This window comes from Bosea sp. OAE506 (assembly GCF_040546595.1).
GTDB lineage: Bacteria > Pseudomonadota > Alphaproteobacteria > Rhizobiales > Beijerinckiaceae > Allobosea.
In genome coordinates this window covers 286,583-343,534 of the sequence record NZ_JBEPOB010000001.1, presented here as the reverse complement: position 1 = coordinate 343,534, position 56,952 = coordinate 286,583, and the positions used below count along the sequence as shown (strand labels likewise).

The 56,952-nt window shown below is 68.4% G+C and carries 51 protein-coding genes and 1 riboswitch (2 of these 52 only partly in view); of the genes, 39 read left to right on the top strand and 12 right to left on the bottom strand.

From position 1 onward, the window contains the following. From ABIE41_RS01690 to ABIE41_RS01655, 8 genes are all read left to right on the top strand, one after another. Positions 1–1,422, top strand: partial view of a HAMP domain-containing methyl-accepting chemotaxis protein gene (locus ABIE41_RS01690; RefSeq protein ID WP_192643111.1) — the 3' portion only. 633 nt of this gene lie to the left of the window's left edge; only the last 1,422 of its 2,055 coding nucleotides appear in the window; its start codon lies off the left edge, out of view; its stop codon occupies positions 1,420–1,422. 94 nt (positions 1,423–1,516) lie between these two features. After that, a complete protein-coding gene (locus tag ABIE41_RS01685) occupies positions 1,517–3,709 on the top strand; it encodes a HAMP domain-containing methyl-accepting chemotaxis protein (RefSeq protein WP_192643110.1) in 2,193 nt (730 codons plus the stop codon). Positions 3,710–3,886: 177 nt separating this feature from the next. Continuing rightward, positions 3,887–5,656, top strand: a complete 1,770-nt coding sequence (locus tag ABIE41_RS01680; RefSeq protein WP_192643109.1) for a methyl-accepting chemotaxis protein — start codon at positions 3,887–3,889, stop codon at positions 5,654–5,656. A 63-nt stretch (positions 5,657–5,719) separates the two neighbouring features. Then, complete coding sequence (locus ABIE41_RS01675) at positions 5,720–6,202, top strand: chemotaxis protein CheW (RefSeq protein ID WP_192643108.1); 483 nt, start codon at positions 5,720–5,722, stop codon at positions 6,200–6,202. Between the two features lies 1 nt (position 6,203). Continuing rightward, the gene (locus tag ABIE41_RS01670; RefSeq protein ID WP_354191612.1) at positions 6,204–7,091 is read left to right on the top strand and encodes a CheR family methyltransferase; all 888 of its coding nucleotides are present in this window, start codon (positions 6,204–6,206) and stop codon (positions 7,089–7,091) included. Continuing rightward, positions 7,088–8,173, top strand: a complete 1,086-nt coding sequence (locus ABIE41_RS01665) for a protein-glutamate methylesterase/protein-glutamine glutaminase (protein WP_192643106.1) — start codon at positions 7,088–7,090, stop codon at positions 8,171–8,173. The genes ABIE41_RS01670 and ABIE41_RS01665 overlap by 4 nt, the downstream gene beginning before the upstream one ends. Before the next feature lie 9 nt (positions 8,174–8,182). After that, a complete protein-coding gene (locus ABIE41_RS01660; protein WP_192643105.1) occupies positions 8,183–9,979 on the top strand; it encodes a hypothetical protein in 1,797 nt (598 codons plus the stop codon). 201 nt (positions 9,980–10,180) lie between these two features. Further along, positions 10,181–10,630: a Ros/MucR family transcriptional regulator gene (locus ABIE41_RS01655; protein ID WP_192643104.1), complete on the top strand. Its 450-nt coding sequence runs from the start codon at positions 10,181–10,183 to the stop codon at positions 10,628–10,630. 69 nt (positions 10,631–10,699) lie between these two features. Here ABIE41_RS01655 and ABIE41_RS01650 read toward each other — a convergent pair whose 3' ends face one another. After that, positions 10,700–11,641 (bottom strand): acetamidase/formamidase family protein, encoded by a 942-nt coding sequence (locus ABIE41_RS01650; RefSeq protein WP_192643103.1) that lies wholly within the window; start codon positions 11,639–11,641, stop codon positions 10,700–10,702. 153 nt (positions 11,642–11,794) lie between these two features. Here ABIE41_RS01650 and ABIE41_RS01645 point away from each other — a divergent pair, with 153 nt between their 5' ends. Next, entirely contained in the window at positions 11,795–12,373 is a 579-nt protein-coding gene (locus ABIE41_RS01645) for an LOG family protein (RefSeq protein WP_192643102.1), read from the top strand. Here ABIE41_RS01645 and ABIE41_RS01640 read toward each other — a convergent pair. Further along, positions 12,351–13,274, bottom strand: coding sequence for a LysR family transcriptional regulator (locus ABIE41_RS01640; RefSeq protein ID WP_192643101.1), 924 nt, complete (start codon positions 13,272–13,274; stop codon positions 12,351–12,353). The genes ABIE41_RS01645 and ABIE41_RS01640 overlap by 23 nt on opposite strands. A gap of 127 nt (positions 13,275–13,401) precedes the next feature. Between ABIE41_RS01640 and ABIE41_RS01635 the strand changes: the two genes are divergently transcribed. From ABIE41_RS01635 to ABIE41_RS01610, 6 genes are all read left to right on the top strand, one after another. Continuing rightward, positions 13,402–14,454 (top strand): ABC transporter substrate-binding protein, encoded by a 1,053-nt coding sequence (locus ABIE41_RS01635; RefSeq protein ID WP_192643100.1) that lies wholly within the window; start codon positions 13,402–13,404, stop codon positions 14,452–14,454. 109 nt (positions 14,455–14,563) lie between these two features. Next, positions 14,564–15,358 (top strand): SDR family NAD(P)-dependent oxidoreductase, encoded by a 795-nt coding sequence (locus ABIE41_RS01630; RefSeq protein ID WP_192643099.1) that lies wholly within the window; start codon positions 14,564–14,566, stop codon positions 15,356–15,358. 8 nt (positions 15,359–15,366) lie between these two features. After that, entirely contained in the window at positions 15,367–16,821 is a 1,455-nt protein-coding gene (gene allB, locus ABIE41_RS01625) for an allantoinase AllB (RefSeq protein ID WP_192643098.1), read from the top strand. Beyond that, the gene (locus ABIE41_RS01620) at positions 16,818–17,687 is read left to right on the top strand and encodes an ABC transporter ATP-binding protein (RefSeq protein WP_465247073.1); all 870 of its coding nucleotides are present in this window, start codon (positions 16,818–16,820) and stop codon (positions 17,685–17,687) included. Before allB ends, ABIE41_RS01620 begins: the two co-directional genes overlap by 4 nt. Before the next feature lie 14 nt (positions 17,688–17,701). After that, positions 17,702–18,484: an ABC transporter permease gene (locus ABIE41_RS01615; protein WP_192643097.1), complete on the top strand. Its 783-nt coding sequence runs from the start codon at positions 17,702–17,704 to the stop codon at positions 18,482–18,484. A 38-nt stretch (positions 18,485–18,522) separates the two neighbouring features. Further along, positions 18,523–19,956 carry an amidohydrolase family protein gene (locus ABIE41_RS01610; RefSeq protein ID WP_192643096.1) on the top strand — a complete coding sequence of 478 codons (1,434 nt, stop codon included), beginning with the start codon at positions 18,523–18,525 and terminating at the stop codon, positions 19,954–19,956. 22 nt (positions 19,957–19,978) lie between these two features. On the opposite strand, the gene ABIE41_RS01605 is transcribed toward ABIE41_RS01610, so the two are convergent. Beyond that, on the bottom strand, positions 19,979–20,644 hold the full coding sequence (locus ABIE41_RS01605) for a TetR/AcrR family transcriptional regulator (RefSeq protein WP_192643095.1): 666 nt from the start codon (positions 20,642–20,644) through the stop codon (positions 19,979–19,981). A 90-nt stretch (positions 20,645–20,734) separates the two neighbouring features. Between ABIE41_RS01605 and ABIE41_RS01600 the strand changes: the two genes are divergently transcribed. The 3 genes from ABIE41_RS01600 to ABIE41_RS01590 are packed head-to-tail and all read left to right on the top strand — an operon-like array spanning position 20,735 to position 26,656. Continuing rightward, positions 20,735–21,970, top strand: coding sequence for an efflux RND transporter periplasmic adaptor subunit (locus tag ABIE41_RS01600; RefSeq protein ID WP_192643094.1), 1,236 nt, complete (start codon positions 20,735–20,737; stop codon positions 21,968–21,970). Between the two features lie 5 nt (positions 21,971–21,975). Further along, positions 21,976–25,119: an efflux RND transporter permease subunit gene (locus ABIE41_RS01595; protein WP_192643093.1), complete on the top strand. Its 3,144-nt coding sequence runs from the start codon at positions 21,976–21,978 to the stop codon at positions 25,117–25,119. Positions 25,120–25,132: 13 nt separating this feature from the next. Beyond that, a complete protein-coding gene (locus ABIE41_RS01590) occupies positions 25,133–26,656 on the top strand; it encodes an efflux transporter outer membrane subunit (protein WP_354191604.1) in 1,524 nt (507 codons plus the stop codon). Here ABIE41_RS01590 and ABIE41_RS01585 read toward each other — a convergent pair. Then, a complete protein-coding gene (locus tag ABIE41_RS01585) occupies positions 26,650–27,567 on the bottom strand; it encodes a LysR substrate-binding domain-containing protein (protein WP_192643092.1) in 918 nt (305 codons plus the stop codon). The genes ABIE41_RS01590 and ABIE41_RS01585 overlap by 7 nt on opposite strands. Before the next feature lie 123 nt (positions 27,568–27,690). Here ABIE41_RS01585 and ABIE41_RS01580 point away from each other — a divergent pair, with 123 nt between their 5' ends. The 9 genes from ABIE41_RS01580 to ABIE41_RS01540 all read left to right on the top strand — a co-directional run bounded on the left by ABIE41_RS01580 (position 27,691) and on the right by ABIE41_RS01540 (position 36,093). After that, positions 27,691–28,728, top strand: coding sequence for an ABC transporter substrate-binding protein (locus tag ABIE41_RS01580; protein WP_192643091.1), 1,038 nt, complete (start codon positions 27,691–27,693; stop codon positions 28,726–28,728). Positions 28,729–28,868: 140 nt separating this feature from the next. After that, positions 28,869–29,912, top strand: a complete 1,044-nt coding sequence (locus tag ABIE41_RS01575; protein ID WP_192643090.1) for an ABC transporter ATP-binding protein — start codon at positions 28,869–28,871, stop codon at positions 29,910–29,912. Then, entirely contained in the window at positions 29,909–30,775 is an 867-nt protein-coding gene (locus ABIE41_RS01570; RefSeq protein ID WP_192643089.1) for an ABC transporter permease, read from the top strand. The genes ABIE41_RS01575 and ABIE41_RS01570 overlap by 4 nt, the downstream gene beginning before the upstream one ends. After that, positions 30,772–31,572, top strand: a complete 801-nt coding sequence (locus ABIE41_RS01565) for an ABC transporter permease (RefSeq protein ID WP_192643088.1) — start codon at positions 30,772–30,774, stop codon at positions 31,570–31,572. Before ABIE41_RS01570 ends, ABIE41_RS01565 begins: the two co-directional genes overlap by 4 nt. Before the next feature lie 5 nt (positions 31,573–31,577). Further along, positions 31,578–32,711 carry an NAD(P)/FAD-dependent oxidoreductase gene (locus ABIE41_RS01560; protein WP_192643087.1) on the top strand — a complete coding sequence of 378 codons (1,134 nt, stop codon included), beginning with the start codon at positions 31,578–31,580 and terminating at the stop codon, positions 32,709–32,711. After that, complete coding sequence (locus ABIE41_RS01555; RefSeq protein WP_465247108.1) at positions 32,704–33,000, top strand: (2Fe-2S)-binding protein; 297 nt, start codon at positions 32,704–32,706, stop codon at positions 32,998–33,000. Before ABIE41_RS01560 ends, ABIE41_RS01555 begins: the two co-directional genes overlap by 8 nt. Beyond that, the gene (locus ABIE41_RS01550) at positions 32,997–34,445 is read left to right on the top strand and encodes an FAD-dependent oxidoreductase (protein ID WP_192643085.1); all 1,449 of its coding nucleotides are present in this window, start codon (positions 32,997–32,999) and stop codon (positions 34,443–34,445) included. The genes ABIE41_RS01555 and ABIE41_RS01550 overlap by 4 nt, the downstream gene beginning before the upstream one ends. Beyond that, positions 34,442–35,593, top strand: a complete 1,152-nt coding sequence (locus ABIE41_RS01545; protein ID WP_192643084.1) for an NAD(P)/FAD-dependent oxidoreductase — start codon at positions 34,442–34,444, stop codon at positions 35,591–35,593. The genes ABIE41_RS01550 and ABIE41_RS01545 overlap by 4 nt, the downstream gene beginning before the upstream one ends. A gap of 155 nt (positions 35,594–35,748) precedes the next feature. After that, the gene (locus ABIE41_RS01540; RefSeq protein WP_192643083.1) at positions 35,749–36,093 is read left to right on the top strand and encodes a Rid family hydrolase; all 345 of its coding nucleotides are present in this window, start codon (positions 35,749–35,751) and stop codon (positions 36,091–36,093) included. Between the two features lie 9 nt (positions 36,094–36,102). On the opposite strand, the gene ABIE41_RS01535 is transcribed toward ABIE41_RS01540, so the two are convergent. Beyond that, the gene (locus ABIE41_RS01535; RefSeq protein WP_192643082.1) at positions 36,103–37,701 is read right to left on the bottom strand and encodes a gamma-glutamyltransferase family protein; all 1,599 of its coding nucleotides are present in this window, start codon (positions 37,699–37,701) and stop codon (positions 36,103–36,105) included. Between the two features lie 149 nt (positions 37,702–37,850). Further along, positions 37,851–39,305 (bottom strand): protein adenylyltransferase SelO, encoded by a 1,455-nt coding sequence (locus ABIE41_RS01530; protein WP_192643081.1) that lies wholly within the window; start codon positions 39,303–39,305, stop codon positions 37,851–37,853. A gap of 116 nt (positions 39,306–39,421) precedes the next feature. On the opposite strand from ABIE41_RS01530, the gene ABIE41_RS01525 reads away from it, so the two are divergent. The 11 genes from ABIE41_RS01525 (at position 39,422) to ABIE41_RS01475 (ending at position 50,968) form a co-directional block, all read left to right on the top strand. Beyond that, a complete protein-coding gene (locus ABIE41_RS01525) occupies positions 39,422–42,025 on the top strand; it encodes a GNAT family N-acetyltransferase (RefSeq protein ID WP_192643712.1) in 2,604 nt (867 codons plus the stop codon). Positions 42,026–42,143: 118 nt separating this feature from the next. Further along, positions 42,144–42,380: a DUF2934 domain-containing protein gene (locus tag ABIE41_RS01520; RefSeq protein ID WP_192643080.1), complete on the top strand. Its 237-nt coding sequence runs from the start codon at positions 42,144–42,146 to the stop codon at positions 42,378–42,380. A 300-nt stretch (positions 42,381–42,680) separates the two neighbouring features. Beyond that, complete coding sequence (locus ABIE41_RS01515) at positions 42,681–43,148, top strand: (2Fe-2S)-binding protein (RefSeq protein ID WP_192643079.1); 468 nt, start codon at positions 42,681–42,683, stop codon at positions 43,146–43,148. A 90-nt stretch (positions 43,149–43,238) separates the two neighbouring features. Further along, positions 43,239–45,437: a xanthine dehydrogenase family protein molybdopterin-binding subunit gene (locus ABIE41_RS01510; RefSeq protein ID WP_192643078.1), complete on the top strand. Its 2,199-nt coding sequence runs from the start codon at positions 43,239–43,241 to the stop codon at positions 45,435–45,437. An 11-nt stretch (positions 45,438–45,448) separates the two neighbouring features. Then, positions 45,449–45,895 (top strand): sulfur oxidation c-type cytochrome SoxX, encoded by a 447-nt coding sequence (soxX, locus tag ABIE41_RS01505; protein WP_192643077.1) that lies wholly within the window; start codon positions 45,449–45,451, stop codon positions 45,893–45,895. Next, complete coding sequence (locus tag ABIE41_RS01500) at positions 45,858–46,352, top strand: thiosulfate oxidation carrier protein SoxY (protein ID WP_192643076.1); 495 nt, start codon at positions 45,858–45,860, stop codon at positions 46,350–46,352. Before soxX ends, ABIE41_RS01500 begins: the two co-directional genes overlap by 38 nt. Positions 46,353–46,364: 12 nt before the next feature. Then, positions 46,365–46,688, top strand: coding sequence for a thiosulfate oxidation carrier complex protein SoxZ (locus ABIE41_RS01495; protein WP_192643075.1), 324 nt, complete (start codon positions 46,365–46,367; stop codon positions 46,686–46,688). Positions 46,689–46,762: 74 nt separating this feature from the next. Continuing rightward, entirely contained in the window at positions 46,763–47,599 is an 837-nt protein-coding gene (gene soxA, locus ABIE41_RS01490) for a sulfur oxidation c-type cytochrome SoxA (RefSeq protein ID WP_210320952.1), read from the top strand. Positions 47,600–47,674: 75 nt separating this feature from the next. Beyond that, positions 47,675–48,553 carry a LysR substrate-binding domain-containing protein gene (locus ABIE41_RS01485; protein WP_192643073.1) on the top strand — a complete coding sequence of 293 codons (879 nt, stop codon included), beginning with the start codon at positions 47,675–47,677 and terminating at the stop codon, positions 48,551–48,553. A 111-nt stretch (positions 48,554–48,664) separates the two neighbouring features. Next, positions 48,665–49,849 carry a cystathionine beta-lyase gene (gene metC, locus ABIE41_RS01480; RefSeq protein WP_192643072.1) on the top strand — a complete coding sequence of 395 codons (1,185 nt, stop codon included), beginning with the start codon at positions 48,665–48,667 and terminating at the stop codon, positions 49,847–49,849. 102 nt (positions 49,850–49,951) lie between these two features. Continuing rightward, positions 49,952–50,968, top strand: coding sequence for an amino acid ABC transporter substrate-binding protein (locus tag ABIE41_RS01475; protein ID WP_192643071.1), 1,017 nt, complete (start codon positions 49,952–49,954; stop codon positions 50,966–50,968). A gap of 35 nt (positions 50,969–51,003) precedes the next feature. On the opposite strand, the gene ABIE41_RS01470 is transcribed toward ABIE41_RS01475, so the two are convergent. The 6 genes from ABIE41_RS01470 to ABIE41_RS01445 all read right to left on the bottom strand — a co-directional run bounded on the left by ABIE41_RS01470 (position 51,004) and on the right by ABIE41_RS01445 (position 56,262). Then, positions 51,004–51,759: an ABC transporter ATP-binding protein gene (locus tag ABIE41_RS01470; RefSeq protein WP_192643070.1), complete on the bottom strand. Its 756-nt coding sequence runs from the start codon at positions 51,757–51,759 to the stop codon at positions 51,004–51,006. Further along, complete coding sequence (locus tag ABIE41_RS01465; protein WP_192643069.1) at positions 51,756–52,796, bottom strand: FecCD family ABC transporter permease; 1,041 nt, start codon at positions 52,794–52,796, stop codon at positions 51,756–51,758. The genes ABIE41_RS01470 and ABIE41_RS01465 overlap by 4 nt, the downstream gene beginning before the upstream one ends. Continuing rightward, on the bottom strand, positions 52,793–53,902 hold the full coding sequence (locus ABIE41_RS01460; protein ID WP_192643068.1) for an ABC transporter substrate-binding protein: 1,110 nt from the start codon (positions 53,900–53,902) through the stop codon (positions 52,793–52,795). The genes ABIE41_RS01465 and ABIE41_RS01460 overlap by 4 nt, the downstream gene beginning before the upstream one ends. 89 nt (positions 53,903–53,991) lie before the next feature. Continuing rightward, on the bottom strand, positions 53,992–55,110 hold the full coding sequence (locus tag ABIE41_RS01455) for an ABC transporter substrate-binding protein (protein ID WP_354191590.1): 1,119 nt from the start codon (positions 55,108–55,110) through the stop codon (positions 53,992–53,994). 15 nt (positions 55,111–55,125) lie between these two features. Beyond that, positions 55,126–55,599, bottom strand: coding sequence for a copper chaperone PCu(A)C (locus ABIE41_RS01450; protein ID WP_192643067.1), 474 nt, complete (start codon positions 55,597–55,599; stop codon positions 55,126–55,128). Positions 55,600–55,866: 267 nt separating this feature from the next. Further along, positions 55,867–56,262: a DUF2946 family protein gene (locus tag ABIE41_RS01445; RefSeq protein ID WP_192643066.1), complete on the bottom strand. Its 396-nt coding sequence runs from the start codon at positions 56,260–56,262 to the stop codon at positions 55,867–55,869. A gap of 285 nt (positions 56,263–56,547) precedes the next feature. Continuing rightward, a riboswitch (cobalamin riboswitch) is annotated at positions 56,548–56,743 on the top strand. A 127-nt stretch (positions 56,744–56,870) separates the two neighbouring features. Between ABIE41_RS01445 and ABIE41_RS01440 the strand changes: the two genes are divergently transcribed. After that, on the top strand, positions 56,871–56,952 hold the start of the coding sequence (locus tag ABIE41_RS01440) for a class I SAM-dependent methyltransferase (RefSeq protein WP_192643065.1). It continues 764 nt past the right edge of the window; 82 of the gene's 846 nt are visible here — the first part of the coding sequence; it begins with the start codon at positions 56,871–56,873; the stop codon falls past the right edge of the window.

The following is a 56,952-nucleotide window of genomic DNA, read 5'->3' as shown; positions in this document are numbered from 1 at the left end:
CAGGCGCTGACGAACCAGGGCGAGGCTCTCAAGCGCTCCAAGGGCGCCACGGTCGCGGCCCTGAAGGACCTCGGCATCGCGACGCAGGACATCGACAGCCGTGGCGAGCAGGTGCTTGTCGTCGGCGCGCGCGCTTCGGACATCGCGCGTGAAGGCGGTGTCATCAAGGCGATCGAGATGACCCGGAACGAAGGCCGCAAGGCGCTGCTCGAGACGCTGGCCGCCTACGAGGCTTATGCCGATTTCGCCGAGAAGCGCATGTCGGACATCGCTGCTGAGGCTACCTCTGCGGCCGCCTTCGCAAAGATGCTGCTGCTCTCCATCGTCGCTGCGTCCCTGCTCATCGCCATCGCCGCCGCCGTCTGGATTGCGCTCAACATCAGCCGTGGTGTCGCCGGTGCGGTCGCCATCGCCAATGCCGTCGCGGCAGGGGATCTCACCCAGACCGCCAAGGTTCAGTCCAATGACGAGGTCGGCGATCTCGTCACGGCGCTGAACGGCACGGTCGAGAAGCTGCGCGAGGTCGTCGGCCAGGTGACCTCCGCCGCCGAGAACATGTCGGCCGGTTCGCAGGAGCTCTCGGCCAGCGCCGAGCAGCTCTCGCAAGGCTCGACCGAGCAGGCCTCGTCGACCGAGGAGGCCTCCTCCTCGATGGAGGAGATGGCCGCCAACGTGAAGCAGAATGCCGAGAACGCCCAGACCACCGAGAAGATGGCCGCCCAGTCGGCCAAGGACGCCGAGGCGTCAGGCGAGGCGGTCGGCAAGGCGGTCGAGGCGATGCAGACCATCGCGCAGAAGATCAACATCGTGCAGGAGATCGCGCGCCAGACCGATCTGCTGGCCCTCAACGCGGCCGTCGAGGCGGCCCGTGCCGGCGAGCACGGCAAGGGCTTCGCGGTGGTGGCGTCCGAAGTGCGCAAGCTCGCCGAGCGCAGCCAGGCGGCGGCCGCCGAGATCGGAACGCTCTCTGTCGACACGGTGAAGGTCGCGCAGGATGCCGGCTCGATGCTGGCGAAGCTGGTGCCCGACATCAAGAAGACCGCCGAACTGGTCGAGGAGATCACCGCCGCCTGTCGCGAGCAGGACGTCGGCTCCACCCAGATCAACCAGGCGATCCAGCAGCTCGACAAGGTCACCCAGCAGAACGCCGCGGCCTCCGAAGAGGTCTCCGCGACCTCCGAGGAGCTCGCCGCGCAGGCCGAGCAGCTGCAGTCGACCATCGCCTTCTTCAAGACGGACGATTCGGGCGCAGCCACCGACCGGGCGGTCGGCCAGCTCAAGGCCAAGGCCCGGCAGATGAAGGCCGTCTCCCAGCCCCGCAAGGCGCCGGCGCGTGCCCCCAAGAGTGCGAAGGGCGGCTTCGACTTCGCCCTCGACGATGGCGGCGACGAGCACGACGCCGCCTTCAGCCGCGCCTCCTGACCATGACACGGAGCCTCCGCCCCGGCGGAGGCTCCACCGCCTCTCGGGCCTGCCGTATCGGAATGCCCCCAAACAAACTGTGTGAGTTTTCGCCATGCGCCTGACCATCAAAGCCAAGCTGGCCGCCACATTCGGCGTCGTCATCGCCCTCTCCATGGCGGCGGGAGGGTTGGCCTATGTGAAGCTGTCGAACATGACGGAGACCCAGCAGGAGCTGGTCACCTGGACGCAGCGCCTCAACGCACTCGGCGATATCTCCGAATACGTCAGCAATTCGGTCCGCGCCGAGAAGAATGCCGTGATGTCCTCCGACGACAAGGACATTGCCGGCTTCATCGCGACGGCAGTCGAGCTTCGCCAGAGCGCCATGAAGCGCAAGGATGAGCTCGCGCAGATCGCCGATGAGGACGGCAAGCGCCGGATCGGCGACATCGTCGCCAAGGCCAACCGCTTCGCGAGCGCGCAGGATGAGACCCTGGGCTTCGCCAAGCTGAACTCGAACAACCGCGCCACCCAGGCCTGGCTCTCCGAGACGATCCCGCTCATCCAGGCGGTCACCGCCACGACCAATCCGGTGATCGCGCAGGTCTCGCGTCCTGATGCCTCCGCCGAGATGCTGCGCGCCGCGATGGGCTTCCAGGAGGCGCGCCTCGAATGGATCCGCATGACCCGGACCGCGGCTCTGTCCTTCAACATGGCGAGCGTCGCCGAGATCGAGAAGCTCAACGTCGACATCCAGCAGCAGGCCACGCAGGTGCGTGCGCGCCTGGCCAAATCGGCCGCCGACCTCGCCGCCTTCGACATTCCCACCACGGCGATGGTCGCCGCCTTCGACAAGGGCATCGTCTCCGTGCTGAAGACGGTCGCGATCGCCGCCGAGGCCGGCACCATCAAGGCGACCAATGCGTCGCTGACCACGGGCCGCGACGCTGCCGGCGAACTGACCAAGACGCTCGAGGAATACGCGCATTTCGTCGAGAAGGCGGCCGGTCAGGCCGCCGCGACCGCCGCCGAGGCGGCGGCCTTTGCCAAGCAGCTCCTGCTCGGGATTCTCGGCCTGTCGCTGCTGATCGCCATCGTCGCCGCCACCTGGATTGCGCTCAGCATCAGCCGTGGTCTGGCCAGCGCGGTCGGCCTCGCCAATGCCGTTGCCATCGGTGACCTCAGCCAGACGATCAGCGTCAACAGCAATGACGAGGTCGGCGATCTCGTCACCGCGCTCAACACGATGACGGCCAATCTCAACGCGACCTCCGCGGTGGCGGATGCGATCGCCTCCGGCGACCTGACGATCGAGGCCAGGCCGCTCTCGGACAAGGACACGCTCGGCATCGCGCTCGAGAACATGGTCACCAAGCTGCGCGAGGTCGTCGGCCAGGTCAGCTCGGCTGCCGAAAACATGTCGGCCGGTTCGCAGGAGCTCTCCGCCAGCGCCGAGCAGCTCTCGCAGGGCTCGACCGAGCAGGCCTCGTCCACAGAAGAGGCTTCCTCCTCGATGGAGGAGATGGCCGCCAACGTGAAGCAGAACGCCGAGAATGCGGCGACCACCGAGAGGATGGCGGCCCAGTCCTCGCTGGATGCGGAAGCCTCGGGCGTCGCCGTCGGCAAGGCGGTCGATGCGATGCAGACCATCGCGCAGAAGATCAACATCGTGCAGGAGATCGCTCGTCAGACCGATCTGCTCGCCCTCAACGCGGCCGTCGAGGCGGCCCGTGCCGGCGAGCACGGCAAGGGCTTCGCGGTGGTGGCCTCCGAAGTGCGCAAGCTCGCCGAGCGCAGCCAGGCGGCGGCCGCCGAGATCGGAACGCTCTCTGTCGACACGGTGAAGGTCGCGCAGGATGCCGGCTCGATGCTGGCGAAGCTGGTGCCCGACATCAAGAAGACCGCCGAACTGGTCGAGGAGATCACCGCCGCCTGTCGCGAGCAGGACGTCGGCTCCACCCAGATCAACCAGGCGATCCAGCAGCTCGACAAGGTCACCCAGCAGAACGCCGCGGCCTCCGAGGAGGTCTCCGCGACCTCCGAGGAACTCGCCTCCCAGGCCGAGCAGCTCCAGAACACCATCGCCTTCTTCAAGCTCGACGAGCGGATGGCGGCGGTCGAGATCGCGCAGCCGGTCGCGAAGGCGGTCAAGCAGCTGCGCGGCAAGGCGGCGACGATGGCCGCCGCCATCCAGCCGAAGAAGGCGCCTCCGGCGCGGCCGGCCCGCAAGGCTGCCGCGGGCGGGTTCTCCTTCGATCTCGCTGCAGGCGAGGACCAGGACGACGCCGCCTTCCACCGTAACTGACGAGACCGCCACGCGGCCGGGGAGACCCGTTGAAACGGTTTCGGACGCTGTTGCTTCAAACGAGAGCAGAAGCCCTCGCGGCGCCCGAAACACCAAAGAACACAGTCCGGCATGTGTCACGAAATCTGACGCAGGCCATCAAAACATCACTCTTAGCCAGGCGCTGGGGAGAATATCATGTCGTTCTTCGTGAGGCTGAAGAAAACATCCAGGACGAGCATTGCTCTGACCGAAATCGCACGTCTCAAGCAGACGTTGGCCAGCGGCAATCTTTCCGCGCGCGCAGATTTGGGTCTGGCGACGGGAGGGGCCCTGGAGATCCTTTCCTCAGTCAATGAAATGCTCGAGGCGGCGACGCGTCCGGCCATCTCGCTCGACGACTCAATCAGCCAGATGTCGTCGGAGCACGACAAGGGCGATATCGACGTGGTCATTCCCGCCGACCGCTTCCACGGCGACTTTGCCCGCATGGCCCAGGGCATCAACGAGATGGTCGCCGGCCACATCGCCGTGAAGAAGAAGGCCATGGCCTGCGTCAAATCCCTGGGCGAAGGCGATTTCAACGCACCGCTCGATCAGTTCCCCGGCAAGAAGGCGTTCATCAACGATACGATCGAGACGCTCAGGGGCAATCTCAAAAATCTCATCGCGGAAATGAACACCATGTCGGCCGAGCACGACAGGGGCGACATCGACGTGATGGTTCCCGCCGACCGCTTCCACGGCGATTTTGCGATCATGGCGCAGGGCATCAACGACATGGTGGCCGGCCACATTGCCGTGAAGAAAAAGGCCATGGCCTGCGTCAAGGCGTTCGGCGAAGGCGATTTCAACGCGCCGATCGACCAGTTCCCCGGCAAGAAGGCCTTTATCAACGACACGATCGAGGCGGTGAGAGCCAACCTCAAATCCACGGCGACGGTCGCCAACGCCATCGCCGACGGCGACCTGACGGTCGAGGCCAAGCCGCTCTCGGACAAGGACACGCTCGGCATCGCGCTCGAGAACATGATGATCAAGCTGCGCGAGGTTGTTGGCCAGGTGAACGCTGCCGCCGAGAACATGTCGGCCGGTTCGCAGGAGCTCTCCGCCAGCGCCGAGCAGCTCTCGCAGGGCTCCACCGAGCAGGCGGCTTCGACCGAGGAGGCCTCCTCCTCGATGGAGGAGATGGCGGCGAACGTGAAGCAGAACGCCGAGAACGCGGCGACCACCGAGAAGATGGCGGCCCAGTCCTCGCTGGATGCGGAAGCCTCGGGCGTCGCCGTCGGCAAGGCGGTCGATGCGATGCAGACCATCGCGCAGAAGATCAACATCGTGCAGGAAATCGCGCGGCAGACCGACCTGCTCGCCCTCAACGCGGCGGTGGAAGCGGCCCGTGCCGGCGAGCACGGCAAGGGCTTCGCGGTGGTGGCCTCCGAGGTGCGCAAGCTCGCCGAGCGCAGCCAGGCGGCGGCCGCCGAGATCGGCACGCTGTCGGCCGACACGGTGAAGGTTGCGCAGGAGGCGGGCTCGATGCTCGCCAAGCTGGTGCCCGACATCAAGAAGACCGCCGAGCTGGTCGAGGAGATTACCGCCGCCTGCCGCGAGCAGGATGTCGGCTCCAGCCAGATCAACCAGGCGATCCAGCAGCTCGACAAGGTGACCCAGCAGAACGCCGCGGCCTCCGAGGAGGTCTCCGCGACGTCCGAGGAACTCGCCTCCCAGGCCGAGCAGCTCCAGGCCACCATCGCCTTCTTCAAGCTCGACGACGGTTCCGCGCCGGTTCACGCCCGCGGCATGGCCAAGGCGGTCACGCAGCTTCGCGGCAAGGCCGCGACCATGGCGGCCGCCATCCGTCCGGCGAATGCTCCCGCCGCTCGCCCGGCGCGCAAGGTCGCCAGCGGCGGCTTCGCCTTCGACATGAATGGCGGCGACGATCAGGACGACGCCGCCTTCCACCGCAACTGATCCGAGCCGGCCCCTGGAGGCAGGGGCCGGCCGCTTTCACACGTCGCTCACAACGAGGTCGCCATGGCTGATACCGCCCAATATCTGACGCTCGGCATCGATCAGGAACTGTTCGGCATCGACATCCGCAACGTCCGCGAGATCCTCGACATGCGGCCGATCTCGAAGCTGCCGCACGCGCCCAACTTCCTGCTCGGCATGATCGATGTGCGCGGCGCCGGCTATCCGATCGTCGATCTGCGCACCAAGCTCGGGCTGCCCCGTGCCGAGCCCACCGACGCGACCCGCATCATCATCCTGGACGTGCCGGTCAAGGGCCGCACGCTCGGCGTCGGCTTCGTCGCCGACCGCGTCTTCGAGGTCACGGGCCTCGATGATGACCATACCGAGGCGGCGCCCGACGTCGGCGGCCGCTGGCAGTCGAACTACATCGCCGGGATCGGCCGCAAGGGCGAATCCTTCATCGTGGTCTTCGATCTCGAGCGGCTGATGGAGGCGGATGATCTGCCCCAGCTGGCGGCCATGGCACCGGAAAGGGCCGCGTGACGTGAGCAAGCAGCAGGCGCCAGATGCCTACGATCACCTCTCTGACAAGCATTTCAACGCGATCGCGAAGTTCATCGAGTCGCGCGTCGGCATCAAGCTGCCCCAGACCAAGCGCACCATGGTCGAGGGACGCCTGCGCAAGCGCGTGCGGGCGCTGCAGCTGCCGGGGCTGACCGCCTATGGTTCGCATCTCTTCGACAAGGGCGGGCTGGAGGCGGAAACCGTCCACCTGATCGACTGCGTCACCACAAACAAGACCGACTTCTTCCGCGAGCCGAGCCATTTCGAGTTCCTGCGCGACGTCGCGGTGCCGCAGCTCACCGCCCGTCAGGGCGGTCGCCCGCCGCAGCTGAAGGTCTGGAGCGCCGCCTCGTCGACGGGCGCCGAGGCCTATACGGCCGCGATGGTGCTGCAGGACCTCGTGGCCGCCGGCAAGGTCGCGCGCTTCTCGATCCTGGGCACCGACATCTCGACCGAGGTGCTGCGGGAGGCCCGCACCGCGATCTATCCACGCGCCTTCGTGGCCCCCGTGCCGGCCGCGATGCAGCAGCGCTATCTGATGCGTTCGCGCGATACCCGCGAAGACGTCGTGCGCGTCACGCCTGAGCTGCGCCGCACGGTCAATTTCGAGCGTCTCAACCTGATGGACGACTCCTACCCGTTCGACCGCGACGTCGACGTGATCCTGTGCCGCAACGTGCTGATCTACTTCGACAAGCCGACGCAGCAGGCGGTCCTCAGCCGCCTCGCCTCGCATCTTCGCCCTGGTGGCTACCTGATGCTGGGCCACTCCGAATCCATGGCCGGCAGCGGCGTCGGCCCGCTTCGGCAGGTCGTCCCGACCGTCTATCAGGCGGCGCCAAGCGCCGGAGCAAGGACTGCCGCATGAACCGCAAACCGATCCGCGTCCTGATCGTCGACGACTCCGCCTCGGTGCGGCAGGTGCTGACGACGATCCTCACCGAGGATCCCGGCATGGAGGTGATGGGCACGGCGGCCGATGCGTTCGCCGCCGCCCGGCGGCTGCAGAGCGAACTGCCCGACGTCATGATCCTCGACATCGAGATGCCGGGGATGGACGGGCTGACCTTCCTGCGCAAGATCATGGCGCAGCGGCCGATCCCCGTCATCATCTGCTCGACCCTGACCGAAGCCGGCTCCCGTGCGCTCTTCGATGCGCTCGAGGCCGGTGCCGTCGATGTGCTGCCCAAGCCGCGGATCGACACCCGCGCGGCGCTGATGGAAACCGCCGACCGGCTGCGCCATGCCGTGCGCGCCGCAGCCCAGGCCAAGCTGCGTCCGCGCGAGCCGCGCATGCAGGTCGAGAAGAAGCTCACCGCCGACGCGATCCTGCCGCCGCCGGTCCTCGGCCGGGTCCGGCACTCGACCGACAAGATCGTCTGCATCGGCATCTCCACCGGCGGCACCGAGACGCTGCGCGAGGTGCTGGAGCAGTTGCCGGCCAACTGCCCGGGCATCGCGGTCGTCCAGCACATGCCCGAGAAGTTCACGCTCGCCTTCGCGCGCCGGCTGAACGGCCTCTGCGCGATGGAGATCAAGGAGGCGGAGGATGGCGATGAGGTCTCGACCGGTCGCGTCCTGATCGCGCCGGGCAACCGCCACATGCTGCTGCAGCGCGTCGGCCAGCAATACCGTGTCGCGATCAAGGATGGGCCTCATGTCTCGCGCCACCGCCCCTCGGTCGACGTGCTCTTCCGCTCGGCGGCGCAATATGCCGGCGCCAACGCGCTCGGCATCATCATGACCGGCATGGGCGACGATGGCGCCCGCGGCCTGCTGGAGATGCGCAAGGCCGGCGCCCGCACCCTGGCGCAGGATGCCGAGAGCTGCGTCGTCTTCGGCATGCCGAAGGAGGCGATCGACCTCGGTGCGGCGGAACGGATCGTCAAGCTCTCTCGTGTACCTCAGGAGATCATGGCTTGGCCGCAATCCACGTCGGGATCGGGTTGAGGACGAGTGATGCGCGTTGCGTCTGAGATGGGTGGCGTCGGGGGGACGACGGTGATGCTGGCTCAGGAACCCGGCCTGTCGCGGCTGATCGAGGCGCTGGAGGGTACCGCTCGCGAGATCGACGTCACCTTTGCCCGCGCCGGCAGCCAGCTCGGCGAGGGGCTGGGCCTCTTCGAGGGGCTGAAGGAACGGCTGACCACGCTCTCCACGGACCTCTCGGGGCCCGAGATCGCCCGCGCCGGGACGACGCTCTCTGGTCTCGCCGGCGAGCTGCGCGCCATCAATGACGGCCTGCTCCAGGAGACCGGCGTGCTGCAGGAGCTCGCCGCGCACAGCAAGGACGCCTCGCAGGCGCTGGAGCGTCTGCTCGAGCATATGCGCCTGATCACCATCCTGGCCCGCAGCGCCCGCATCGAGGCCGTCTCGGTCCAAGCGGCGGGACGGGATTTCGGCGACTTCACCAGCGAGATCGTTGCCCTCACCACCCAGGCCCAGCGCACCATCCAGAACTGCGCCCGCGACCATGACCATCTCAGCGCCCTGCTGGGCTCAGCGCTCGAGGCACAGCGCGATTTCGAGGGCCGCTACGGCCAGGCGCTCTCGGCGCTCGCGGCCAAGCTGGAGCAGACGCTGGTCGAGGTCGCCGGCCGTCAACAGCGCAGCGGCGCGCTGACCAGCGATGCGGCGACGCATTCCGGCAAGATCGCCATGGCCGCCGGCGGCGCGATCATCGCCCTGCAGTCGGGCGACAGCATCCGCCAGCAGCTCGAGCACGCCATCAAGGCGCTGCGCCTGCTCGCGACCGTCGCCACGGGGACAGGCGAGGGCGCTGCTCTCGACATCGACGCCCGCGCGGCCGTCGATGTCGTGCTGCGCCGCCTCGAGGCCGCCCAGCTCGACGAGAGCGCGCGCATGCTCGCCCAGGATGCCGATGCGATCGAGGCCGCGCTCGCCCTGCTGGCCGGGGACACCGCCGGCCTGCTCGATCTCGTGCGCTCGCTCTACCAGGGTGATGGCGGACGCAGCGGCTCCTTCCTCGCCGATCTGGAGGCAGACCTCGCCGAGGCCTCCGACCTGCTCGCCAAATGCGACCGCGCCCGCGCCGGTGTCGACCGCGTCACGAGCGCCATGTCGACGGTGCTGGAAACCTGCCAGGAAACCGTGGCGGCGCTGGCGGGCACCGTCTCGAGCATCGTGCTGATCGGCATGAATGCCGGCCTGCGCGCAGCCCGCATCGGCACCGGTGGACGCAGCCTCGTCGTCATCGCGCAGGAGCTGAAATTCGCAGCCGATCAGGTCGCGGCCGATGCGGCCCAGCTGACGCCGACCTTCGCCCAGATGCAGGAGACCTCCGGCGGGCTGAAATCGGGCGGGCGGCTCGACGCGGCGCATTTCACTGCGCTCAACGAGGCGATGGGGGAATCTCTGGCTGCCCTGCGCCAGACCGGTGACCGCCTTGCCGCGACGCTCGACCAGCTCACCCGCGAGGGCGGCGGCTTCGCCTCGGTGGTGGCGCAGGCGCGGCTGTCCTTCTCCAATGCGGGGGCGATGAGCGATCTCATCGCCTCGGGCGCGGCCGAGCTCGACCGCTCCGCCGCCGAGGCGGAGATGCCGGACGACCCGGAGGCCGCCGTCGCGGCGGCCGGCCTGATCGAGCGCCATGTCTGGCCGAACTACACCATGGTCGGCGAACGGACGATCCACCAGACGGTCGTCGCCGCTCTTCTGCCTTCCCAGGCCGGTGCCGCCGCTCCCGTCGTCGTCAATGCACCCGTGCAGGACGACGCCGACGACTTCCTGTTCTGACGTCGCCGTCTTTCGGCCGCGAAAGCGCCGCATCCTGCACGCGAAGCGTGTGTGGGGCGCCTTTTCTCGCGATGAAGAAGCACAACGTCAACCTTTTGCGCCAGAATTCGCCCTTGCGCGGATAGACAGGCCCGTGTCTTCGTCCTAAGGCCGAATCCGCGCTACAGCAAATTTCAACTTCTCCCGTGATCGGAACGCCAAATGGCAGACAACAACGAAGAGCTGCTCGACCTGACGACATCCATTGTGTCGGCGTATGTCGCCCGCAATAACGTCCCGCGCTCCGACCTCGCCGATCTCATCGCGAGTGTCCATGCGTCACTTGCCAAGCTGGGCGGTGAGCCAGAGGCGCCTCCGGCCGCTCCCCTCGTTCCTGCCGTACCGATCCGGAAGTCGGTGACGCCCGAGGCGATCATCTGCCTGGAGGACGGAAAGTCCTTCAAGTCGCTGAAGCGCCATCTCAGCAGCAAGTATGACCTGACGCCCGAGCAGTACCGCGCCAAATGGGGCCTGCCGGCGGATTACCCGATGGTCGCCCCCGCCTATGCCGAGGCGCGCTCCGCCCTGGCGAAGTCGATGGGCCTCGGCCGCAAGGCCGCGACGCCGGCCGCCGCTCCCAAGGCCAAGCGCGCCCCCCGCGCCAAGGCCTGAGACGGCAATTGCTCTGCATGGCGCGCCGCCCGTTCGCCGGGCGGCGTCGCAAGCGGGGTCTCGTCGCGGTCAGCGGCCGCCGAGCAGGCTCTTCCTGAGCATGCAGTGCACGCCCTTGTGCTGGTTCACCGTCTGGGTGACGCGCAGATCCGCTGCCATCGAGCAGAGCGCATAGGCCTGCTCGCGGGTAATGCCCGTGCGCTCCACGATCAGCACGATCATATCCCGCAGCGCTTTTTCCGCGCAGCGGTCGAGATCGGGGTCCATGCCGCAGGTGATGACATGGGTCGGCGTCTCGGCCCGTGGATAGGTGAAGCTCAGATCCTTGCGGACCGTCAGGCGGAAGGTACCTGACAGAGCCGTCTCGATTGCGGTGACGTTGACCTCGCCGTCGCCCTGCACGCCATGGCCGTCACCGACTGAAAACAGCGCGCCAGGCACGAAGACCGGCAGATAAAGCGTCGTGCCGGCGACCAGCTCCTTGTTGTCGAGATTGCCGCCGAAGGCGCGCGGGATGATCGAGGTGCAGCGCCCCCACTCCAGCGGCGGCGCGACGCCCATCACGCCGAAGAACGGCGACAGCGGCAGCTCCAGCCCCCAGGGCAGGGTGCCGACCATGCGCGTCTTGTCGAGCGGGATGTTCATCATGTGGAAATGCGGGAAGTCGTCCGGCAGCGTTCCGGCGAGCGGGCGGTTGAGGTTGTAGCCCCAGTCCTGCCGCAGCGAGACCTGCTCGATGTCGATCTGCAGCACGTCGCCCGGCCAGGCACCTTCCACAGCAACCGCCCCGGTCAGGATATGCGGGCCGAAGGGCAGGCCCTTCTGCGCCGCGTGGATCGCGTGCAGCTCGGGCGGGACGTGGAAGCCCGCCGGCGGCAGGGTCTCGACCGTTCCGCTGACAGACTCGATCGTGACGCTCTCGCCGCTGGCGATGGTCAGCGCCGGCGGCACGCGCGCGTCGAAATAGCCCCAGTGGCAGGTCTTGGGCGAAGCCTTGAGATGATGGGTCATGATCGCTCCCGCGCGGCGTGGCACCAGGATGGGCTGCCGCCGGAGAGACTGTCGAGTGCAAATAACGCGCCCCTCGGCTGCGTGCGCTTGCCTTCCTGACCCGGTTGCCGTCATGGGCCAGTCCTGTCCGCCCGATGCGAGGAGATCCTGCCGATGTCCAGAGACCTGAAAGCCATCGCCCTGTTCTGCGGCTCGAATGCCGGGCTGGGCGAGGCCTATCGCGAGGGCGCCGCACGGCTCGGCGCCGAGATCGGCCGGCGCGGGCTGACGCTGGTCTATGGCGGCACGCATAAGGGGCTGATGGGTGTCGTCGCCGACGCCGTGCTGGCGCAGGGCGGGGCGGTCCACGGCGTCATCACCCGCCGCCTCGCCGATCTCGGCCATCTCCACGAAGGGCTGACCCGGCACGAGATCGTCGATGGCATGCGTGCGCGCAAGGAGCGGATGGCTGAACTCGCCGACGGCTTCATCGCCATGCCCGGCGGCATCGGCACGCTCGAGGAGTTCATGGAGGCCTGGACGCTGAATCAGCTCGGTGACTTCGACAAGCCGGCCGGGCTGTTCGACATCGCCGGCTACTACCAGCCCTTCATGGGCTTCATCGATCACATGATCGCCCAGGGCTTCCTGCCGCCCGCCCACCGGCAGGGCATCGTCGTCGAGCCCGATCCGGCCCGCCTGATCGACGGGCTCGTCGCCTTCGAACGCGTCACCGTCCCGAAATGGCTCTAGACCGGCCGGTCTCGAGGCGCGCGGCGAGCTGCTCGGCGAATTTCGCCGCCGCCACTGGCAGAGGCCTTCCATGGAGCTGGCCCATCGCGAAGCGCGCCGGCTGGATGTCGCGCTCGTCGATTGGCCGCGAGATCAGCCCGTCGCGATGCTTCAGGCTGGCGGGTGCGCCGATCTCGATCTGAAAGGTGATGGCGTCCTCCAGCCGGACATAGTTGCGCAGGAACTCGAACGAGTTCGACTCGATCACCGGGACGAGCTTGAACGAGCTCTTGGCGACCGCCTGGTCGAGCAGCTGACGCCCGCCATAGCTGCGGTCGGGAAGCGCCAGTGGATAGCCGCTGCACTCTCGCAGGCGGATGCTGCCCTCCTTCGCGAGCGGGTGGTCCTGCCGCATGATGGCGACGAGGCGCTGCTCGGCGGATGCGATGATCTGGAAGCCGATGCTGGTGTCGAGCCGGAAGATCAAAGCGAGATCGACCTCGTAACTCGCCAGCGCCCGCAAGGCCTCGCCATGGCTGGCGACGCGCACATCGAATTCGACCAGCGGAAACGCACTGCGATAGGCGGCGATCTCGACGGGCAGGAAGTCATGCGCCAGCGCGTGGCTGCAGGCGATCGCGACCGTGCCGCGCCGGAAACCCGACAAATCCTCGATCTGCGAGCGCACCCGGCCCATATCGGCGAGCTGGCTGCGGATGTGCCGGATCAGCAATTCGCCGGCCGCGTTCAGCCGCACCCCGCGCGGCAGCCGCTCGAAGATCTTGGTGCCCAGTTCGTCCTCGACGTCCTGCACGCGCCGGTTCAGCGCCGAGGCGGTGATGTTCAGCCGTTCCGCCGCCTTGCGGATCGAGCCGACGCGCGCGACCTCGTCGATATAGTTCAGCAGGCGCAGATGCCTCATGGCGCGGATGTCCAAGCGATGCGTTTTGCGAACAGATCATGCAAGAAGTCAGCACAAGACGGCATCGGTCAAGCCGTCCTAGGCTTCTCCCATGGCAGCGGCGCTGGGCCGCGATGGGAGAGTTCGCATGACGCACGCGATCAGCCGACGCCGCTTCGCCCTCGCTACTGGCGCCGCCGCACTGGCCTCCGCCCTGCCGCGGCCGGCGCTGGCGCAGGCGCCCACCCGCCTGAAGATGATCCTGAACTGGCGCTACCAGGGCCCGCAGGGCTGGTTCTTCCTGGCCGATGACCGCGGCTACTTCCGCGAGGAAGGGCTCGAGATCGTCATGGACCAGGGCAACGGCTCGGGTGCGGCGGTCGGTGCGGTCGCCTCGGGCTCCTACGACATCGGCTTCGGCGACATCAACGCGCTGATCCAGCTCGTCGCGCGCAGCCAGCCGGGCGCCGCCACACCGCTGGCGATCTCGGCCCTCTACAACCGCCCGCCCTTCACCATCGCGGTGAAGGCCGACGGGCCGATCAAGACGCCGAAGGATCTTGAAGGCCGCACCATCGGCGGCCCGGCCAACGACGGTGCGCTCAAGCTCTTCCCGGCCTTCGCCAAGCTCGCCGGCATCGACGCGTCCAAGGTCGCCATCACCAACATGCAGCCCAATCTGCGCGAGCAGATGCTGCAGCGCGGGCAGGTCGACGGCGTCTTCGGCTTCGTCAACACCATCGCCTTCTCGGCCAAGCTCGTCGGCATCGACCCGAACAATGACTTCCGCTTCATCAACTTCGGCGATTACGGGATGGACCTGTACTCCAACGCCATGATCGCCTCGCGCAAGCTCGCGACCGAGAACCCCAAGGCATTGCAGGGGCTGCTGCGCGCGATCGATCGCGGCCTCAAGGACACGCTCAAGGACAACGACGCCGCCATCGAGGCGGTGGCGAAGCGCGAGCCGCTGATCAACAAGGCCGTCGAGAAGGAGCGCCTGGTCGCCACGCTCGCCTCCGAAATGAGCCATCCCGAGGTCGCCAAGCTCGGCATCGGCGACATCGACGACGCCCGCTTCAAGAAGTCGATCGCGATCGTCGTCGAGGCCGATGGCCTGCCGCGCCTGCCGGCTCCCGATGAGATCTTCAGCCGCGCCTTCCTGCCGCCCCTGGCCGACCGCGTCACCAAGCTGGGGTGAAGCCCTTCTTCCTCTCCCTCCAGCCCTCATCCTTCGAGACGTCCCTGCGGGCCTCCTCAGGATGAGGGCTCAGGGTGGCCTACGCGACGACAAGAACACGAGATTGACGATGGATCTGAACCTCACCGGCCGCGTCGCGGTCATCACCGGCCCGGCCAAGGGCATGGGCGCCGCCGTCACCCGGGCCTTCGCCGCTGAGGGCTGCAAGCTCGCCCTGATCGGCCGCGACATCGCAGCGATCGAGCCGGTCGCGGCGGAGATCCGCGCGAACGGCGCCCAGGCCATCGTCATCGCCTGCGACATCACGAAGGGCAGCGACTGCGAGGCCGCCATCGCACAGACGCTGTCGGCCTTCGGCGGGCGCATCGACATCCTCGTCAACGTCGCCGGTGGCTCGGGGCCGATCGGCAAGACCGGCTGGGAGACCACAGAGGAGGAGTTCGACGAGATCGTCGATCTCAACATGCGCGGCTGCTTCAACACGATGCGCGCCTGCCTGCCGGCGATGATCGCGCAGCAGGGCGGCAAGATCGTCAATGTCGGCGGCACCTTCGGTATGCGCGGCCGGGCCGGGCGCATGGCCTATTCGGCCTCGAAATGGGGCCTGCGCGGCATCACCAAGAGCTTCGCGCTCGAGGCCGGTCCCTACGGCATCAACGTCAACTGCGTTGCGCCCGGCATGGTCAACGGGCCGCGCTTCCGCGGCAAGGTCGTGCCGGAAATGGCCAAGCGCCTTGGCATCTCGGAGGAGGCCGCCTTCGAGAAGCACGCGGCCGACTACGCGCTAAAGCGCGTCTCGACCGATGAGGACGTGGCCAATGCCTGCCTCTTTCTCGCCTCCGACGTCTCCCGCCAGATCACCGGCGTCGACCTGCCGGTCGATGGCGGCTGGGCCATGCTGTGAGGGCGCCCATGACCGACACGCCCTTCATCGCCGATCTCGTCCTCACCGGCGGCACCGTCGTGACCGGTCAGACCCGCTATCGTGCCGATGTCGCGATCAAGGACGGGCTGATCGCGCTGGTCGGCGCGCCGGCTGCGATGCCGGCGGCGCGCGAGACCGTCGACGTCTCCGGCCAGTTCCTGTTGCCCGGCGCCATCGACGTGCACGTTCATTTCCGCGAGCCCGGCTACACCCACAAGGAGGACTGGCGCACGGGCAGCGCGGCGGCCGCGATGGGCGGCACCACCACCGTCTTCGAGATGCCCAACACCAACCCGCCGACGCGCTCGGTCAAGGAGCTGCGCCAGAAGCAGGAGGCCGCCGCCAAGGCCCATGTCGATTACGGCATCTATGGCCTGCTTGCCGAGGACAACATCGACGAGCTTCAGGGCCTGATCGACGGCGGCGTCAACGCCTTCAAATGCTTCATGGGCAACACCTTCGGCAACCTGCCTTCGCCCTCCACGGGGGCGATGCTCGAGGGCTTCGAGATCATCGCGCCTTCGGGCCTGCGCATCTCGCTCCATGCCGAGACCGCCTCGATCATGGCCTGGCGCCAGAAGCGCCTGATGGAAGCCGGCCGCAACGACCCGCTCGCCCATATCGCGGCGCGCCCGGCCATCGTCGCCGCGGAAGCCGTCAGCCGCGCGGCGGAACTGGCGGAATGGACCGGCGCGCGCATCCACATCCTGCACATCTCTTCGGCCGCCGAACTGCGCCCGCTCGCCGAGGCCAAGGCGCGCGGCGTCGAGATCACCGGCGAGACCTGCCCCTGCTATCTCCTGCTCGACTCGCGCGACTATGCGCGGCTCGGCTCGATCATCCGCGTCAACCCGCCGGTGCGGGAGGCCTCGGACTCGGAGGCGATCTGGGCGGCGCTGCAATCGGGCGTCGTCGACATGATCGCGACCGACCACGCGCCCCATACCGTCGAGGAGAAGACCAAGGACGTGATCTGGCAGGCCGATTGCGGCTTCCCCGGCGTCGAGACACAGATGCCGCTGATGCTGAACGAGGTCTCGAAAGGGCGCATGACCTTGGAGCATTACGTCACCATCTCCGCTGAGAAGCCGGCCAAGGCCTTCGGGCTCTGGCCCGCCAAGGGGCGCATCGAGGCTGGCGCGGAAGCCGACATCGCCGTCGTCGACATGAACCGGACCGAGACGATCCGCGCCGAGGCCCTGCACTCGCGCGGCAAGATCACGCCTTTCGAGGGCGTTTCCGTCACCGGCATTCCCGTCCACACGCTGGTGCGCGGCCGCTTCGTCCAGCGAGACCGCCAACTCGTGGCCGAGACGAGCGGCTGGGGCCGGCAGGTCACCGCCATCCAGGCCATGCCGAAACCCACCATCCGCAACGCCGACCAGACGCTGGCCGCCTGTTTGCAAGGGCCGGTCGGCAGCGCCAAGGGAGCGGGTTCGTGAACGCCATCCTCACTGATATTCGGGCGGGCGAGACAGCCCCGGCCACGACCTTCATCGAGTTCGAGCAGGCCTCGATCACCTATGGCCGCGGCGCCAAGGCTGTGCAGGCGCTGGCGCCGACCTCGCTGAAGATCGCCGAGGGGGAGTTCGTCGCCCTCGTCGGCCCCTCCGGCTGCGGCAAGTCGACGATCCTGAAGATGGTCGGCGAATTGCTGAAGCCCTCGACGGGCCATGTCTTCGTCGCCGGCCGTGAGATCGGCGCAACGCCGATCCGCATCGGCATGGCCTATCAGAACCCGACCCTGCTGCCCTGGCTCAACATCCGCGACAACGTCATGCTGCCGCTCAAGATCGTGCCGCCCTTCCGGCAGGGCTACCGGTCCAAGCGCAAGGGCGAGTATCGCGACCGCGTCGAGGCGCTGCTGGCGCAGGTCGGCCTCGGCGGTTTCGGCGACAAATATCCCTGGCAGCTCTCCGGCGGCATGATGCAGCGCGCCAATCTCTGCCGCGCCCTGATCCACGATCCCGATCTCCTGCTGCTCGACGAGCCCTTCGGCGCGCTCGACCAGTTCACCCGCGAGGAGCTCTGGGCGATCATGCAGGACCTCTGGCTTTCCAAGAAGCTGACCGTGCTTTTGGTCACGCACGACCTCAAGGAAGCCGCCTATCTCGCCGACCGCATCTGCGTGATGAGCGCCAGGCCCGGCCGCATCCTCGACGATTCACCCGTCGCGCTGGCGCGGCCGCGCACCATCGACATGACCTTTGAGCCGGATTTCGTGGCGCTGAACCAGCGTCTGCGGGCGATGATCGTCGGCGCGCGCGGCGGCACCGGCATCGTCAACCACGCGCCCGGCGCGGCGTGAGGGAGGGCACTCTGATGGAACGTCTCGGCGAGATCATCCGCGAGAAGGGCGCCTCGACGGCGCTCATCATCGGCGTCTTCCTGTTCTGGGAGCTGTTCTGCCTGATGGCGGGCATCTCCGACATCCTGCTGCCGCGCCCGTCGCAGATCATCAAGGCGCTGATCCAGTACTGGCCGGCGATCTGGCCGCACACCTGGCAGACGCTCTACACGACGATCGTCGGCTTCGGCATCGGCGTTGTGATCGGGCTCCTGCTGGGCATCCTGATCGGCTCGTCCAAGCTCGCCTATGACACCGCCTATCCCCTGCTCGTCGGCTTCTCCTCGATCCCCAAGGTCGCGGTCGTGCCGATCTTCGTGCTCTGGTACGGCGCCGGCACGGTGCCGGCGATCCTGACCGCGATGATCATCTGCATCTTCCCGATCGTGGTGAACGTCGCCACCGGCATCGCCACCGTCGAGCCCGAGCTCGAGGACGTGATGAAGACGCTGAAGGCCTCGAAGACCGACATCCTCTGGAATGTCAGCCTGCCGCGCGCGATGCCCTATTTCTTCGCGGCGCTGAAGGTCGCGATCACGCTCGCCTTCGTCGGCTCGGTGGTGGCCGAGACCGTCGCCTCCAACCGCGGCATCGGCAACATGATGATGATCGCCTCGTCGAGCTTCAACGTGCCGCTCGTCTTCGCCGGGCTCTTCGTCCTGGCCGGGCTTGGCGTCACGCTCTACGTGCTGTTTTCTCTGATCGAGCGGCGCGTCACCGGCTGGGCCCACCGCAAGACCGACGTCGCCTCGGCCTGAGGCCTGGGCAAGGGCCCCGTTCGCGACGGAGACGCATTGTGCGCCAGATCACCGCCGGCCATGCCTTCGATGCCCGCCGCAGCCTCCAGGATAAGGCGCTGACGCTGGAGGGCGGCACCATCGCCGCGATCGGCAAGGCGCCGGCCGGAACCGCGGACGACGTCGTCGTGCTGCCGGCGCTGGTCAACGCCCATGACCATGCCCGGCCGATCCGCACCAGCTCGGTCGGCGGCTTCGCCCGGCCGCTCGAACTCTGGCTGCACCGCCTGGCGCTGTTTGCCCCCGTCGACCCTTATCTTGCGACGCTGGCGCCGCTCGGGCGCGCCGCGCTCGGCGGCCAGGGCGCCGTGATGATCCACCATGTCCGGCCGATGGGCCTGACCGATCTTCCGACCGAGGCCGCGGCCATGGCCCGCGCCGCCCGCGACATCGGCGTGCGCATCGCCTTCGGCGTCGGCATGCGTGACCAGAACCCGCTGGTGTATGGCGACCATACCCCCGTGCTGGAGGATCTCGACCCCGTCGCCCGCGCCGAGATCGAAGCACGCTATCTGTCGCCAATGCTGCCGATCGCGGAGCAGATCGCCCGCGTCGACGCCGTTGCGGCGGCCATCGCCGGCCCGATGGTCGATGTCCAATATGCGCCCAACGGCCCGCAATGGGGCTCGGACGCACTCTGGGAGGCGATCGCCGAGGCCTCCGCCCGCACCGGGCGCCGCGTCACTACCCATCTGTTCGAGACGAAATACCAGCGCGACTGGGCCGACCGGACCTATCCCGGCGGGCTGGTCAGGCGCTGGAAGGAGATCGGCCTGCTCTCGCCGCGGCTGACGCTGGCCCATTGCGTCTGGGCCCGCCCCGACGAACTGGAGATGATCGCCGAGGCCGGCTGCGTCATCGCCACCAACACCTCCTCCAACCTGGCGCTGCGCTCGGGGCTCGCGCCGGTTGCCGAGATGGCGGCGCGCGGCTGCAAGGTCGCGCTCGGCGTCGACGGCCAGGCCTTCGACGAGGATGACGACGCGCTGCGCGAATTGCGACTGCTCTGGTCGCTGCATGGCGGCTGGGGCTTCGACGCCAAAATCAGCCCGCGCGAGGCTCTCGCCATGGCGCTCGAGACCGGGCGCATCGCGCTCGGCGCGCCCGCAGGCGGCCAGCTCGCGGAAGGCCAGGCGGCCGATCTCCTGATCCTCGACCGTGCCGCGCTCGACGAGGATGCGCTGATGCCGGTCGACCCGCTCGAGCTGATGTTCGCCCGCGCCACCCGCCGCCAGATCCGCGAGCTGATCGTCGATGGCCGCAGCATCGTCGCCCATGGCCGTGTGCTGGGTGTCGATCTCGATGCCGTCCATGACGAGCTGCGCGGCATCTACCGCGCCGGCATCGCCGATCGCGCCGGCCTCGCCGCGGCGCTCCCGGCGCTGGAGAGCGCCGTCACCCGGCACTACGTCACGCGCCTCGGCTGCTGCTGAGCCGGGCCCGCGGGGGGCAGGCTCAGGCGGCGGCTGGCCTCGCCGCTAGCCCGGTCAGGAACACCTCGATGCAGCGCCGTGCATGGTCGGTCCGCTGCGCGCTGGTCATCAGGGAATCGCCCGGGTAGCGCTTCACCAGCACGCTGAACACCATGTCCATCAGCATGCGGGCCGCGGCTTGCGGCGGGAAGGGGCGAAGCGCGCCGCGGGCCTGCTGCTCGCCGAGCCAGTCCGCGAGCAGATGCAATGCCGCCTGCGCGCCTTCGAGCGCGATCGCCTCGCCGATTTCCGGATAACGGTCGGCATCGGCGAGGGCGAGGCGGATGAAGGCCAGGCGCTCGCGGTTCTCGCTCTCGTCGATGTCGAGCCGGAAGATCGCCGCCAGCGCCTCGGCCGTGGCCAGACCATCATCCGCCCGGGGCAGGGCGAGCATGGTCCGCCGGTGATCGGCGACCATCGCCTTGAACAGGTCGGTCTTGGCCGGGAACAGGCGATAGAGCGTCTTCTTGGAAATGCCGCAATAAGAGGCGACGGCATCCATCGTCGTGCCGCCATAGCCGACATCGAGAAAAAGCTCGCAGGCGATGGCGAGGATGCGCCGGCGCTCCTCGGAATCGGGTCGCTGCTTGGGCCGTCCGCGGCCTCGCACCGGTGAGGCGCCGAGCACCGCCATCTCGTTGTCGTTCATGAACCGTCACTCCCCGGAAACATCTTTGGGTTTGACAGGCCAAGAAATCAAGCGTTAAGAAACCCGAGAGTTTCCAAAAAGAGACACTGCATGTCCCGTCACCGCTCCGTCCCCGTCCGGCCGATGCTCCTCGCAGGGGCCGCCGTTCTCGGCATCGCTCTGGCCGGCTGCAACAGCGAGAAGGCGGCCGCGCCGCCGCCCCAGCCGCAGGCCCAGGTCAGCGTGGTCGTGCTGCGGTCGAAGCCAGTCGCCATCAGTGCGGAGCTGCCGGGTCGCGTCGCCGCCAGCCTTGTTGCCGAGGTGCGCCCGCAGGTCGGCGGTCTCGTCAAATCGCGCCTGTTCCGCGAGGGCAGCGAGGTCAAGGCGGGCGACGTGCTCTACGAGATCGACCCTGCGCCCTATCAGGCGGCGCTCGACAGCGCCGAAGCCGCGCTCGCCCGAGCCGAAGCGGCGGTACCCAACGCCCAGGCCAAGGTCGACCGGTATCGCGACCTCATCCGCCAGAACGCGATCAGCAAGCAGGACAATGACGATGCCGTTGCGGCGCTCGCCCAGGCCCGAGCCGACGTCGCCTCCGCCCGCGCGAGCCTCGACACCGCCCGCATCAATCTCGGCTTCACCAAGGTCACGGCCCCGATCGGCGGCCGCGTCGACCGTTCGACGCTGACGCCGGGTGCGCTGGTGACCGCCAACCAGACGACGGCCCTGACCACGATCCGCCAGCTCGACCCGATCAATGTCGACGTCATCCAGTCCAGCACCAACCTGCTGAAGTTCCGCAGCGCGGTTGCCGAGGGGCGCCTGCGCTTCACCGGGCCCAATGTCGCCGTGAAGCTGAAGCTCGATACCGGCACCGAATACGCGCAGAGCGGCAAGCTCGAATTCGCCGAGGCCAATGTCGACGAGACGACAGGCACCTTCACGGTGCGGGCCGAATTCCCCAATCCCGACCGCCTGCTGCTGCCCGGCATGTTCGTTCGCGCCGTCATCCAGGAGGGCGTCGCCGAGAACAGCTTCCTCGTTCCGCAGCGTGCGGTCGGCCGCAACACCAAGGGCGAGGCGACCGCCAAGTTCGTCGGGGCAGATGGCAAGGTCGAGGAGCGCGTGCTCTCGTCCTCGCGCAATGTCGGCAACAATTGGCTGGTCGAGCAGGGCGTAAAGGATGGTGACCGCGTCATCGTCGAGGGCGCCCAGCTCGTGCGTTCCGGCCAGACCGTCACCGGCAACGAGGTCACGATCGACGAGGCCAGCGGTGAGCTCAAGGCCGCCAACCGCCAGGCCGCGCTGCCCGCCGGCGAGGCTCCTGGCCAGACCGCGAAGAACTGAGCGCCATGTCCCGTTTCTTCATCGAGCGCCCGATCTTTGCCTGGGTCGTGGCCATCGTCATCATGCTGGCGGGGCTGCTCGCCCTGCGCACCCTCCCGGTCTCGCAGTATCCGCAGATCGCGCCGACGACGGTCAGCATCAGCGCGAGCTATCCCGGCGCCGACGCGCAGACCGTCGAGAATTCGGTGACGAAGGTCATCGAGCAGGGCATGACCGGCGTCGATAACCTGCAATACATGTCGGCGACCTCGACCTCCTCGGGCCAAGCGACGATCACGCTGACCTTCACCAGCGGGGCCGACCCTGACGTCGCGCAGATGCAGGTGCAGAACAAGCTGCAGCTCGTCACAGCGCAATTGCCGCAGACGGTGCAGAACACCGGTATCACCGTCGCCAAGGCCTCCAGCGGCTTCCTGATGGTCGCCGCCTTCGTCTCGCGCGACGGTCGGATGTCGACCAACGACCTCGCCGACTATGTCGATTCCACCCTCAACGACACGCTCAAGCGCGTGCCGGGCGTCGGCTCGACCCAGCTCTTCGGCGCCGGCTACGCCATGCGGATCTGGCTCGATCCGGACCGGCTTCAGAAATACGCGCTGATGCCGAGCGACGTGGTCACGGCGATCCAGGCTCAGAACGTCCAGGTTTCGGCCGGCCAGCTCGGCGGCCTTCCCCAGGTCAAGGGCCAGCAGCTCAACGCCACCGTGACCGCCGTCAGCCGGCTTCAGACCGTCGGGCAGTTCGAGAACATCATCCTGAAGAGCGGCTCGTCGGGCTCGATCGTGCGGCTCAACGACGTCGCCCGCGTCGAGCTTGGCGCCAAGGACTACACCACCGCCACGCGCTACAACGGCTCGCCCGCGACGGGCCTCGCCGTCAGCCTCGCGACCGGCGCCAATGCGCTCAATACCGCCGCTGCGGTGAAGGCGACCATCGAGCGCCTCAAGCCGACGCTGCCCGAGGGCATCGACGTCGTCTATCCCTTCGACACCACGCCCTTCGTGCAGGTCTCAATCGAGAAGGTCGTCCACACGCTGTTCGAGGCGATCGTCCTCGTCTTCATCGTGATGTACGTCTTCCTGCAGAACTTCCGCGCGACGCTGATCCCGATGATCACGGTCCCCGTCGTGCTGCTCGGCACCTTCGGCGTCCTCGCCGTCGCCGGCTATTCCGTCAACACGCTGACCATGTTCGCGATGGTGCTCGCCATCGGCCTGCTCGTCGACGACGCCATCGTCGTCGTCGAGAATGTCGAGCGCGTCATGCAGGAGGAGAAGCTTCCGCCCAAGGAGGCGACCATCAAGTCGATGGGTGAGATCACCGGCGCGCTGATCGGCATCGCCACCGTGCTCTCGGCGGTCTTCGTGCCGATGGCCTTCTTCGGCGGCTCGGTCGGCATCATCTACCGGCAGTTTTCGATCACCATCGTCACCGCCATGGCGCTGTCGGTCGTCACGGCCCTGATCCTGACACCAGCGCTCTGCGCCACCATGCTAAAACCCGCCGGCGATCACGCCGCGAAGAAGGGCCCGTTCGGCTGGTTCAACCGCGGCTTCGACAGGACGCTGAACGGCTATACCGGCGGCGTCGCCGGCATGATCGCCAGGCCGATGCGCTTCATGCTGGTCTTCCTGCTGATCGGCGGCGGCATGGCCTATCTGTTCGCGCGGCTGCCCAACTCCTTCCTGCCGGATGAGGACCAGGGCGTCCTCTTCACCATCGTCCAGCTGCCTGCCGGGGCGACGCAGGACCGCACGCTCGCCGTGCTCGACCAGGTCCGTCAGCACTATCAGGAGAAGGAAAAGGACCTCGTCGAGGGTGTGCTGACCGTCACGGGCTTCAGCTTCAGCGGCGCGGGCCAGAATGTCGGCATCGCCTTCGTACGCCTCAAGCCCTTCGAGGAGCGCATCGGCAAGCAGGCGACGGCCCAGGCCGTGGCCGGTCGCGCCATGGCCGTCTTCCGCGGCATCAAGGACGGCATGGTCTTCGCGCTCGCCCCGCCTTCGATCCAGGGCTTCGGCAACAGCGCCGGCTTCGAGTTCTACCTGCAGGACGTCGCCGGCGCGGGCCATGCCCGGCTGATGGAGGTGCGCAACCAGCTGCTGGGCATGGCCGCCCAGAACCCGTCGCTGACCGGCACGCGTCCCAATGGCCAGGAGGACACGCCGCAATACGCCGTGGCGATCGACCAGGAGAAGGCGAGCGCGCTCACCCTTTCGCTCGGCGACATCAACACCACGCTCTCGACCGCCTGGGGCTCGGCCTATGTCAACGACTTCATCGACCGTGGCCGCGTGAAGTCGGTCTATGTCCAGGCCGATGCGCCGTTCCGGATGCAGCCGGAGGATATCGGGCGCTGGTATGTCCGCAACAGCGGTGGCTCGATGGTGCCGTTCTCGGCCTTCGCCACGGGCCACTGGACCTATGGCTCGCCGCGGCTCGAGCGCTACAACGGCGCCTCCGCGGTCAACATCCAGGGCGCTGCGGCTGCCGGCATCAGCTCCGGCGCGGCGATGGACCAGATCGACGCCATCGCCCAGAAGCTGCCGCCCGGCTTCAACCATGAATGGACCGGCCTGTCCTATCAGGAGCGGCTCTCGGGCAGCCAGGCGACGGCGCTCTACGCGCTCGCCATGCTGGTCGTGTTCCTCTGCCTGGCGGCGCTCTACGAGAGCTGGTCGGTGCCCTTCGCGGTGATGCTCTCGGTGCCGATCGGCATCTTCGGCGCACTCCTCGCGGCGACCCTCTTCGGCCAGAGCAATGACGTCTATTTCAAGGTCGGCCTGCTCACCACAATCGGTCTTGCGGCCAAGAACGCGATCCTGATCGTCGAATTCGCGATCGAGCAGGAGGCGGCGGGCAAGAGCCTGATCGACGCGACGGTCGATGCCGCCCGCCAGCGCCTGCGCCCGATCCTGATGACGTCCTTTGCCTTTATCCTCGGCGTTCTGCCGCTGGCGATTGCGACCGGAGCGGGCTCCGGCAGCCAGAACGCGATCGGCATCGGCGTCATGGGCGGCATGATCGCCGCCACCGTGCTCGGCGTGTTCTTCGTGCCGCTGCTCTATGTCATCGTCGCCAGCACGGTCCGGCGCTGGCGCAAGCCCCCGGCCGAGACACCGGCTGTGGCGACGGTCGAGGCGCATTGAGGACATGATGCGGATGACGAAGACGCCTCTCGCCATGACGGGCCCTGCGCCGAAGACCCTGCGCCCTTCCGGTCTCGCCGGTTGGGCTGGGATCGGCCTCGTCGCGGTGGCGCTCGCCGGCTGCGCCGTCGGGCCGGACTATGCCACCCCAGGCCAGTTTCTGCCCGGCCAGTGGGGCAATGCGCCGAAGACGGCCAGACCACTCGACGTGGCGCGTCTCGGCGGCTGGTGGAAGAAGCTCGGCGACCGCCGGCTGAACGAGGTGGTCGAGCGCGCGGTCGCCGGCAATCTCGATGTCGCCTCCGCCAAGGCCCGCATCCGCGAGGCCCGCGCCACCCGTCGCCAGGCGATCGGCGCGCTCCTGCCGCAGGTCGACGGCCAGGGCTCCGCGACGCGCTCGCGCTCGTCTGCCGCGACCTCCGCGAGCGGCTCCAACATCACCTCCAGCCTGTATCAGGCCGGCTTCGACGCAAGCTTCGAACTCGATCTCTTCGGCGCCAACTATCGCAATGTCGAGGCGACGACCTATGGCGTCGATGCCGCCGACGAGGACCTGCGCGCGACGCTGCTGACTCTGATCGGCGACGTCGCCACCAACTACATCGAGGCGAGGGGCTCCCAGGCCCGTGTCGCGCTCGCGCGCCGCACGGCAGCCTCGCAGCGCGAGACGGAGCGCCTGACCCGAAATCGCTTCACCGCCGGTACCGCCTCGGCGCTCGACGTCGAGCGCGCCGCAGCCCAGGCCGCAACGACCGAGGCCGCGATCCCGACGCTCGAGGCGTCCTATGCCCAGAGCCTGCACCAGCTCGGTATTCTCACCGGAGAGGCGCCGACTGCGCTGGCCGGCCTGCTCGGATCGGGCGGCCCCATCCCCGCCGCGCGCGGCACGCCTCCGGCCGGCATCCCCGCCGACGTGCTGGTCAACCGGCCCGATGTCCGCCGCGCCGAGCGCCAGCTCGCCCAGGCGACGGCCAGGATCGGCCAGGCGGAAGCGGCGCGCTATCCCAGCGTCAGCCTGACCGGCAACATCAGCACCACCGCGCTGAAGACCGGCGACCTCGCCAAGAACTCCTCGATCGGCTGGTCCTTCGGGCCGACGCTCAGCGTCCCGATCTTCAATGGTGGCGAACTGCAAGCGGCCGTCGAGGTCGCGCAAGCGCAGCGCGACCAGTCGGACGCCGCGCTGCGGCTCGCCGTGCTGACGGCGCTGCAGGATGTCGAGAACTCGCTCGTGAACCTCGCCAAGGAGCGCCAGCGCGCCGGCAAGCTCTCGGCCGCCGCCAACTCCTTCCGCGAGGCCGCGCGGCTCTCTCGCACGCTTTACCAATCCGGCGCGGCGAGCTTCCTCGATGTGCTCGACGCCGAGCGTTCGCTCTACAGCGCCGAGGACACGCTGCTGCAAAGCCGCGTCGTCACCACCTCCAACTTCGTCTCGCTCAACAAGGCGCTCGGTGGAGGCTGGGACAAGCCGGTCAACGTCCTGCTGCCGCGCGTCGTCGACACGAACACCGGCCCGCATCTGCGCGCCGCCTACTGAGCCAAGATGTGCTCACTGGCGGCGGCCAGTTCGCGGATCGCCGCCGTCACCGTCTCGACGAAGCCGACCGCCAGTGGCGAGCGGAACCGGCCGACCGGCCAGACGACGCCGAGGTCGTAGAGCACTTCGGGCCGGAACGGGCGCGTGACGATGCCGCGCCCGCGATACTCGGCCGCCGTGTACGGGTCGACGATCCCGATGCCGGCGCCAGAGGCAACGAGAGAACAGGCGATCATCGAGAGAGGCGTCTCGACCTTGATCGACCGCGTGACCCGCGCGGCGGAGAACAGCGCGTCGGTGCGGTAGCGCCACTGCGTCGAACCCGCGAGCGAAACGAAGGGCTCTCCCGCGAAATCCTGGGGCTCGAGGACAGCCTTCGCGCAAAGCCGGTGGCCCTCCGGCAGCACGGCGACGGCCGGGACCGAGGGCAGCTGTTCGGCCACGATATGCGGGAAATCGAGCGGGTATTGCGCGAAGCCGATGTCGCAGAAGCCGGTGGCGACCCAGTCGACGACCTGGGAGGAGATGCTGCCATAGATCGCCACCTCGAGCCCCGGCTTGTCCTGCATGTAGCCGGCGATCAGTCGTGGCAGGAACCCGACATTAAAGGTCGGCAGCGCGGCGATGCGCAGGCTGCCCGCCAGCCCCTCGCGAAGGTTGCGGGCGGTGTTCTCGATCTGCTCGAGTCCGACGAACTGTCGCTCGACCTCGCGGTATAACGAAAGCGCCTCGTTTGTCGGCACCAGCCGCGTTCCGCGCCGCTCGAACAGCGTCAGCCCGAGCACATACTGCAGATCATGGATCAGTCGCGTCACAGCCGGCTGGCTGATATTTAGCGCGCGGGCGGCATTGGTGACCCCTCCGGCCACGATTACGGTCCGAAAGGCTTCGATCTGGCGCGGATTCAGCATGGGAAGAGCCCGGGAAACGCCGGACATAACATTTGCGTATGGACTGCGCGAATCATTCGATTTGACCCGTTACAATCTGTCGCAGAACCTTCACGGATCACTCGCAAAAATGAGGAGGGGTTCATGAAGTTCTCTTGGGTTGGACTGCTGCTGACGACCACCGCGCTGGCGACGTCCGGTGCCGCCATGGCGCAGCAGAAGACGATGTTCGTGGCCGGCTATGGCGGCTCCTACGAGCAGACCATGCGCAAGGAGGTCATCCCGGTCTTCGAGAAGCAGGCCAACGTCAAGATCGAGTACGTAGCCGGCAATTCGACCGACACCCTCGCCAAGCTCCAGGCCCAGAAGGGCAACCAGCAGATCGACGTCGCCATCGTCGACGACGGCCCGGCCTATCAGGCGGTTGCGCTCGGCTTCTGCGGCACGCTGACCGACGGCCCCGTCTACAAGGACGTCGCCCCGGTGATGAAGTTCAAGTCCAACAAGGGCGTCGGCCTCGGCCTCGTCTCGACCGGGCTGTTCTACAACACCAAGATCTTCGCCGAGAACAAATGGCCGGCGCCGACCTCCTGGAACGACCTCAAGTCCAAGACCTACGGCAAGAAGATCGTCACGCCGCCGATCAACAACACCTACGGACTGCATGCCCTGATCGCGATGGCGCAGATCGGCGGCGGCGGCGAGACCAACATCGAGCCGGGCTTCAAGACCTTCAAGGACGAGATCAACCCCAACATCATCGCCTATGAGCCCTCGCCGGCGAAGATGACCGAGCTGTTCCAGAACGGCCAGGCCGTGCTGGGCGTCTGGGGTTCGGGCCGCGTCAAGGCCTTCGCCGACACCGGCTTCCCGGTCGCCTTCGTCTATCCAAAGGAAGGCAGCTTCGCGCTCGGCGTCGCCGCCTGCCCGGTCGAGGGTGCCAAGAACCCGGCCGAGGCCAACGCCTTCATCCAGTTCATGCTCTCGCCCGCGATCCAGAAGATCATGGCTGTGGGCGCCGGGTTCGGCCCCGCCAACACGACCGTGACCCTGACCCCCGACGAGCAGAAGGGCTTGCCCTATGGCGACGAGGTCAAGGCGCTGAAGGCGGTCGACTGGGACATTGCCAACGCCAAGCGCGAGGACTGGACCAAGCGCTGGAACCGCGAGATCGAGCGGTAAGCTCCACCCGTCCTTCTCGGGCGCCACGAAGCGGCGACCCGAGAATCGGGTGACGAGCATCTCGTCCAGACGTCCTGAGATGGTCGGGGCAAGGCCCGACCATGACGCCCGATCTTTGAGCAGAAACCTTCGAAAGCCCCATGTCCCACCTCGTCCTCGACGGCCTGACCAAGCGCTTCGGCGGCTTCACCGCCGTCGACGCCATGAACCTCTCCGTCGAGCGCGGTGAATTCGTCTCGCTGCTCGGCCCCTCGGGCTGCGGCAAGACCACGACGCTGCAGATGATCGCCGGCTTCGTCGATGTCGACCAGGGCGGCATCCGGCTCGACGGCGCCGATCTCGTCTCGGTGGCGCCCAACAAGCGTGGTCTCGGCATCGTCTTCCAGAGCTATGCGCTGTTTCCGCACATGACGGTCGCGGAGAACATCGCCTTCGGGCTCGAAATGCGCGACGTGCCCAAGGCCGATCGCGACCGGCGTACGCAGGAGGCGATGGAACTCGTCGGCCTCAAGGGCTTCGCCGATCGCTATCCGCGCCGAATGTCGGGCGGCCAGCAGCAACGCGTGGCGCTGGCCCGCGCCCTGGTGATCAAGCCGGCGCTGCTTCTCCTCGACGAGCCGCTCTCCAATCTCGACGCCAAGCTGCGCGAGGAAATGCAAAGCGAGCTGCGCCAGATCCAGCGCTCCGTCGGTACCACCACGATCCTCGTCACCCATGACCAGCACGAGGCGATGGCGCTATCCGACCGCATCGTGCTGATGAACCAGGGCCGCATCGAGCAGATCGGCGCACCCCACGAGGTCTATGACCGGCCGGCCAGCGCCTTCGTCGCGAGTTTCCTCGGCAAGACCAATGTTCTCGCCGCCACCGGCGACGGGCAGGGCGCGGTCACCGTCGGCGGCCTCGTCTTGCCGCTGCCGGGTGCCGGAAAGGGGCCGCTGAACCTCGCGGTCCGGCCCGAGCGCCTGACCTTCGCGCCGGCCGGCGAGCCGGGCCTCGAGGCCCGCATCAAGGGGCGCGTCTTCCAGGGCACGCACTGGCTGCTGACCGCCGAGAGCGCGGCGGGCGCGCTCACCCTGATGCGCGGCAATGACGGTGCTGCGGTGCCGGGCGAGGGCGAGACGGTGCGGCTGCGCTTCTCGGCCGCCGACGCGGCCCTCCTGCCGGCCGGAGCGGCGGCATGAGCGGCGTCGTCACGCAGCGCAGCGCGCCCTTCCTGCTGACCGGGCCGGCGCTGCTGGTCTTCCTCGGGCTGGTGATCATCCCGCTGGGCATGACCGTGCTGCTCTCCTTCTACGACTGGGGGCAGTACAAGGGCATCGTTCCGGAGTTCACGCTGAAGAACTGGATCGAGGTCTTCACCGATTCCTACTTCTTCGAAATCTTCATGCGGACCTTCCGCATCGCGATCCTGGTCACACTGGCGGCGATCGTCATCGGCGTTCCCGAGGCCTATATCCTCAACCGCATGTCGCCGGCCTGGCGCAGTGCCTTCCTGCTCGCGATCATCGGCCCGCTCCTGGTCTCGGTCGTGGCGCGCACGCTCGGCTGGGCCTTGCTCCTCGGCTCGACCGGCCTCGTCAACCAGGGCCTGATCGCGCTCGGACTGATCAAGACGCCGCTCGAGTTCATGTTCACCGAGACCGGCGTCGTCATCGCGCTGATCCATGTGCTGATCCCCTTCATGATCCTCGCCGTCTGGGCCTCGCTGCAGCGGCTCGACCCGCAGATCGAGAATGCCGCGCTGTCGCTGGGCGCCGGCCGTGCCACGATCTGGCGGCGCGTGATCCTGCCGCAGATCGTGCCGGGCATCCTCTCGGGTTCGATCATCGTCTTCGCGCTGGCGGCGAGCGCCTTCGCCTCGCCGGCGATTATCGGCGGCCGCCGTCTGAAGGTCGCCTCGACGCTGGCCTATGACGAGTTCCTGAACACGCTGAACTGGCCGCTCGGCGCCGCGGTGGCGACGCTGCTGCTCGTCGCGCTCGTGTTGATCACCGTCGGCTCCAACCGGCTGATCGAGCGCCGCTACGCACAGGTGTTCGAATGAGACGCAACGGCATCCCCGCGCTGATCTTCCACGGCCTCTTCATCGTCTTCATGCTGGCGCCGCTGCTGATCGTCTGCGTCGTCGCCTTCACGCCCGAGGGCTATCTCTCGCTGCCGACGCGCGGCCCCAGCCTGCGCTGGTTCAAGGCGATCTTCGACTATCCCGAGTTCATCCGCGCCTTCCGCGACTCGCTCTGGCTGGCGGCGCTCTCCTCCACCATCGCGATCATGCTGGCAATGCCCGCCGCGCTTGCCATCGCGCGCTACCGCTTCCCCGGTCGCGAGGCGATCACGGCGCTGTTCATGTCGCCGCTGATGGTGCCGCATGTGGTGCTCGGCATCGCCTTCCTGCGCTTCTTCACGCAGATCGGCATCTCCGGCTCGTTCGTCGGCCTGGTGCTGAGCCACATCATCGTCATCATCCCCTTCGCGCTGCGGCTGGTGCTGGCCGCCTCCTACGGCATCGACCGGCGCATCGAGCACGCCGCGATCTCGCTGGGCGCCGGGACGACCACGGTGTTTCGCCGGGTGACGCTTCCGCTGATCCTGCCCGGCGTCGTTTCGGGCTGGCTCTTGGCGGCGATCAACTCCTTCGACGAGGTGACGATGACCGTGTTCATTGCCTCGCCGGCGACCGTGACGCTGCCGGTGCGCATGTTCCTCTACATCCAGGACAATATCGACCCGCTGATCGCGGCGGTCTCCGCCTGCCTGATCGCCATGACCGCGATCCTGCTCTTCGCGCTCGACCGGTTGTTCGGGCTCGACCGCCTCTTCGTCGGATCCGGAAAGGGCTGACAGACGTGACCACCTCAGCATTGTCATCGGAAGCCGACATCGTCGTCGTCGGCGGTGGAGTCGTTGGTGGCGCCATGGCACTCGGCCTGGCGAGCGGCGGCGCCCGCGTCACCATCCTCGACGAGGGCGACGTCGCCTTCCGCGCCTCGCGTGGGAATTTCGCGCTGGTCTGGGTCCAGTCCAAGGGGCTGGGCATGCCCGAATACGCGATGTGGTCGCGCCGCTCCGCCGAGCAATGGCACCAGCTCGCCGGCGTGCTCGCAGAGGAGACCGGCATCGACGTCGCCCACAGCCAGCCCGGCGGCTTCATGCTCTGCCTGTCCGAGGCCGAGCTGGAGCAGCGCCGCCAGACCATGCTGCGGCTGCACAACCAGATGTCGCTGAGCGATTTCCCCTACGAGATCCTCGATCATGACGAGACCAAGCGCCGCCTGCCGGATATTGGCCCCGATGTCGTCGGTTCGGTCTACAGCCCGCTCGACGGCCATGTGAATTCGCTGAAGCTGTTCCGCGCGCTGCACGAGGCCACGCAGCGTCGCGGCGTCGATTACCGCCCCAACTGCACGGTCGACAGCATCACACAAAGCGACGGCGGCTTCCGGCTGAAGGGGGCCTTCGGTGAGATCGCGGCGGGCAAGGTCGTGCTCGCGGCCGGCCTCGGCAATGCGCGGCTCGCGCCCATGGTCGGGCTTGATGCGCCGGTGAAGCCGAGCAAGGGCCAGATCATCGTCACCGAGAAGACCGACGCCTTCCTGCACAACCCGATGGTGACCATCCGCCAGACCGACGAGGGCGGCATCATGATCGGCGACAGCCAGGAGGATCGCGGGTTCGACACGGTCGTGCGCCAGCCGATCCTCTCGGTGATGGCCGAGCGCGCGGTCCGCATGTTCCCGCGCCTGGCCGGCCTTAATGTCGTGCGCTCTTGGTCGGCGCTGCGGGTGATGAGCCCGGATGGCTTCCCGATCTACGACCAGTCGCTCAGCCACCCCGGTGCCTTCGTCGTCACCTGCCATTCCGGCGTGACGCTGGCCGCCAACCACGTCCTGACGCTGGCGCCTGCCATTCTCGCGGGCGGCCTGCCCGACACGCTCGATGCCTTTTCCGCACGGAGGTTCCATGTTCCGGCCCATGCATGAGGTGAAGGCGGCCGATGCGCTCGGCTTCACCTTCGACGGGCGTGCCCTGACGGCGCGCGCCGGTGACACGGTCGCGGCAGCCCTTCTCGCCAATGGCGTCCAGGCCTGTCGCCAGACGCCGGTCTCGGGTGCAGATCGCGGCCCCTATTGCATGATGGGCGTCTGCTTCGACTGCCTCGTCGTCATCGACGGCGTCGGCAACCGCCAGGGCTGCCTCGTGCCGCTGCGCGAGGGCATGCGGATCGAAACCCAGGCCGGGCGCCGCCATCCCGATGGGGCCCAGTCATGATCACAATCGAGACCATCGGCCAGGTCGCCGAGCATTACGATATCGCGGTGGTCGGCGCCGGCCCGGCCGGGCTCGCCGCCGCCGCGCGCGCGGCCGAACTGGGCCTCTCCGTGCTGCTCGCCGACGAGAACCCGGCGCCGGGCGGCCAGATCTACCGCGCCATCACCACGACGCCGGTCACGCCGCGCGCCGTGCTGGGCGAGGACTATTGGAAGGGCGGGGCGCTGGCCGAGCGGCTCAAGCCGACGACAACCGCCTATGCGCCGGGCTGCACCGTCTGGTCGGTCGCGCCCGACGAGGCCGGCGGTGTCGAACTCGGCCTCTCGCTCGCCGGCCAGGCGCGGCTGATTTCCGCCGGTCAGGTCATCCTGGCGACGGGCGCGCAGGAGCGGCCCTTTCCGATCCCGGGCTGGACCCTGCCGGGCGTGATGACCGCGGGCGCCGCCCAGATCGCGCTCAAGGCCTCGGGCCTCGTGCCGAGCGGCCGCACCGTGATCGCCGGCTGCGGCCCCTTGCTCTATCTGCTCGCCGGCCAGCTCGCGGCGGCCGGCGCCAACATCGTCGCGGTGCTCGACACGACGCCGCGCCGCAACTGGCTGACGGCTATAGCCGCGTTACCCGATTTCCTGCGCTCGCCCTATCTCGCCAAGGGCCTGAAGCTGATGGCGGCGGCGCGGGGCAAGCTGCCGTTCAAAACCGGCGTTACTGCGCTGGCGGCCGAAGGCTCCGGCACGCTCACCGGCGTGATGGTGACGCGTGGAGGGGCGACCGAGACTATCCCCTGCGACGCGCTGCTGCTGCACCAGGGCGTCATTCCCGGCATCAACCTCGCCAACGCAGCCGGCTGCGCGCAGCATTTCGACACGGTTCAGCATTGCTGGACGCCGACGGTGGATGACTGGTTCGCGTCCTCGATCCCCGGCATCGCGATTGCCGGCGACGGGGCGGGGATCGGCGGCGCCGAGAGCGCGGCGCTGCGCGGCGAGATCGCTGCGCTCGACGCCGCGCGCCGGCTCGGCCGGATCTCGGAAGCGCAGCGCAACGAGAAGGCCGCTCCCACGCAGGCCGAACTCGCCCGCAGCCTGCGCGGGCGGCGTTTCCTCGACCTGCTCTATCGCCCGGCGCCGCAGTTCCTCGCGCCCCCGGCGGATGAGACCATCGTCTGCCGCTGCGAGGAGGTCACGGCCGGCCAGATCCGCGATACGGCGCGGCGCCTCGGCGTCACCGGCCCCAACCAGATGAAGGCCTTCCTGCGCTGCGGCATGGGCCCCTGCCAGGGTCGCCTCTGTGGCCCGACCGTGGTCGAGGTGATCGCGCAGGAGCGTGGTGTCTCGGCCGAGGAGACCGGCTACTACCGGCTGCGCCCGCCGGTGAAGCCGGTGACGCTCGCCGAACTCGCAGCCCTGCCGCCGACGGACGCCGCCGTCAAAGCGGTGGTGCGGTGAGCGAAGGGCGCCGCAGCGCCGACGTCATCGTCATCGGTGGCGGCATTCATGGCTGTTCGACGGCGTTGCACTGCGCGATGCGTGGGCTGTCGGTCATCCTGATCGAGAAGGACCATGCCGGACGCCATGCCTCCGGCGTCAATGCCGGCGGCGTGCGCCAGCTGGCACGCCATGTCGCGGAGATTCCTCTCTCCAACACGTCGATGGCGCTCTGGCACCGGATCGAAGACCTCGTCGACGACGATTGCGGCTTTACCTCCGACGGGCAGGTGCTGGTCGCGGAGGACGAGGAGGATCTCGGCAATTGCCGCGCCCGCGTCGATGACCTGACCCTGCGCGGCTTCCACCATGAGGAGCTCATCGACGCGGCCGAACTGCGCCGCCTCGTGCCGGCGGTCTCGGACGCCTGCCCCGGCGGCGTCGTCTCAAGACGCGACGGCGCGGCGATCCCCTTACGCGCAACGCAAGCCTTCAAGCGCAAGGCGCAGAGTCTCGGCGCCGATATCCGCGAGGGCGTGCGTGTCACCCGCGTCGCCCGCGACGGCGGCAACTGGCGTGTCGAGACCGACCAGGGCGCCTTCCTGGCCCCCCGCATCGTCAATGCCGCGGGTGCTTGGGCCGACCGCATCGCCGCCGACCTGGCTGAGCCGGTGCCGCTCGAGGTCATCGCGCCGATGCTGATGATCACGGCGCGAATGCCGGCCTTCATCAAGCCGGTGGTGATCCTGCGCAAGCGCAAGCTCTCCTTCAAGCAGTTCGAGAACGGCACGGTGCTGATCGGCGGCGGCTATCTCGGCCGCGCCATCCGCGACGAGAACCGCACCGTGCTCGACTGGGGCAAGCTCGCGACCAATGCCAAGACGGTCTGGGACCTGTTCCCGATCATGCGCGGGGCGCCGATCCTGCGCGCCTGGGCCGGCATCGAGGCGCGCATGCCCGACGATCTGCCCGTCTTCGGCAAGAGCGCGAAGCATGAGGGCGTCTACCACCAGTTCGGCTTTTCGGCCCATGGCTTCCAGCTCGGGCCGGGCGCCGGGGCCGTGATGGCCGAGATCATCGCCACCGGCTCGAGCAACGTCCCGATCGACGGGCTCGGCATCGCTCGGTTTGCGACCGAGACCGAGAGCGCTGTCCACAGTGCTCACTGACCGCCGCCGTCATCCCGGGCGACCGCAGGGAGACCCGGGATCCATGCCGGAACCGTTCAGGAATGGATCCCGGATCGGCGCCGCTGACGCGGCTTGTCCGGGATGACACCCTGGTTTCCTACACTCACACTTTGTCCCAAGCAGGAGAGAAGACCATGACCATCAAGCGCAGCATCAAGACCCCGATCCAGAACCGCGTCGTCGAGGCCGGCAACCTCGTCTTCGTCGGCGGCTGCATCGCCGACGACATCACCCAGTCGATGGGCCCGCAGACCCAGAACATCCTGACCAAGATCGAGGGCTATCTCGGCGAGGTCGGGCTCGACCGCAAGGCGATCGTCGCCGCGACGATCTTCGTCACCGATCTGCCCGGCAAGAAGGAAATGGACCCGGTCTGGACCGCGTTCTTCGGCGACGCCTTGCCAACCCGCGCGACCGTCGGCGTCGCCGATCTTGGCGGCGCGCTGATCGAGATCGTCTGCACCGCCAGCCGCGGCTGAGGGCAGCCCTCACACCGCCACGACATACCCATCCCGGCGCGGATCAGCCGCGCCGGTCATCACGCCGGTGACGGGGTCGACCGACACCGCCTGCATGCCGCCGCAGCGCATGGTCCAGCCGGTGTCGAAGGCGGTAATGGCGTGGCCGCGCCGGCGCAGTTCGGCCAGCGTATCCGGCGCAATCCGGTTCTCGGCTTCGATCGCCCGCCCATCCCAGAGCCGGGCGCGCGGCGCCTCGATCGCATCCTGCAGCGGCAGGCCGAAATCGAGATGCTGCACCATCGCCTGGGTCTGCGTCTGCATGATGCCGTAGCTGCCCGGCGTGCCGAGCGCGAGCACGGGGCGGCCGTCCCGTGTCGACAGGCTGGGCGACATGCACATCGGCAGTTCGTCGCCGGGCTTGGAGCGGTTCGGGCTGCCGGTCTGGACATCCGACCAGTACAGGAAATTGTTGAGGCAGACGCCCGTGCCGGGGACCACGATCCCGCTGCCGAAGGGGCTGCCGAGGCTGTTGGTGATGCACACCAGATTGCCCTCCGCATCCGCCGCCGAGAAGGATGTCGTATGCGCCGGGTCCTCGCCTTGCTGCGGCGTCCATTGCTCCGTGGGCCCCTCGACCGGCGCGCCATCGATCAGGCGCCGGCGCAGCGCGGCCAGCGCATCCTCCGTGAAGATGGCGGCGAGGCGATCGGGCGAGGGATTGTTGGCGGCGATGCGGACGCCCGCCGCCAGCCGGATCGCGCGGAAGACGAGGTCGAGATGCTCTGGCCCGTCCTTGACGAGGGCGCCGAGATCGCAGCCCTCGAGGATCTTCAGGCTTAGCAGGAACTGGAAGGCCTCGCAGGGCGGCGGCGGCACATGGACGGTCAGGCCGCGATAGGAGGCAGCAAAAGGCTCGCGCCAGCGCGGTGCGACCGCCGCGAGATCCTCCATCGTCATCAACCCGCCAAGCGAACGCAGATGGGCGACGATGCGCTGCCCCAGCGCGCCGCGATAGAGATGATCAGGACCCTCCGCCGCGATGGCGGTGAATGTCGTCGCGAGATCGGGCTGGCGCAGCACCTGGCCGACGCGGACGGGGCCGCCCTCGGGCAGATAGTTGGCCGTGAAACCGGGATAGAGCTCGGTCCAGGCCTGCAGCAGCGGCGCCTGTTCATTGAACTCGGCGACGCCGAATTCCGAGAGGGCGAAGCCGTCTCGCGCCAGCGCGATCGCCGGCGCGAAGACCTCGGCCAGCGTCTTGCGGCCATGGCGCGAGACGAGTTCGCACCAGCCGGCGAGGTTTCCCGGCATCGCCACGGCATGGGGTCCGCGCTCGAGATCGCTGCGCTGCGTGAAGCGCTCGGCCGGGAAGCTCTTCTGGATCGGCGGCACGAAGTCGAGCACGCTGACGCGGCCCTCCGCCGCCGACCAGAGCGTCGCCGAACCCATGCCCGACAGGCTCGACATGAAGGGCTCGACCACGGTCAGCGCCGCCGCGGTGGCGGCAATCGCGTCAAACGCGTTGCCGCCCTGGATCAGCAGTCGCGCGCCTGCCTGGGCCGCGAGCGGATGGGCCGCGGCGACCATGCCGTGGCGGGACTGGATCGTCGGGCGGCGGCCATCCATCGTCGGTCTCCTCGCTGCGGCTCTTGGGTGGCCGGCGCGCGATCAGAGCATGACGGGGGCGGGGCGCGACAGATGGCCCGGCCTGCGTTGCGCGGGCCGGGGCCGGCGTGGCGCGCATGGCGGCGAGGCGGGCCGGCGGCCCGCGCCGCTCAGGTGCCGCAGAAGGTGCGCAGCACGCGCTCCTCCGGCAGCGGCGGATTCTCGTAATCCGCATAGCCGGTATGCTCGACGAAGGGCTCGGCCAGCACCGCCAGCAGCTCCTCGAAGGGGCCGAAATCGTCCCGCTCCTGCGCGGCCGCGATGGCGGCCTCGACGCGGTGATTGCGCGGGATATAGGCCGGGTTGACGTGCAGCAGTGCGCCCGGTGCCGCATCAGCGCTTCGCTCGCGCCAGCGCGCCAGCCAGCCATCCAGCGCCGGATCGTCCGACAGCACGGCCCGCAGCGGCGCCTCGTCGGCGCGGCCGGCCTGCAGCCGTGCAAGATGGCGGAAGGTCAGGGTGAAGTCCGCCTCGCGCGCCCCGAGCAGCCCGAGGAACTCCGCCCCGAGCACCGTGTCGGCCTCGCTGTCGCCGGGCAGGCCGAGCTTGCGCGCGATGCCGGCATCGTAGCCAGCCTGGAAGCGGGCGGAGAAGCCGGAAAGCGCGTCCTGCGCCAGCTGCACGGCCTTGTCGCTCTCCTCGTCGAGCAGCGGCAGCAGCGCCTCGGCGAGCCGCGTCAGGTTCCACAGCGCCATCGTGGGCTGGTTGCCATAGGCATAGCGCCCGCCGGTGTCGATCGAGCTGAAGACGGTCGCAGGGTCGTAGGCGTCGAGGAAGGCGCAGGGGCCGTAATCGATGGTCTCCCCCGCGATCGAGACATTATCGGTGTTCATCACGCCATGGATGAAGCCGACCAGCAGCCAGCGCACCATCAGGTCTGCTTGCACCGCGATCACCGCCTCGAGCAGGCCGAGATAGCGGTTCTCCGCTTCCGCCGCCTGCGGATGGTGGCGCGCGATGACATGGTCCGCGAGCGCCCGCAGCCCCTCGGTGTCCTGCCGGGCCGCGAAGAACTGGAAGGTGCCGACGCGGATATGGCTGGCGGCGATGCGGGTCAGCACGGCGCCGGGCAGGATCTCGTCGCGCATCACCGGCGCTCCGGTCAGCACGAAGGCGAGCGCCCGCGTCGTCGGGATGCCGAGCGCCGCCATCGCCTCGCTGACGATGTATTCGCGCATCACCGGCCCGACGGCGGCGCGGCCGTCGCCGCCGCGCGAATAGCGCGTGCGTCCGGCCCCCTTGAGCTGGATGTCGCGGCGTCGGCCGAGGCGGTCGATCACTTCGCCCAGCAGGATCGCGCGGCCGTCGCCGAGCTGCGGCACGAAGCCCCCGAACTGGTGCCCGGCATAGGCGGTCGCGATCGGCGTCGAGCCCTCCACAACCGCATTGCCGGCGAGCATGGCAAGCCCTTCCGGTCCCGAGAGCCAGAGCGGGTCGAGCCCCAGCTCGTCGGCCAGCGCCTGGTTGAGGCGCACCAGCCGCGGCTGCGGCACGGGCGTGGGCGGGGTCAGCGCAAAGAAGCGCTCGGGCAATTGTGCGTAGGTGTTGTCGAAGGCGATGGGCATGGCGCGTCCTGGTCGTCGGGGCGTCGGTCCCCCTCTGGTCGAAAGCCGGATCGGGAGCAAGGGTTCCCGTGGCGGCCGTCACATACGCCTGCACACGAATCGGCTACGCTGCGCAGATGGGCACGGATCGACTGAAACGCATGCTGGAACCCGGCTCGCTGGCGGTCCTCGCACCGCCCGGCGCATCGACCGGGCCGCTTCTCGAAGGGCTCGCCGCGGAAGGCTTTGGCGGTCGCCGCTTCATCGTGGGAGGACGAGCCGAGGGCTTCGAGCCCCTGGCCCGGTTGGACGACTTGCCAGTGCCCGTCGATCTCGTCATCGCCCCGGCCGCTGCTGCGGCCGAGACCATCGCCGCGGCGGGTCGGCGCGGCTGCGCCGGCGTGCTGGTCGTGGATGGCGATCGCTCCGATGCGGCTGTTCTGGCCGAGGCCGCGCGCCGCGCGGGCGTCCGGCTGCTGGGCCCCGACTCGATGGGCCTCGTCGCGCCGCGCCTCCACCTCAATGCGAGCTTCGCCCCCCTCGTGCCGGGTGCCGGCAGCCTCGCGCTGGTGGCGCAGTCCAATTCGATCGCGGCCGGCATCCTGGCCTGGGCGGCGCGCCGCGGCGTCGGCTTCTCCGGCGTCGTCACGCTGGGCGCTGCCGCCGACATCGACCTCGCCGACGCGCTCGACCATTTCGGGCAGGACGGCCGCACCCGCGCGATCCTGCTGGCGCTGGACGAGGTCGAGGATGCGGGGCGCTTCCTCTCCTCGGCGCGGGCGGCGGCTCGTCTCAAGCCGGTGCTCGTGCTGAAGCCCTGGCAGCCATCCGACCGGAGCGGGGGACTGACCCATGCCGGCCTGATCGTGACCTCCGACCGCGCCCATGACGCCGCCTTCCACCGTGCCGGCCTGCTGCGCGTCAACGATCTCGACGAGCTCTTCGCCGCGGCGGAAACGCTCGGGCGCAGCCGCCAGCTCGTCGGCGGCCGTCTGGCGATCGTCAGCAATGGCGCGGGCCTCGCCGCTCTCGCGGCCGGGCGGCTGCGACAGCTCGGGGGTCGGCTGGCGCTTCGCGACGGCGACGCGATCGAGGCCGAACGCGAGGCGATCGTCGAGGTCGCGACGCCGGCTGATTATGCTCAGACCGTCACAGCCCTGCTCGCCGATGGCGGCGTCGACGCGGTTCTGGCCGTGCATGCGCCGCATCGCCTCGCCGAGGCGGAAGCCTGCGCGGAGGCGGTCGTCGCCGCGGCGCAGGAGGCCGGGCGCGGCAAGCTCGTCCTGGCGGCCTGGATTGGCGGGGACGAGGCGATCGGCGCGCGCTTCGCCGCCGCCGGGTTGCCCTCCTTCGCGACCGGCGCGGAAGCCGTCCTCGGCTTCCAGCATTTGCTGCGCCATGCCCGCCTCCAGACCGAACTGATGGCGACGCCGCCCGCGGCGGGCGAGGTGCCGCCGCCCGACCTCGCTCAGGCACGCGCCATCGTCGCCCGCGCGCTGGCGCAGGAGCGCGACTGGCTCGACGCCGGCGAGGTCTCCGCGCTGCTGGCGATCTATCGCGTTCCCGAGCTGAAGCCGGTGCTGGCTGCGGATGTCGAGGCGGCGCTGGTCGCGGCCAAGCCCTTCCTGTCGTCAGGCCGGCCGGTGGCGCTGAAGATCGTCTCGCCCGACATCGTCCACAAATCCGATGTCGGCGGCGTCGCGCTCGATCTTGCGACCGAGGCCGCGATCCGCGATGCGGCGCAGCGCATACTGGCGCGGGTCACGCAGGAGCGGCCCCGCGCGCGCATCACCGGGCTGGCCGTGCAGCCCATGGCCCAGCGCGCCAAGGCCCGCGAACTCATCGTCGGCTTCGCCACCGATCCCTGCTTCGGCCCGGTCGTCGTCTTCGGCCGGGGCGGGACGGCCGCCGAGCTGATCGACGACAGCCATGTCGCCCTGCCGCCGCTCGATCTCGGCCTCGCGGCGCGACTGATCGCGCGGACCCGCGTCTCGCGCGTGCTCGCCGCCTATCGCGACGTGCCCGCTGCAAAGCTTGAGGCGGTTGCGGCTGCGATCGTCGCCGTCGGCCAGATGGCGGTCGATTTGCCCGAGATCCGCGAGCTCGACCTCAACCCCCTTCTCGCCGACGAGACCGGCGTCATCGCTGTCGATGCCCGCATCATGCTGGAGCGCCGGCCCGAGCAGCGCCGCCGCCCGGCGATCCGGCCCTATCCCGCATCCTGGGCGAAGCGGATGGCGTTGCGGGGCGGCCGTACCTTCGACGTGCGGCCGATCCGCCCCGACGACGAGGGGGCCATCGCGGAGATGCTCACGAAGGTCACGCCGGAGGATCTGCGACTGCGCTTCTTCGCGCCGGTGAAGGCCTTCAGCCATGCCTTCCTCGCGCATCTGACGCAGCTCGACTACGCGCGCGCCATGGCCTTCGTGGCGCTGGACGAGGCGGGCGAGGTCGCGGGGGTGGTGCGCCTCCATGCCGACATCGCCCATGAGGAGGCCGAATACGCCATCCTCCTGCGCTCGGACATGAAGGGGCTGGGGCTGGGCTGGAGCTTGATGACGCTGATCATCGAATGGGCGCGGGCGGAGGGGCTCAAGATCATCCGCAGCCAGGTCCTGGCCGAGAACACGCGCATGCTCGCACTCTGCCGCCAGCTCGGCTTCGACATTGCCAACGACCCCGACGATACGGCCATCCGCATCGTCACCTTGCCGGTCGAGCCGACGGCGCCGCTCGGCTAGGCTTGTGACGATCCCGAACTGACGCGCAGCCGGGAACGTCGACGCCGGAGCGGGGTTCTGCGGAGAGGGCTTGCCGCCCGCGACGGGCCGGCATCGGCCGCAAGATGGAGGATCCATCATGGAAGACGACAAGGCTCTCGGCGAGATCAGGAAGATCGCCTACCGCCTCTGGACCGAGGATGGGCGCCCCGATGGCGAGGACCGCCGGCACTGGGACCGCGCCAAGGAAATCTGGGCCTTCGAGCATGCGGGCGAGGACGCGCCGCAGGTTCAGGCACAGGCAAAACCGCCGGCCGCTCCGGCGCGCCGCGGCAGGTCTCGGACGACCGCCAACCTCGACGGCGTCGGGCGCTGAAGACCGCCATCACGTTGCCGTGATTCCGAGCCGGGAGCCTCTCCCGGTCGCGCGGGTCGTTCCCGTCGTCAAACCCTGCGCCGACGCGGAAAATCGGCCGTGTCGGTGCCAGGGAGGAGAAAAATCGACCTTTCACGCCGCGTGATCGCGGCGGCGGCGGTGGTTGGCTTGCGGCCGCAACTGAGCTTCACTCTGTTCCAATTCAAGTCTGGCTGGTGCGCCGCGGCGCGTGCCGGCTTTGCGGCGGGGCGCGCTGGCTCTCCCGCTGTCCTTCTTGATCCAAGAACCGGGAGGTCTGCGGTGGCGAAGCTCAATGTGAACGGCAAGATCATCGACGTCGAGGCAGCCGGCGATACGCCGCTGCTCTGGGTCATCCGCGAACAGATCGGCCTGACCGGCACGAAATATGGCTGCGGTGTCGCCCAGTGCGGCGCCTGCACGGTCCATATCGACGGCGTGGCGACGCGCGCCTGCGCCTTGCCGCTCGATGCGGTCACCGCCGAGCAGAAGATCGTCACCATCGAGGGCCTCTCCCCCGACGGCAAGCATCCGATCCAGCAGGCCTGGATCAAGCACGACGTGCCGCAATGCGGCTTCTGCCAGAGCGGCATGATCATGGCGACCGCGGCGCTGCTGCAGGCTAATCCGAAGGCGACCGAGGCCGACATCGCAGCCGAGATCACCAATATCTGCCGCTGCGGCACCTATGCGCGGGTGAAGACCGCGATCCTCGACGTCGTCGCGGGCGGAACGCTCGGCCGCGGCTGATCTTTCGCCTGCTTCCCTTCCCCGCGGGGTCGAGGCCGGTGCGATCATCGCCCGCCGCCTCCCTCGCGCCAACCTGATCCGGAGGACGACATGACGACCCTCTCTGCCAACAAGCCTTCCACCGGCCCGGCGCTCTCCCGCCGCAGCCTGCTCGCCGGCTCGGCCGCGGCCGCCGGCGCGTTCAGCTTCGGCTTCGCCATCCCCTTCGGCGAGGCCAACGCGCAGGGCGCCGTGCCCGAGATCAATGCCTGGGTCGTCATCCATCCCGACGACAAGGTGGTGATCCGCATCGCCCGCTCGGAAATGGGGCAGGGCACGTTGACCGGTCTCGCCCAGCTCGTCGCCGAGGAGCTGAACTGCGATTGGGCGAAGGTCACGACCGAATACCCCACGCCCGGCCAGAACGTCGCCCGCAACCGCATCTGGGGCAATTTCTCGACCGGCGGCAGCCGCGGCATCCGCGAGAGCCACGAATATGTCCGCAAGGGCGGCGCTGCTGCGCGCACCATGCTGATCCAGGCGGCCGCCAACGAATGGAAGGTGCCGGCCGCCGAATGCAGCGCCGAGAAGAGCGTCATTACCCACAAGGTCTCTGGCCGCTCGCTGCGCTACGGCCAGGTCGCCACTGCGGCGGCCAAGCTTGAGGCGCCCAAGGATGTGGCGCTGAAGGATCCGAAGGACTGGACCATCGCCGGCAAGCCGCTGCCCCGGCTCGACACCGCCGACAAGACCAACGGCGCCAAAATCTACGGCATGGACTTCAAGCTGCCGGGGATGCTCAACGCCGCAATCAAGGACTGCCCCGTCTTCGGCGGCAAGGTTAAGAGCTTCGATGCCGCCAAGATCCAGGCCATGCCGGGCGTGAAGCACGTCCTGCCGGTCGGCGACAGCGCGGTTGCGGTCGTGGCCGACACCTGGTGGCGTGCCAAGACGGCCCTCGATGCGCTGCCGATCGTCTGGGACGAGGGGCCGCACGCCAACGTCTCCAGCGAGAGCCTCGCCGCCTGGCTGAAGGAAGGGCTGGACGTGCCCGAGGCCGTGGTCGGCAACCAGAACGGCGATGTGAAGGCCGCGATGGCCGGTGCCGCCCGCACCATCGAGGCGGTCTATTCCTACCCCTTCCAGAACCATGCCTGCATGGAGACGATGAACGCCACGGCGCTCTACACGCCGGAGAAATGCGAGGTCTGGACGCCGACGCAGAACGGCGAGGCTGCGCTCGCCGCGGCGGCGGAGGCGTCCGGCCTGCCGATCGCGAAATGCGAGGCCTACAAGATCGATCTCGGCGGTGGCTTCGGCCGGCGCGGCGCGGTGCATGACTGGGTCCGCCAGGTCGTCGCGATCGCCAAGCAGATCCCCGGCACGCCGGTGAAGCTGATCTGGTCGCGCGAGGAGGACATGCTGCATGGCCGCTTCCACCCGCTGACCCAGTGCAAGATGACCGGCGCGCTCGACAAGGACGGCAACCTGACCGGCCTGCACATGCGCATCTCCGGCCAGTCGATCGTCGCCGGCATCTTCCCGCAGAACATCCAGAACGGTCGCGACCCGGTCGTCTTCCAGGGGCTGAACGCCTCGGGGCCCGAAGCCTCGATCGGCTATTCCATCCCGAATCTCCTGATCGACCACGCCATGCGCAATCCGCATGTGCCGCCAGGCTTCTGGCGCGGCGTCAACCTGAACCAGAACGCGATCTACCTCGAATCCTTCATCGACGAACTGGCCAATGCCGCCGGCAAGGACCCGCTGGAGTTCCGCCGGACCCTGATGAAGAACCATCCCAAGCATCTCGCCGTGCTCAATGCCGCAGCCGAGAAGGCGGAATGGGGCAAGCCGCTGCCGGCCGGTGTCTTCCGCGGCATCTGCCAGACCATGGGCTTCGGCGCCTATGTCGCGGCCGTGGCCGAGGTCTCGGTCAGTCCCGAGGGCAAGCTCAAGGTGCTTCGCATCGTGGCGGCGACCGATCCGGGCCATGTCGTCAACCCGGCGCAGGTGGAACGCCAGATCGAGGGCTCCTTCGTCTACGGTCTCTCGGCGGCGCTCTATGGCGAGATCACCATCAAGGGCGGGCGCGTCGAGCAGGAGAACTTCGACACCTACGAGGTGATGCGGCTGGAGGCGATGCCCGCGGTCGAGACCGTTCTGGTGCCGTCCGGCGGTTTCTGGGGCGGCGTCGGCGAACCGACGATCGCGGTCGCGGCGCCTGCCGTGCTGAACGCGATCTTCGCCGCCACCGGCAAGCGCATCCGCAACCTGCCGCTCAAGAACGCCGACCTGAAGAAGGCGTGAGCAGGGCCGGCATGCGGGCGCGGATCGGGTTGGGCGCCGCGCTGCTGGCTTGGCCGGCCGTGTCGCCCGCCACCGCGCTCGAACCTTATGCGGTCGTCGGCGACGCGATCCCCGCGCCGCTTGGCGGCCTCGCCGGCGATGCGCCGCGCGGCGCGGCGCTGGTGCGGGACCGTGAGCGCGGCAACTGCCTGATCTGCCACCGCGGCGCTGACCCGTCGGAGCCGTTCCAGGGCTCGATCGGGCCGCCGCTCGCTGGCGTGGGTGGGAGGCTGGACGCCGGCCAGATTCGGCTGCGGCTGGTCGATGCCTCGCTTTTGAACCCGCAAACCGTGATGCCGCCCTATTTCAGGACTGAAAACCTGCAGGATGTCGCCCCGGCCTATCGCGGCAAGCCCGCCCTCTCGGCCCAGGAGATCGAGGATGTCGTCAGCTATCTCGCCACGCTCCGCGCGGACTGAAGCGGGGATCGACCGCCGCAGCCTGCTGGCGGGCCCGGCGGCCAGCCTGCTGGCCGCCGGGCTTCCGCCCGCGGCTGCCGCCGACACGCCGCCGGACCTCGCGCAGCTCATTGCCCGCGTCACCGAAGGCGCTGTGCCGGAGCGCGCGCGCATCAGGCTCGAGATCCCGGCGCTCGCCGAGAACGGCAATGCCGTCGACACCCGCATCCGCATCGACAGCCCGATGACGCCGGCCGAGCATGTCCGCTGGATCCATCTCATCGCCGAGAAGAACCCCTTTCCGGACATGGCGCGCTTCCATCTCGGTCCCCGCGCTGGGCGGGCCGAGGTCGCGACGACGCTGCGGATCGCGCAGTCGCAGAAGGTCGCCGCCGTGGCCGCGCTGAGCGACGGGCGCTTCCTCCTCGCGGAGGCCGACATCGTCGTGACGCTCAGTGCCTGCATCGACGGCGGTTGAGGGAGAGCGCGCATGAACTTCAATGCCCGCATCAGCCTGCCGGCCAGCGTCCGCGCCGGCGAGATCGTCGAGATCAAGGTGCTGACCCGCCACCCGATGGACCGCGGCGGCCAGTCCGACGGCAAGGGCGGCACCGTGCCGCGCAAGATCCTCAATCGGCTGACTGCGACCTATGCCGGCGAGACGATCTTCCGGCTCGACATGCACACAGGCGTCGCCGCCAACCCCTTCGTCTCCTTCACGACGCGGGCGATCGAGACCGGCGACATCGTCTTCGAATGGCGCGAGGACGGCGGCGCGACCTACACCCGCACCGCCCGGTTGACCGTGACGTGAGCCTCTTCGGACTTGGCCTGCGATTATTCTCAGACCTCATCCTGAGGAGCCGCGTCAGCGGCGTCTCGAAGGATGTGTCAGACCGCCCTGGACCATCCTTCGAGACGCAAGCTCCGCTTGCTCCTCAGGCTGAGGGCTGTGGTTCGAGGACAAGGATCGCGTTTCTCATTCTGCTCGCCTTCGTTGCCGTCTCCGCCAATCCCGCCCTCGCCGAGATCAAATCCGGCACCGACTTCCTCTCCCCCGAATTGCGCCGGCAGCAGGCGGACGAGACGCGCAATCCCGGATTTTTCTGGGTCGAGCAGGGTCGCGAGCTTTTCAGCCGCCGTCCGGCTGGCGAGGGGCAGGCCTGCATCGGCTGCCATGTCGAACCGCAGCAGAGCCTGCGCGGTGCCGCCACGCGCTACCCGCAGGTCGATGCCGCCACGGGCCGGCTCGTAAACCTCGAAGGCCGCATCGAGCAGTGCCGGGTCGAGCGGCAGTCACAGCCCGCCTTCGGCTACGAGACGCCGGAGCTTCTGTCGCTGACCGCCTATCTCGCCTCGCTTTCGCGCGGCCTGCCGATGCAGGTCCGCACCGACGGGCCGGCGCAGCCCTACTATGAAGCCGGCAAGGCTTTTTTCGAGCGCAGGCAGGGTCAGCTCAACCTCTCCTGCCAGCAATGCCATGACGGCCTCGTCGGCCAGAAGCTGCGCGGCGACACCATCAGCCATGGCACCGGCACCGGCTACCCGGCCTACCGGCTGGAATGGAACGATGTCGGCTCGCTGCACCGGCGCCTGCGGGCCTGCTCGCTCGGCGTGCGCGCGACGCAGTTCGAGGCGGGCGGGCCGGAATATCTGGCGCTGGAACTGTATCTCGCCGCCCGCGCCAGGGGCCTCCCCGTCGAAACGCCGGCCATGCGCCGCTGATTGCACCGGACGACGGGCTGTGGTTTCCCTCAACGGCCCGTTGCGCCCGCGGGATGTCGCCGGGGTCCGTGATCCGTGAACAGCCGCCAGATCGAGACCTTCGTCGCCGTCATGAAGGCCGGCACGATCTCTCGGGCGGCCGAATTGCTCGGCGTCACGCAGCCCGGCGTCAGCCGCACCATTGCCGATCTCGAAGCCTCCATCGGCTTCCTGCTCTTCGACAGGGTGCGCAACCGCATCGTGCCGACGCCAGAGGGGCGCCTGCTCTATGACGAGGTCCAGGCCGCCTTCCGTGGCATGGACAAGATCCGCTCCGCGGCCGCCCGCATCCGCGACCATGGCGCCGGCCAGATCCGGGTCGCCTCGCTCTCGGCATTGGGGGCTTCGCTGGTGCCGAGGGCCGTCCGGCGCTTCCGCGACCGACGGCCCGACACGGCGGTGACGCTGATGGTTCTGCCCTCGCGGGACGTCCGCAACGGCGTCGTCGCTGGTGAGTTCGATCTTGGTCTGGCCGCCGACGAGGTCGATGTCAGCGGGCTCATCCACCAGCCCTTCGTCTCGCCGCGGGCTTTCTGCGCGATCCCCCTGGGGCACCCGCTCGCGGAGCGGGCTGTCATCACGCCCCACGATCTCGCGGACCGCGACTTCGTCGCCTATGTGCCGGAGGACAGGGCGCGCCAGCGGCTCGACCTCGCCATCGCCGAGGCGGGGGCCGCGCCGCCGCGCATCGTCGTCGAGACGATCTATGCGGCGACCGTTTTCACCCTCGTCTCGGAGGGGGTCGGCATCGGCCTCGTCAGCCCCTATGCAATTGCGGGCTTCGATCAGTCCAAGGTGGTGCTGCGGCCCTTCGAGCCCGCCGTACACAGCAAGAGCGTGCTGCTGCTCCCCGCCGACCGGCCAAAATCGCAGCTGGTGCGCGACTTCATCGACTGCCTGATGGCTGAGCGCTGAGCCGCCTGCCTCAGCGGTCGAGGCCATAACATCCAGGCATCATCTCATGCTCCGGGCCTGATTGCAGCGGCGGGACGATGGCGTACGCATGGGTCCGAGAGAGGGATTTCCATGCACGACCTGACCCGCTGCGTTCACCACCCGGCCGTCAACGAGGAGGGCTATGCCTCGCTGGCCGTGCCGACGCATCGCGCCTCGACCATCGTCTACAAGGATGCGGCGAGCTTCGCGGCGCGCAAATATCGCGGCTTCGACGGCTACACCTATGGGCTGCATGGCACGCCGACGACCCGCACGCTGGAGGCGCAGCTCACCGCGCTGCATGGGGGCGTGCGCACCGTGCTGGTGCCATCCGGCCAGGCGGCCGTGACCATGGTCATGCTCGCCGTGCTGATGCCGGGCGACAAGGTGCTGATCCCCGACCATGTCTATCCGCCGGTGCGCAGCTTCTGCGAGGATTACCTGAAGCCGCGCGGCATCAATTACGGCGTCTACGATCCGTTGATCGGGGCCGGCATCGCCGATCTGATCGACGACGCCACGAAGCTGGTCTGGGTCGAGTCGCCGGGCTCCGGCACGATGGAGGTGCAGGACGTGCCTGCCATCGTGAGGGCCGCCAAGGCGAAGGGCTGCCTCGTCGGCTGCGACAACACCTGGGCGACGCCGCTGATCTTCAAGCCGCTGGCCCATGGCGCCGATTTCGCCTGCGAGGCCCTGACGAAATATGTCGGCGGCCATTCCGACCTGCTGCTCGGCTCGATCACCGTTTCCGATATGAGCCTGCGCCAGAAGCTCAAGGAACTGCTGCGCGGCTATGGCGTCGGTGTCTCGCCCGACGAATGCCAGCTCGCCTTGCGCGGCATCGAGACCATGGGGCTGCGCGTCGCCCATATGGGTCGGGTCTCCGAGGATTTCGCCAAGCGCCTGGCGCATTCGCCGGCGGTCGAGACGGTGCTGCATCCGGCGCTGCCCTCCTGCCCCGGCCATGAATTCTGGCGGCGCGACATGGGGCGCTCATCGGGGGTGTTCAGCCTCGTGCTGAAGCCGGTGTCCGAGGAGGCTCTCGAGGCTGCGCTGACCGCGCTGAAAATCTTCGCAATCGGCGCCTCCTGGGGTGGCACGCGTAGCCTGATCGCGCCGATGGCGGTGAAGGGCGACCGCAGCGTCGTGCCCTGGACACAGGAAGGCCCGGTGCTGCGCATCAGCATCGGCCTCGAAGACGAGGACGACCTCTGGAACGACCTCGACGCGCTGCTGGTCGCGCTCGAGCCCAGGCCCACCACAAGGGTCGCCTGACCGACAAGAAGAGCCGGGATGAAACTGACGCGGCGAGCCTCGAGCCCGCCGCGCGAGGAGAGCTGTGCCTGCCGTCGACTAAAGCCATAAAAGGGGACCATCATGAGACATCTGCTGATCGGACTGGCTGCGCTCGCAGCGCTGGCGACGCCGGCCGCCGCCCAGACCAGCGGCACGCTCGCCAAGATCAGGGAGCGCGGCCACATCATCTGCGGAACGAGCCCCGGCGTCGCCGGCTTCTCGATCCAGGATGCAGCCGGGCGCTGGAACGGCTTCGACATCGACATCTGCCGGGCGCTCGCGGTCGCGATCTTCAACGATCCCGACAAGGCGAAGTTCGTGCCCCTGACCTCGAAGGACCGGCTGATCGCCCTGCAGGGCGGCGAGATCGACGTCCTCCCGCGCACCACGACCTGGACGCTGTCGCGCAATCTCGGCCAGGGCGTCACCTTCACCGCCGTGAACTACTATGACGGCCAGGGCTTCATGGTGGCAAACAGGCTCGGCGTGACCAGCGCAACGAAGCTCGACGGTGCTTCGGTTTGCGTGGCGCAGGGCACGACGAGCGAACTCAACCTCGCCGACTATTTCCGCAAGCTCGGCATGAAATACGAACCTGCCGCCTTCTCGACCTCGGAGGAGGCGCTCAAGGCCTATGAGGCCGGGCGCTGCGACGCCTACACCACGGACGTCTCCGCACTGGCCGCGGTGAAGCTCAAGCTGCAGGACCCCGACGGGCATGTGGTTCTGCCGGAAGTCATCTCCAAGGAGCCGCTCGGGCCCTGGGTGCGTACCGGGGACGAGGGCTGGTTCAACCTCGTGCGCTGGACGGTCGCGGCGCTGGTCAATGCCGAGGAGCTGGGCGTCACACAGGCCAATGTCCGCGAGATGACGAAGTCGGCCAATCCCGAGATCCGGCGTTTCCTGGGCCTGGACGGCAAGTTCGGCGAGGCGATGGGCGTGAGCAACGATTGGGTCGTCCGCATCATCGCGACCGTCGGCAACTACGGCGAGTCCTTCGAGCGCTATCTCGGCGCACAGTCCCGGCTGAAACTGGCGCGCGGACCCAACGCGCTCTGGACGAATGGCGGCCTGCAATACAGCCCGCCCTTCCGCTGAGAGGCGCCGGAGTGGCGATAGGGGCGGCGGCCGTCTCAGGCTGCCGCGATCGCCCGCAGCGGCGTGACGATCAGGCGTCCATCGGGGTCCGCAGACAAGGTCGCCTCGACGCCGAACACGCTTGCGACCATCGCGGCATCGATCACCGCCTCGGGCCGCCCGCAGCAGATGGCGCGGCCCGCACGCATCACCAGCACCCGGTCGGCAAAGCGCGCGGCGATGTTGAGATCGTGCAGGATGACGAGCGTGGTCAGGCCGCGGCTCTTGGTCATGCGCAGCACGATCTCCATCACCTCGAGCTGGTGGCGGATGTCGAGCGCGCTGATCGGCTCGTCGAGCAGGAGCAGTGCAGGCTCGGAGGCTAGCGCCTGCGCCAGGAAGACGAGCTGGCGCTGGCCGCCGCTGAGCTCCCCGAGATAGCGCGAGGCGAGCGGCATCAGGTCGAGTTCGCCCAGCACCGCCTCGACAGCGGCGAGATCCTCAGGCCGGACCCGCAGGCCCAGCCGTCCGAGCCGCCCGAGCAGCACCGCTTCGAGTACGGTCAGTGCGGCGCGCGCGCCGATGTCCTGCGGCATGTAGCCGATACGCTCTGGCCTGACCGGCGAGCCGTCGAACCTGACCACGCCTCCATGCTTCACCAGCCCGGCGATGGCCTTGACTAGCGAGGACTTGCCCGAGCCGTTGGGGCCGATGATGGCGAGCACCTCGCCGGGATGGGCGGCGACGTCCACCGCCTCGATCGCCTGCGTCGCGCTATAGCGGACGCTCAATCCTGCGACGGTCAGCTTCACCAGAAGGCCCTCCGGTTGCGCAGGATCAGCCAGACGAAGAAGGGCACGCCGATCAGCGAGGTGACGATGCCGATCGGCACGATCGCGCCGGGCAGCACGGTCTTGCTGGCGATCGAGGCCATCGACAAAAGCAGCGCCCCATAGAGCGCCGACGCCGGCAGGAAGCTGCGCTGGTCCTCGCCGACGAGCATCCGCGCGATATGCGGCGCCACCAGCCCCACAAACCCGATCGTCCCGACGAAGGCGACCGCGACGCCCGTCAGCGCCGAAATCAGCACGAAGGAGCGCAGCCGCAGCCGCCGGACATCGACACCCAGCCCCCGCGCCCGCTCGTCCCCGAGCTTCAGCGCGGTGAGCCGCCAGACATCGACGACGAGGACGGGGATGCAGGCCGCAAGCACCGCCGTGATGATCCAGAGCTTGCTCCAGCTCGCCTTCTGCAGCGAGCCGAACAGCCAGAACACGATCTGTTGCAGCGCCTCGGGCGAGGCGACGAACTGCAAGAGCGCCAGCAGCGCCTGGAACAGGAAGAGCAGCGCGATGCCCGCCAGCACCAGCATCTCGGGCGAGGACTCCCGCGCCTGGCCGATGCCGTAGACCCCGGCACAGGCGATGCCGGCGAAGAGGAACGCCATCAGCGGAATGCCCCAGGCCTCCGGCACCGGCATGGCGACGCCGAGCACGATGACGAGGGCCGCGCCGAAGCCGGCTCCGGCCGAGACGCCGAGCGTGTAGCTCGACGCCAGCGGGTTGTTGAGGATCGTCTGCATGATCGCACCCGACAAGCCCAGCGCCGCCCCGACGACGAGCGCCACGAACGCAATCGGCAAGCGGATCGACCAGACGATGGCATCGACCGTGCGGTCCTGCGCCAGCCCGAAGACCGACTTCGCCACCGCCGCGACCGGCAGGAAGGCCGGCCCGGTCGCGACGTCGAGCACGAGGCTCACGAGGATGGCGACGCAGCCGATGGCGAGCACAACGGCGCGCCGCGCGCCCATCGCGGCATAGGTCGCGGTGAGGGAGATTGCGGTCATGGTTTCAGCGGCAGCATCCAGGTGCCGCCATAGGCCACGGGCAGATACTTCTCGTGATAGGCCTTGAAGGACGCCGCCGGATCGACATCCGCGAAGGCCTCCGGATAGAGCCGCTTGCCGATGTACTGCATCGCCACGAAGTCGAAGAGCGAGCGGCTCAGGCCGTGCTCGATCGCGTTGACGTTGCCGGTGTGGACCGCCGTCAGATTGGCCCAGCCGGCACGCGCGGCGTAGGGCGCAAGCGATGCGCGGGTCTGCTCCTCGCTCATCTCGTAGCCGGTCTTCACCGCCCTGGGCTTGTTGGCCCAGGACGAACCGGCGATGAAGATCGCATCGGGATCGGCGGCGATGACGGCTTCCGGGTTCATCCGCCCCGAAGCCCCGGCGAGCTTGCCGACGGCGATGTTCTCGCTGCCCAGCAGCGTCAGGATCTTACCCCACATCGTCGTGGCGTAGCTGACGCCGACGGTGTCGGCGCCGTCCGGCCCGACCTCGACATAGGTGCGCGGCTTGCGGGCGACATTGGCCTTCGCGACCCGGGCCAGAACATCGCGATACTGGCTCTCATAGAAGGTTGCGAGCTCTTCCGCGCGGGCGTCTGAGCCCGTGATCCTGCCGAGTGCACGGGTCGAGGCGAGGTGGCGCTCCAGGATCTGGGCGTTGTAGTCGATGACGACGATCGGGATGCCCGCCGCCTCGATCCGCTCCCGCTCGCTGCCGAGCGCGGTGAACATCCAGTCCGCCACCAGGAAGGCGTCGGGCTTGAGCGCGATCAACTTCTCGGCGCTGAAGCTGCCGTCCTCGATCAGGCCGACATCGGGCATCGCCGCGAGATTGGGGATGACCGCCGTGTAACGCTTGAAGATCGACGGCCGCCAGCCCTCCCAGGCCGTGCGCGACATGCCGACGACGGTCTGCCAGCCCGCGACGCCGGCAACCGCCGTGAACTCCTCGAAGTTGAAGTTCACCACGAGGCGCTTGGCGGGCAGGTCGACGGTGACCCTGCGGTCGAGCGCGTCGACGATCTCTGTCGGCGCCGCGGTCGCGGCGAAGGGGCTGGCGAGCAAGGCTGCCGCGACGAGCAGGGCCCTGAGAGGGGCGATCATGGAAGTCTCCGGGAGGCGAAGGATGGCGGTTTTGGATCGTCGGGAGCCGCGGCCGGAGTCGCGGCTCCCCAAGGTGATGCGGGCCCGGTTCAGGGCTTCAGAGGCAGCATCCAGGTGCCGCTGAAGGCGATCGGCAGATACTTCTCGTGATAGGCTTTGAAGGACGACATCGGATCGACGTCCGCGAACTGCTCGGGGTAAAGCCGCTTGGCGATGTATTGCATCGCCACGAAGTCGTAGAGCGTGCGGGCGAGCCCGTGCTCGATGGCGTTGATGTCGCCGGTCTTGATCGCCTTGAGGTCGGCCCAGCCGGCGCGCTGCGCATAAGGCATCAGGCTGGCGCGGGTCTCGGTTTCCAGGATGTCGTAGCCGGTGCGGACCGCCTTGGGCCGGCCCACCCAGGAGGACGACGCCATCAGGATCAAGTCAGGGTTCTCGGCGATCACGGCTTCCGCGTTGAGCGGTCCCCAGGGGCCGGGGATCTTGCCGGCGGCGATGTTCTCGGCGCCCAGCGTGGTGACAATCTTGCCCCACATCGTGTTGTTGTAGGTGTTGCCGATGGTCTCGGCGCCGGCCTGGCCGAGCTCGACATAGACCTTCTTCGCCTTGGCGCCGGCGGCCTTGGCCTTGGCGACACGGGCCAGCACGTCGTTGTATTCGCGCTCGTAGAGTATCGCGAGCTCTTCGGCGCGGGCCGCCGCGCCGGTGACCTTGCCGAGCGCGCGCGTCGAAGCGAGATGGCGTTCCAGCAGCTGGGCGTTGTAGTCGATCACCAGGATCGGGATACCGGCGCCCTCGATCTGCTCCATCTGCGTCGTGGCGGATTTGTAGCCCCATTCCGACATCAGCAGCACGTCGGGCTTCAGGCCGATCACCTTCTCGGCGCTCAGGCTGTTGTCTTCGGTGAAGCCGATATCCGGCATCGCCGCGAGGTTCGGGATCACCGCCTTGTAGCGGTTGAAGATCAGCGGGCGCCAGCCTTCCCATGGCGCGCGCGAGATGCCGACGACCTTGCTCCAGCCATCGAGGCCAGCGACCGCGGTGAACTCCTCGAAATTGAAGTTCACCGCGATGCGCTTGACCGGCAGCTCGACCGAGACCTTGCGGCCGAGCGCGTCAGTGATCTCGGTGGGGGCGGCGAACGCCGCAAGCGAAGAGGCCAGCAGCGCAGCGCCGACCAGCAGGGATTTGAACGGGAGGTGCATCATGGGTCGCGCCCCGCCTTAGTGCTTGTGGCCGGTGTCGCGGGCGCCGACGGCCTGGACGGCGAACTCGACGGCGACCGTGCCGGCCTTCTCGAACTGCAGCGTGCCCTTGACGCGCTCGCCCTCCTTCAGGGGGCGTTTCAGGTCCATGAACATGATGTGGTAGCCGCCTGGCTTCAGCTCGGCCTTGTCGCCGGCCTTGACCTCGAGCCCGTTGTCCAGCGGACGCATCGTCATGATGCCGTCCTTGACCGCCATCTCGTGGATTTCCACGCGGCCGGCGATATCGGACGAACCGCCCAGAAGCCTGTCGGATGCGGAGCCATTGTTCTGGACCGTAAGATAGCCGCCGGCGACCTTGGCGCCGCCGGGCGTTGCCCGCGTCCAGGGATGGTCGATCTTCAGGGAGCCGAGCGTGTAGTCATGCGCCAGCGCGACCACGCTGGTGAGGGTCAGCATCGCGGCGGCGAGATAGTGGACGGGCTTGTTCATGGCAGAATCCTCGAAGGGTTGACGAGTTTGGGGGAGGCGGGTGTTGGGCGGCGGCCGCAGGCGGATTGCGCGCGGCTGCAGACGGGGCCGGCTCAGAGAGCGTGGCGGAGGGATCGCGAGGCGATCAGGGGCGGGCGAGCAGGGAGATCGGTCTCGTCAAAGCGGCCGCCGGCCAGGTCGTGGCCGGGTTGCCGAGCGTGAGACCGGTCGCGAGCGGGGTCGCCGACGTCGCGAAGGCGCGATGCGTCGGCGCAGCCCGGTCCCGGTTCAGACGAGAGCGGGGGGCGCGCGCGGATTGGCCGGCGACCGACCGGCAATGAACCCTTGCGGCGCATCGAGATGGCGCGCGAAGGCGATCAGGTCGGCCGGGCGATGCACCACCGGCAGGAAGCTCGCGGCCGGGGCGGGCAGACCGCCGCCCGAAAAGGCGCAGCCGAGCACGCAGCAATTCATCCGGTCGTGATGGGGCGTGCCCTGATCGCCTCCGGACGTGACCGGCATCTCGCCCGGCGCACACAGCGTCATCGCCAGCGAGCGGTCGAGCGTCACGCCGCCGGCCTGGGCGCCGGAGGCGAGCCCCGCGAACACGGCCTGCAGCACGAGCAGATAGGCCGCGGCGATCGCGACCCAACGACGTGCTGCTGTCTGGCGAATGGCGGACAAGAGGGGCTCTCCTCGCCCGCTTGGTAGCACCACCTCATACGCTGTCAAAGGGGGCGTGCTGCCGCGCCCGTCCGGGAGGCCGTTGACAATCGAGTTATGTTATACTGTAACAAAATCTCACTGTGTTGCCCGGACCTCCCGATGCCCGATCTGCCGCCCGCCCATTCCCCAATGCTTATCGCGCCTGTGGACGGGCTGAAATGACACGCCTGACCAGCCAAAAGACTGTCACTGCGGCGCCGCAGTGCGCCTGCGACATTCTGTCTTGCAGTGCCGCGGCCCGCATGCTCTGTTCGCCGCGTCGGCTCCCGAGAGGGATCAAAAGGGAATCCGGTGCGGGCCCGTCAGGGCGCAAATCCGGAGCTGCCCCCGCAACTGTCAGCGGCGAGCGACGTTCGATCACGCCACTGGGTTCGCCCGGGAAGGCCGAACGGAGCATCGACCCGCGAGCCAGGAGACCTGCCGGCATCGTGAAGCCAATCGACCGGGCGGGGTGCCCCGGAAGGAGCTCTGATGACGGTCGCTCTCCCGCGCGGATTTTTCGCGCATCCGGAACGCAACGGCGCCACAGCACCGACCGCTCCCCGCTCGCCGGAGCCCGGTGACGGATGCTGCAGGACCAGACCCTAGACGCCGCGCGAGACGCAGTGCCGGCGCCGGCAAATTTCGGCCTGAAGGACGAGATCCGCG

Bases quoted from the DNA above. Each gene is read 5' to 3' on its own strand.
- soxX (WP_192643077.1), top strand. From the start codon at position 45,449: ATGCGGGCGCGGATCGGGTTGGGCGCCGCGCTGCTGGCTTGGCCGGCC.
- ABIE41_RS01540 (WP_192643083.1), top strand. From the start codon at position 35,749: ATGACCATCAAGCGCAGCATCAAGACCCCGATCCAGAACCGCGTCGTC.
- ABIE41_RS01650 (WP_192643103.1), bottom strand. From the start codon at position 11,641: ATGACCCATCATCTCAAGGCTTCGCCCAAGACCTGCCACTGGGGCTAT.
- ABIE41_RS01630 (WP_192643099.1), top strand. From the start codon at position 14,564: ATGGATCTGAACCTCACCGGCCGCGTCGCGGTCATCACCGGCCCGGCC.
- ABIE41_RS01595 (WP_192643093.1), top strand. From the start codon at position 21,976: ATGTCCCGTTTCTTCATCGAGCGCCCGATCTTTGCCTGGGTCGTGGCC.
- ABIE41_RS01530 (WP_192643081.1), bottom strand. From the start codon at position 39,305: ATGCCCATCGCCTTCGACAACACCTACGCACAATTGCCCGAGCGCTTC.
- ABIE41_RS01580 (WP_192643091.1), top strand. From the start codon at position 27,691: ATGAAGTTCTCTTGGGTTGGACTGCTGCTGACGACCACCGCGCTGGCG.
- ABIE41_RS01575 (WP_192643090.1), top strand. From the start codon at position 28,869: ATGTCCCACCTCGTCCTCGACGGCCTGACCAAGCGCTTCGGCGGCTTC.
- allB (WP_192643098.1), top strand. From the start codon at position 15,367: ATGACCGACACGCCCTTCATCGCCGATCTCGTCCTCACCGGCGGCACC.
- ABIE41_RS01500 (WP_192643076.1), top strand. From the start codon at position 45,858: ATGTCGTCAGCTATCTCGCCACGCTCCGCGCGGACTGAAGCGGGGATC.
- ABIE41_RS01450 (WP_192643067.1), bottom strand. From the start codon at position 55,599: ATGAACAAGCCCGTCCACTATCTCGCCGCCGCGATGCTGACCCTCACC.
- ABIE41_RS01655 (WP_192643104.1), top strand. From the start codon at position 10,181: ATGGCAGACAACAACGAAGAGCTGCTCGACCTGACGACATCCATTGTG.
- ABIE41_RS01495 (WP_192643075.1), top strand. From the start codon at position 46,365: ATGAACTTCAATGCCCGCATCAGCCTGCCGGCCAGCGTCCGCGCCGGC.
- ABIE41_RS01685 (WP_192643110.1), top strand. From the start codon at position 1,517: ATGCGCCTGACCATCAAAGCCAAGCTGGCCGCCACATTCGGCGTCGTC.
- ABIE41_RS01605 (WP_192643095.1), bottom strand. From the start codon at position 20,644: ATGAACGACAACGAGATGGCGGTGCTCGGCGCCTCACCGGTGCGAGGC.
- ABIE41_RS01615 (WP_192643097.1), top strand. From the start codon at position 17,702: ATGGAACGTCTCGGCGAGATCATCCGCGAGAAGGGCGCCTCGACGGCG.
- ABIE41_RS01640 (WP_192643101.1), bottom strand. From the start codon at position 13,274: ATGAGGCATCTGCGCCTGCTGAACTATATCGACGAGGTCGCGCGCGTC.
- ABIE41_RS01645 (WP_192643102.1), top strand. From the start codon at position 11,795: ATGTCCAGAGACCTGAAAGCCATCGCCCTGTTCTGCGGCTCGAATGCC.
- ABIE41_RS01520 (WP_192643080.1), top strand. From the start codon at position 42,144: ATGGAAGACGACAAGGCTCTCGGCGAGATCAGGAAGATCGCCTACCGC.
- ABIE41_RS01600 (WP_192643094.1), top strand. From the start codon at position 20,735: ATGTCCCGTCACCGCTCCGTCCCCGTCCGGCCGATGCTCCTCGCAGGG.
- ABIE41_RS01510 (WP_192643078.1), top strand. From the start codon at position 43,239: ATGACGACCCTCTCTGCCAACAAGCCTTCCACCGGCCCGGCGCTCTCC.
- ABIE41_RS01590 (WP_354191604.1), top strand. From the start codon at position 25,133: ATGACGAAGACGCCTCTCGCCATGACGGGCCCTGCGCCGAAGACCCTG.
- ABIE41_RS01475 (WP_192643071.1), top strand. From the start codon at position 49,952: ATGAGACATCTGCTGATCGGACTGGCTGCGCTCGCAGCGCTGGCGACG.
- ABIE41_RS01635 (WP_192643100.1), top strand. From the start codon at position 13,402: ATGACGCACGCGATCAGCCGACGCCGCTTCGCCCTCGCTACTGGCGCC.
- ABIE41_RS01565 (WP_192643088.1), top strand. From the start codon at position 30,772: ATGAGACGCAACGGCATCCCCGCGCTGATCTTCCACGGCCTCTTCATC.
- ABIE41_RS01465 (WP_192643069.1), bottom strand. From the start codon at position 52,796: ATGACCGCAATCTCCCTCACCGCGACCTATGCCGCGATGGGCGCGCGG.
- ABIE41_RS01555 (WP_465247108.1), top strand. From the start codon at position 32,704: ATGCATGAGGTGAAGGCGGCCGATGCGCTCGGCTTCACCTTCGACGGG.
- ABIE41_RS01665 (WP_192643106.1), top strand. From the start codon at position 7,088: ATGAACCGCAAACCGATCCGCGTCCTGATCGTCGACGACTCCGCCTCG.
- ABIE41_RS01455 (WP_354191590.1), bottom strand. From the start codon at position 55,110: ATGATGCACCTCCCGTTCAAATCCCTGCTGGTCGGCGCTGCGCTGCTG.
- ABIE41_RS01680 (WP_192643109.1), top strand. From the start codon at position 3,887: ATGTCGTTCTTCGTGAGGCTGAAGAAAACATCCAGGACGAGCATTGCT.
- ABIE41_RS01585 (WP_192643092.1), bottom strand. From the start codon at position 27,567: ATGCTGAATCCGCGCCAGATCGAAGCCTTTCGGACCGTAATCGTGGCC.
- ABIE41_RS01660 (WP_192643105.1), top strand. From the start codon at position 8,183: ATGCGCGTTGCGTCTGAGATGGGTGGCGTCGGGGGGACGACGGTGATG.
- ABIE41_RS01460 (WP_192643068.1), bottom strand. From the start codon at position 53,902: ATGATCGCCCCTCTCAGGGCCCTGCTCGTCGCGGCAGCCTTGCTCGCC.
- ABIE41_RS01535 (WP_192643082.1), bottom strand. From the start codon at position 37,701: ATGGATGGCCGCCGCCCGACGATCCAGTCCCGCCACGGCATGGTCGCC.
- ABIE41_RS01525 (WP_192643712.1), top strand. From the start codon at position 39,422: ATGGGCACGGATCGACTGAAACGCATGCTGGAACCCGGCTCGCTGGCG.
- ABIE41_RS01675 (WP_192643108.1), top strand. From the start codon at position 5,720: ATGGCTGATACCGCCCAATATCTGACGCTCGGCATCGATCAGGAACTG.
- metC (WP_192643072.1), top strand. From the start codon at position 48,665: ATGCACGACCTGACCCGCTGCGTTCACCACCCGGCCGTCAACGAGGAG.
- ABIE41_RS01570 (WP_192643089.1), top strand. From the start codon at position 29,909: ATGAGCGGCGTCGTCACGCAGCGCAGCGCGCCCTTCCTGCTGACCGGG.
- ABIE41_RS01550 (WP_192643085.1), top strand. From the start codon at position 32,997: ATGATCACAATCGAGACCATCGGCCAGGTCGCCGAGCATTACGATATC.